At 59.4% G+C, this 54,583-nt stretch carries 54 protein-coding genes and 3 pseudogenes (1 of these 57 cut by a window edge); 29 read left to right on the top strand and 28 right to left on the bottom strand.

All coding sequences use genetic code 11. The features are described 5' to 3' along the window. A protein-coding gene (locus AOA59_RS26775; protein WP_371919093.1) for a MerR family transcriptional regulator crosses the window boundary here: on the top strand, positions 1–132 show its 3' end. Its footprint begins 828 nt before the window's first position; only the last 132 of its 960 coding nucleotides appear in the window; its start codon lies off the left edge, out of view; its stop codon occupies positions 130–132. A gap of 2 nt (positions 133–134) precedes the next feature. Here AOA59_RS26775 and AOA59_RS26770 read toward each other — a convergent pair whose 3' ends face one another. Further along, the gene (locus AOA59_RS26770) at positions 135–740 is read right to left on the bottom strand and encodes a hypothetical protein (RefSeq protein WP_056858332.1); all 606 of its coding nucleotides are present in this window, start codon (positions 738–740) and stop codon (positions 135–137) included. A gap of 58 nt (positions 741–798) precedes the next feature. Then, entirely contained in the window at positions 799–1,266 is a 468-nt protein-coding gene (locus tag AOA59_RS26765) for a PAS domain-containing protein (protein WP_065930533.1), read from the bottom strand. A 129-nt stretch (positions 1,267–1,395) separates the two neighbouring features. On the opposite strand from AOA59_RS26765, the gene AOA59_RS26760 reads away from it, so the two are divergent. The 7 genes from AOA59_RS26760 to AOA59_RS26725 all read left to right on the top strand — a co-directional run bounded on the left by AOA59_RS26760 (position 1,396) and on the right by AOA59_RS26725 (position 11,222). Beyond that, the gene (locus tag AOA59_RS26760) at positions 1,396–1,851 is read left to right on the top strand and encodes a flavodoxin (protein ID WP_017135084.1); all 456 of its coding nucleotides are present in this window, start codon (positions 1,396–1,398) and stop codon (positions 1,849–1,851) included. Between the two features lie 277 nt (positions 1,852–2,128). Continuing rightward, entirely contained in the window at positions 2,129–2,911 is a 783-nt protein-coding gene (locus tag AOA59_RS26755; RefSeq protein WP_099489653.1) for a class II aldolase/adducin family protein, read from the top strand. Beyond that, positions 2,911–3,813 (top strand): alpha/beta fold hydrolase, encoded by a 903-nt coding sequence (locus AOA59_RS26750; protein WP_065930538.1) that lies wholly within the window; start codon positions 2,911–2,913, stop codon positions 3,811–3,813. Before AOA59_RS26755 ends, AOA59_RS26750 begins: the two co-directional genes overlap by 1 nt. 118 nt (positions 3,814–3,931) lie before the next feature. Next, the gene (locus AOA59_RS26745) at positions 3,932–4,843 is read left to right on the top strand and encodes an SDR family oxidoreductase (protein WP_099489652.1); all 912 of its coding nucleotides are present in this window, start codon (positions 3,932–3,934) and stop codon (positions 4,841–4,843) included. Positions 4,844–5,326: 483 nt separating this feature from the next. Continuing rightward, on the top strand, positions 5,327–7,117 hold the full coding sequence (locus tag AOA59_RS26740; RefSeq protein ID WP_056858327.1) for a DUF1302 domain-containing protein: 1,791 nt from the start codon (positions 5,327–5,329) through the stop codon (positions 7,115–7,117). Between the two features lie 26 nt (positions 7,118–7,143). Further along, positions 7,144–8,502 carry a DUF1329 domain-containing protein gene (locus tag AOA59_RS26735; protein WP_017135078.1) on the top strand — a complete coding sequence of 453 codons (1,359 nt, stop codon included), beginning with the start codon at positions 7,144–7,146 and terminating at the stop codon, positions 8,500–8,502. A gap of 224 nt (positions 8,503–8,726) precedes the next feature. Next, positions 8,727–11,222 (top strand): LuxR C-terminal-related transcriptional regulator, encoded by a 2,496-nt coding sequence (locus tag AOA59_RS26725; RefSeq protein ID WP_099489651.1) that lies wholly within the window; start codon positions 8,727–8,729, stop codon positions 11,220–11,222. Here the strand turns inward: AOA59_RS26725 and AOA59_RS26720 are convergent. Beyond that, positions 11,219–12,094, bottom strand: a complete 876-nt coding sequence (locus AOA59_RS26720) for a helix-turn-helix domain-containing protein (RefSeq protein WP_099489650.1) — start codon at positions 12,092–12,094, stop codon at positions 11,219–11,221. The two genes, AOA59_RS26725 and AOA59_RS26720, sit on opposite strands and share 4 nt — an antisense overlap. A 137-nt stretch (positions 12,095–12,231) precedes the next feature. On the opposite strand from AOA59_RS26720, the gene AOA59_RS26715 reads away from it, so the two are divergent. Then, the gene (locus AOA59_RS26715; RefSeq protein WP_099489649.1) at positions 12,232–13,134 is read left to right on the top strand and encodes a DMT family transporter; all 903 of its coding nucleotides are present in this window, start codon (positions 12,232–12,234) and stop codon (positions 13,132–13,134) included. A 119-nt stretch (positions 13,135–13,253) separates the two neighbouring features. Here the strand turns inward: AOA59_RS26715 and norR are convergent, their stop codons facing one another. Beyond that, positions 13,254–14,798, bottom strand: a complete 1,545-nt coding sequence (gene norR / locus AOA59_RS26710) for a nitric oxide reductase transcriptional regulator NorR (RefSeq protein WP_099489648.1) — start codon at positions 14,796–14,798, stop codon at positions 13,254–13,256. Positions 14,799–14,945: 147 nt separating this feature from the next. On the opposite strand from norR, the gene hmpA reads away from it, so the two are divergent. The 8 genes from hmpA (at position 14,946) to queC (ending at position 23,275) form a co-directional block, all read left to right on the top strand. Beyond that, positions 14,946–16,127 carry an NO-inducible flavohemoprotein gene (hmpA, locus tag AOA59_RS26705; protein ID WP_099489647.1) on the top strand — a complete coding sequence of 394 codons (1,182 nt, stop codon included), beginning with the start codon at positions 14,946–14,948 and terminating at the stop codon, positions 16,125–16,127. A 212-nt stretch (positions 16,128–16,339) separates the two neighbouring features. Then, a complete protein-coding gene (locus AOA59_RS26700) occupies positions 16,340–16,846 on the top strand; it encodes a disulfide bond formation protein B (RefSeq protein WP_056858320.1) in 507 nt (168 codons plus the stop codon). A gap of 793 nt (positions 16,847–17,639) precedes the next feature. Next, positions 17,640–18,581 carry a ubiquinol oxidase subunit II gene (cyoA, locus tag AOA59_RS26690; protein WP_065930545.1) on the top strand — a complete coding sequence of 314 codons (942 nt, stop codon included), beginning with the start codon at positions 17,640–17,642 and terminating at the stop codon, positions 18,579–18,581. Between the two features lie 3 nt (positions 18,582–18,584). Further along, positions 18,585–20,603 (top strand): cytochrome o ubiquinol oxidase subunit I, encoded by a 2,019-nt coding sequence (cyoB, locus tag AOA59_RS26685; protein ID WP_017135070.1) that lies wholly within the window; start codon positions 18,585–18,587, stop codon positions 20,601–20,603. 3 nt (positions 20,604–20,606) lie between these two features. Beyond that, positions 20,607–21,233, top strand: a complete 627-nt coding sequence (locus AOA59_RS26680) for a cytochrome o ubiquinol oxidase subunit III (RefSeq protein ID WP_056858318.1) — start codon at positions 20,607–20,609, stop codon at positions 21,231–21,233. Next, complete coding sequence (gene cyoD, locus AOA59_RS26675; protein WP_010206434.1) at positions 21,233–21,574, top strand: cytochrome o ubiquinol oxidase subunit IV; 342 nt, start codon at positions 21,233–21,235, stop codon at positions 21,572–21,574. Before AOA59_RS26680 ends, cyoD begins: the two co-directional genes overlap by 1 nt. Before the next feature lie 11 nt (positions 21,575–21,585). After that, entirely contained in the window at positions 21,586–22,473 is an 888-nt protein-coding gene (gene cyoE / locus AOA59_RS26670) for a heme o synthase (RefSeq protein ID WP_017135069.1), read from the top strand. A 103-nt stretch (positions 22,474–22,576) separates the two neighbouring features. Continuing rightward, complete coding sequence (gene queC, locus AOA59_RS26665) at positions 22,577–23,275, top strand: 7-cyano-7-deazaguanine synthase QueC (RefSeq protein ID WP_099489646.1); 699 nt, start codon at positions 22,577–22,579, stop codon at positions 23,273–23,275. A gap of 149 nt (positions 23,276–23,424) precedes the next feature. Here queC and AOA59_RS26660 read toward each other — a convergent pair whose 3' ends face one another. Both AOA59_RS26660 and AOA59_RS26655 read right to left on the bottom strand, forming a co-directional pair. Then, the gene (locus tag AOA59_RS26660) at positions 23,425–24,303 is read right to left on the bottom strand and encodes a queuosine precursor transporter (RefSeq protein ID WP_099489645.1); all 879 of its coding nucleotides are present in this window, start codon (positions 24,301–24,303) and stop codon (positions 23,425–23,427) included. Then, complete coding sequence (locus AOA59_RS26655) at positions 24,290–24,895, bottom strand: helix-turn-helix transcriptional regulator (protein WP_099489644.1); 606 nt, start codon at positions 24,893–24,895, stop codon at positions 24,290–24,292. Before AOA59_RS26655 ends, AOA59_RS26660 begins: the two co-directional genes overlap by 14 nt. 274 nt (positions 24,896–25,169) lie before the next feature. Between AOA59_RS26655 and glyA the strand changes: the two genes are divergently transcribed. Beyond that, positions 25,170–26,525 carry a serine hydroxymethyltransferase gene (gene glyA / locus AOA59_RS26650; protein WP_099489643.1) on the top strand — a complete coding sequence of 452 codons (1,356 nt, stop codon included), beginning with the start codon at positions 25,170–25,172 and terminating at the stop codon, positions 26,523–26,525. A 96-nt stretch (positions 26,526–26,621) separates the two neighbouring features. Further along, positions 26,622–27,701: a pyridoxal phosphate-dependent aminotransferase gene (locus AOA59_RS26645; RefSeq protein WP_099489642.1), complete on the top strand. Its 1,080-nt coding sequence runs from the start codon at positions 26,622–26,624 to the stop codon at positions 27,699–27,701. A gap of 75 nt (positions 27,702–27,776) precedes the next feature. Here AOA59_RS26645 and AOA59_RS26640 read toward each other — a convergent pair whose 3' ends face one another. From AOA59_RS26640 to AOA59_RS26625, 4 genes are all read right to left on the bottom strand, one after another. Further along, entirely contained in the window at positions 27,777–28,493 is a 717-nt protein-coding gene (locus AOA59_RS26640; RefSeq protein ID WP_065930550.1) for a hypothetical protein, read from the bottom strand. 69 nt (positions 28,494–28,562) lie between these two features. Continuing rightward, the gene (locus AOA59_RS26635) at positions 28,563–29,066 is read right to left on the bottom strand and encodes a DUF6622 family protein (protein ID WP_099489641.1); all 504 of its coding nucleotides are present in this window, start codon (positions 29,064–29,066) and stop codon (positions 28,563–28,565) included. 68 nt (positions 29,067–29,134) lie between these two features. Then, complete coding sequence (locus tag AOA59_RS26630) at positions 29,135–29,389, bottom strand: Txe/YoeB family addiction module toxin (protein WP_099489640.1); 255 nt, start codon at positions 29,387–29,389, stop codon at positions 29,135–29,137. Continuing rightward, positions 29,386–29,640: a type II toxin-antitoxin system prevent-host-death family antitoxin gene (locus AOA59_RS26625; protein WP_099489639.1), complete on the bottom strand. Its 255-nt coding sequence runs from the start codon at positions 29,638–29,640 to the stop codon at positions 29,386–29,388. The genes AOA59_RS26630 and AOA59_RS26625 overlap by 4 nt, the downstream gene beginning before the upstream one ends. A 229-nt stretch (positions 29,641–29,869) precedes the next feature. Here AOA59_RS26625 and AOA59_RS26620 point away from each other — a divergent pair. Beyond that, positions 29,870–30,085: pseudogene (locus AOA59_RS26620) on the top strand (cytochrome C); the annotation flags it as partial. 25 nt (positions 30,086–30,110) lie between these two features. Here the strand turns inward: AOA59_RS26620 and AOA59_RS26615 are convergent. Continuing rightward, positions 30,111–31,361, bottom strand: coding sequence for an aspartate aminotransferase family protein (locus tag AOA59_RS26615; RefSeq protein ID WP_099489638.1), 1,251 nt, complete (start codon positions 31,359–31,361; stop codon positions 30,111–30,113). Positions 31,362–31,584: 223 nt separating this feature from the next. On the opposite strand from AOA59_RS26615, the gene AOA59_RS26610 reads away from it, so the two are divergent. Beyond that, positions 31,585–32,601: an amino acid ABC transporter substrate-binding protein gene (locus AOA59_RS26610; RefSeq protein ID WP_099489637.1), complete on the top strand. Its 1,017-nt coding sequence runs from the start codon at positions 31,585–31,587 to the stop codon at positions 32,599–32,601. A gap of 43 nt (positions 32,602–32,644) precedes the next feature. Here AOA59_RS26610 and AOA59_RS26605 read toward each other — a convergent pair whose 3' ends face one another. From AOA59_RS26605 to AOA59_RS26570, 8 genes and pseudogenes are all read right to left on the bottom strand, one after another. Continuing rightward, the gene (locus AOA59_RS26605) at positions 32,645–33,658 is read right to left on the bottom strand and encodes a sensor domain-containing diguanylate cyclase (RefSeq protein WP_099489636.1); all 1,014 of its coding nucleotides are present in this window, start codon (positions 33,656–33,658) and stop codon (positions 32,645–32,647) included. Between the two features lie 190 nt (positions 33,659–33,848). After that, positions 33,849–34,157 carry an XRE family transcriptional regulator gene (locus AOA59_RS26600; protein WP_056858307.1) on the bottom strand — a complete coding sequence of 103 codons (309 nt, stop codon included), beginning with the start codon at positions 34,155–34,157 and terminating at the stop codon, positions 33,849–33,851. A 10-nt stretch (positions 34,158–34,167) separates the two neighbouring features. Beyond that, positions 34,168–34,508: pseudogene (locus AOA59_RS26595) on the bottom strand (type II toxin-antitoxin system RelE/ParE family toxin). A gap of 191 nt (positions 34,509–34,699) precedes the next feature. Further along, on the bottom strand, positions 34,700–36,598 hold the full coding sequence (locus AOA59_RS26590; RefSeq protein WP_099489635.1) for an alkaline phosphatase D family protein: 1,899 nt from the start codon (positions 36,596–36,598) through the stop codon (positions 34,700–34,702). Positions 36,599–36,706: 108 nt separating this feature from the next. Further along, positions 36,707–36,892 (bottom strand): hypothetical protein, encoded by a 186-nt coding sequence (locus AOA59_RS26585; RefSeq protein ID WP_099489634.1) that lies wholly within the window; start codon positions 36,890–36,892, stop codon positions 36,707–36,709. 141 nt (positions 36,893–37,033) lie between these two features. After that, positions 37,034–39,262, bottom strand: coding sequence for an ATP-binding protein (locus tag AOA59_RS26580; protein ID WP_099489633.1), 2,229 nt, complete (start codon positions 39,260–39,262; stop codon positions 37,034–37,036). Continuing rightward, positions 39,259–39,873 carry a biliverdin-producing heme oxygenase gene (locus tag AOA59_RS26575; protein ID WP_099489632.1) on the bottom strand — a complete coding sequence of 205 codons (615 nt, stop codon included), beginning with the start codon at positions 39,871–39,873 and terminating at the stop codon, positions 39,259–39,261. Before AOA59_RS26575 ends, AOA59_RS26580 begins: the two co-directional genes overlap by 4 nt. Before the next feature lie 194 nt (positions 39,874–40,067). Next, positions 40,068–40,448, bottom strand: coding sequence for a response regulator (locus AOA59_RS26570; protein WP_099489631.1), 381 nt, complete (start codon positions 40,446–40,448; stop codon positions 40,068–40,070). A 181-nt stretch (positions 40,449–40,629) separates the two neighbouring features. Between AOA59_RS26570 and AOA59_RS26565 the strand changes: the two genes are divergently transcribed. Further along, the gene (locus tag AOA59_RS26565) at positions 40,630–41,004 is read left to right on the top strand and encodes a cytochrome c family protein (protein WP_056858301.1); all 375 of its coding nucleotides are present in this window, start codon (positions 40,630–40,632) and stop codon (positions 41,002–41,004) included. Here AOA59_RS26565 and AOA59_RS26560 read toward each other — a convergent pair whose 3' ends face one another. The 3 genes from AOA59_RS26560 to AOA59_RS26550 all read right to left on the bottom strand — a co-directional run bounded on the left by AOA59_RS26560 (position 41,005) and on the right by AOA59_RS26550 (position 44,978). After that, entirely contained in the window at positions 41,005–43,026 is a 2,022-nt protein-coding gene (locus AOA59_RS26560; RefSeq protein WP_099489688.1) for an LTA synthase family protein, read from the bottom strand. It lies immediately after the preceding gene. Positions 43,027–43,098: 72 nt separating this feature from the next. Beyond that, a complete protein-coding gene (locus AOA59_RS26555) occupies positions 43,099–43,710 on the bottom strand; it encodes a hypothetical protein (protein ID WP_099489630.1) in 612 nt (203 codons plus the stop codon). Beyond that, entirely contained in the window at positions 43,710–44,978 is a 1,269-nt protein-coding gene (locus tag AOA59_RS26550) for an exo-alpha-sialidase (protein ID WP_099489629.1), read from the bottom strand. Before AOA59_RS26550 ends, AOA59_RS26555 begins: the two co-directional genes overlap by 1 nt. A gap of 219 nt (positions 44,979–45,197) precedes the next feature. Here AOA59_RS26550 and AOA59_RS26545 point away from each other — a divergent pair, with 219 nt between their 5' ends. Together AOA59_RS26545 and AOA59_RS26540 are read left to right on the top strand one after the other, a co-directional pair. Then, positions 45,198–45,860: a response regulator gene (locus AOA59_RS26545; protein WP_065930562.1), complete on the top strand. Its 663-nt coding sequence runs from the start codon at positions 45,198–45,200 to the stop codon at positions 45,858–45,860. Continuing rightward, entirely contained in the window at positions 45,857–47,239 is a 1,383-nt protein-coding gene (locus AOA59_RS26540) for an ATP-binding protein (protein ID WP_099489628.1), read from the top strand. Before AOA59_RS26545 ends, AOA59_RS26540 begins: the two co-directional genes overlap by 4 nt. Here AOA59_RS26540 and AOA59_RS26535 read toward each other — a convergent pair. From AOA59_RS26535 to AOA59_RS26525, 3 genes are read right to left on the bottom strand one after another with little or no spacing between them, the layout of a single operon-like run. Then, a complete protein-coding gene (locus tag AOA59_RS26535; protein ID WP_099489627.1) occupies positions 47,196–47,666 on the bottom strand; it encodes a hypothetical protein in 471 nt (156 codons plus the stop codon). The genes AOA59_RS26540 and AOA59_RS26535 overlap by 44 nt on opposite strands. Before the next feature lie 4 nt (positions 47,667–47,670). Further along, positions 47,671–47,958, bottom strand: a complete 288-nt coding sequence (locus AOA59_RS26530; protein WP_099489626.1) for a colicin E3-like toxin immunity protein — start codon at positions 47,956–47,958, stop codon at positions 47,671–47,673. A 16-nt stretch (positions 47,959–47,974) separates the two neighbouring features. Further along, positions 47,975–49,138 carry an S-type pyocin domain-containing protein gene (locus AOA59_RS26525; RefSeq protein ID WP_065930565.1) on the bottom strand — a complete coding sequence of 388 codons (1,164 nt, stop codon included), beginning with the start codon at positions 49,136–49,138 and terminating at the stop codon, positions 47,975–47,977. 191 nt (positions 49,139–49,329) lie between these two features. On the opposite strand from AOA59_RS26525, the gene AOA59_RS26520 reads away from it, so the two are divergent. From AOA59_RS26520 to AOA59_RS26505, 4 genes are all read left to right on the top strand, one after another. Then, a complete protein-coding gene (locus AOA59_RS26520) occupies positions 49,330–49,800 on the top strand; it encodes a helix-turn-helix domain-containing protein (RefSeq protein ID WP_099489625.1) in 471 nt (156 codons plus the stop codon). Beyond that, a complete protein-coding gene (locus AOA59_RS26515) occupies positions 49,797–50,372 on the top strand; it encodes a PIN domain-containing protein (protein WP_099489624.1) in 576 nt (191 codons plus the stop codon). The genes AOA59_RS26520 and AOA59_RS26515 overlap by 4 nt, the downstream gene beginning before the upstream one ends. 474 nt (positions 50,373–50,846) lie before the next feature. Further along, positions 50,847–51,155 (top strand): DUF3077 domain-containing protein, encoded by a 309-nt coding sequence (locus AOA59_RS26510; protein ID WP_099489623.1) that lies wholly within the window; start codon positions 50,847–50,849, stop codon positions 51,153–51,155. A 531-nt stretch (positions 51,156–51,686) separates the two neighbouring features. Then, positions 51,687–52,322 carry a LysE family translocator gene (locus AOA59_RS26505; protein ID WP_017134662.1) on the top strand — a complete coding sequence of 212 codons (636 nt, stop codon included), beginning with the start codon at positions 51,687–51,689 and terminating at the stop codon, positions 52,320–52,322. Between the two features lie 6 nt (positions 52,323–52,328). Here the strand turns inward: AOA59_RS26505 and AOA59_RS26500 are convergent, their stop codons facing one another. Beyond that, positions 52,329–53,021, bottom strand: coding sequence for an NBR1-Ig-like domain-containing protein (locus tag AOA59_RS26500; RefSeq protein WP_099489622.1), 693 nt, complete (start codon positions 53,019–53,021; stop codon positions 52,329–52,331). A gap of 134 nt (positions 53,022–53,155) precedes the next feature. On the opposite strand from AOA59_RS26500, the gene AOA59_RS26495 reads away from it, so the two are divergent. Beyond that, positions 53,156–53,803: a LysE/ArgO family amino acid transporter gene (locus AOA59_RS26495; protein ID WP_099489621.1), complete on the top strand. Its 648-nt coding sequence runs from the start codon at positions 53,156–53,158 to the stop codon at positions 53,801–53,803. On the opposite strand, the gene AOA59_RS26490 is transcribed toward AOA59_RS26495, so the two are convergent. Continuing rightward, positions 53,753–54,082, bottom strand: coding sequence for a hypothetical protein (locus tag AOA59_RS26490; protein WP_099489620.1), 330 nt, complete (start codon positions 54,080–54,082; stop codon positions 53,753–53,755). The two genes, AOA59_RS26495 and AOA59_RS26490, sit on opposite strands and share 51 nt — an antisense overlap. A 300-nt stretch (positions 54,083–54,382) precedes the next feature. Next, positions 54,383–54,583: pseudogene (locus AOA59_RS32860) on the bottom strand (hypothetical protein); the annotation flags it as partial.

The raw sequence follows: 54,583 nt of genomic DNA, 5'->3' as shown, positions 1-54,583 counted from the left end.
TTGCTGGCCGGTGCCGCAGCGGACCTGGCCGAGCAGGACCTGGCCGGCTCGCCCATCGGCTGCCTGGGCAGTGAAGGGCGCCAGATGCAGAGCCGCTTGCAGCAGTTTCTCGCAGGTAGCCTGGATAGCTGATTTCAGGCGTGTACGTGCGGATGGACCAACCGGTGCTGATGCAGAATGAACTGGCGTAGCCGTTCGATCTCATCCGCGTCACTCTGGCTCAAGCGATAAGCGAACAGGCCTCGCGCGGTTTCCCGTTCCAGCGTGCCGCGCAAGGCAATACGCTCGTAACCGGACGGGCTGAACCACAGGGAAAAGGTTTTCGGCGGTTTGACCCGCCCGCGAATCTCCACCAGCACACCCTTGAATGACACTTCATGCACCCACAGCGCGGCAGGGTTGCCCCGCACGTTTTCCAACGCCACGGGTGCTTCAAGGGCCAGGCGCCATGGGCGGATCATCGGACCGTCTTCAAAAATGCTCGGCACGCCCAGGCGCAGATGCACCGCATGAAACTCGTCTTCCACCAGGTGCAGCGGGAAGGTCAGTTGCTGGTTATCGAACTGCGCCTGGATGGTGACATGGTCGTGCGCGGCCAGCCGCGTGAGCAAATCGCGAATCTGCGCACCGCCATTGACCGTCAGGCTCGACCAGGCATCCCGCAGGTTGAGCTGCGGGTTGTGCTGCATGTCCTGGATAAAATCCAGCTCGTCCTGCGTCAGTAGAGCGTCGCGGTGCATTGATGTAGCTCAAGGAGGAGGCATTAAAAAGCCATTATCGCCCTAAAGGCTGCATTTTTTACACTTTGTTAATTCCGCTCGTCGTCTTGAGCGCCGCCAGCTCATCTTTAAGCTCGGCCACCTGCGCTTCCAGCTGGGCGACGCGTTGTTGCGCTTTTACCTGAATGGTGACGTCTTTTTGTACGCCCACGAAGTAGGTTTGTTTGTCTGCTTGGTTGTACACCGTGGACAGCGACAGCTCGTTCCAAAAGTGCGTGCCGTCCTTGCGGTAATTGCGCAGGATCTCTCGGCACGAACCACCGCTGTCGAGGGCTTCACGAATGGCCATCAGCGCCGGCTGATCGCGGTCACCCGACTGCAGGAAGCGGCAATCCTGATACAGGATGTCGTCCAAGGCGTAACCGGTCATGCGCTCGAACGCCGGGTTCACGTAGATCAGCGGCTTGTCCTGGCCTTCACGTTCGGCGACGACGATGCCGTCGTTGGAAGCGTTAATCACCAGTTGCATCAGTTTGGCGTTGATCATTGAGCAGTCCATCGCATGTTTTTAAAGTCTGAATTCTATGACAACTTTTGAATGTCGCACGGTGTGCGCTGAAATAGTTGCGTCAGCTGCTAATATCCCACGCTTTCGCTCAACCACAGGATCAGATTGATGAAAGTCGCCATCCTTTCCGGCTCGGTCTACGGCACGGCTGAAGAAGTCGCCCGCCACGCCGCCGGCATCCTCAATGCGGCCGGTTTTGAAGCCTGGCACAACCCACGCGCCACCTTGGCCGACGTGCAGGCCTTTGCCCCCGAGGCGTTCCTGGCGGTCACATCGACCACCGGCATGGGCGAACTGCCGGATAACCTGCAACCGCTGTACTCGACCATTCGCGACCAGCTGCCAGCCGCCTGGCGCGGCCTGCCCGGTGCGGTGATCGGCCTGGGCGACGCCAGCTATGGCGACACGTTCTGCGGTGGCGGTGAGCAAATGCGCGAACTGTTCGCTGAGCTGGGCGTGCGCGAAGTACTGCCGATGCTGCGCCTGGACGCCAGCGAAAGCGTGACCCCGGAAGCCGACGCCGAGCCGTGGCTGGCCGAGTTGGTCACTGCACTGCGCGCTTGACCGGGAATTCACGCAGCCAGGCGCCGTCATGCCAGATAAAGGCAATGCCCCAGGGCAAGCGGATGCCGGTGTTCTGGCTCGTGCTCACGGGCTTGCTCAACCTGTTTGCCGTGCCTTTATTGGCGGCACTTCTCTGACACCACTTGTACTATTCTTATGACTGACTCGCTCAGTCATCAAGCTGGCTGCCAAGGCAACTCCTTGCGTCACGGCGTCTGACTAGACTGGCCCCTCACCCAGAAAAATAATAAGAACGCGAACCAAGGAGGTTGTTGCCGTGAGCCTAGCCCCTGTTCTATCGCCACAGCATGTCAAAGAGCAGGTCAGCGCTGCCGAATGGCAGACCCGCGTCGACCTGGCCGCCTGCTATCGCCTGGTGGCGCTGCATGGCTGGGATGACCTGATCTTCACGCATATTTCCGCCAAGGTGCCGGGCACCGATGACTTCCTGATCAACCCTTATGGCTTGATGTTCCATGAGATAACGGCGTCGAGCCTGGTCAAGGTCGATCAGGCCGGCAACAAGCTGATGGACAGCCCCTACGAGATCAACCCCGCCGGCTACACCATCCACAGTGCCATCCATGAAGTGCGCCATGACGTGGTCTGTGTGCTGCACACCCATACCGCTGCGGGCGTTGCGGTATCGGCGCAGAAGCAGGGCGTGCTGCCGATCAGCCAGCAATCCACTTTTGTCCTGTCCAGCCTGGCCTATCACGCCTATGAAGGCGTGGCGCTCAACCCTGAAGAAAAAGCCCGCTTGCAGGCAGACCTGGGCGACAACAATTTCCTCATGCTGCATAACCACGGCCTGTTGACCTGCGCCGGCTCGATCGCCGACACGTTTTTAATGATGTTCACCTTCCAGCGCGCGTGCGACATCCAGGTGCTGGCACAAAACGGCGGCGCCGAATTGATTGCCATCGAGCCGCAGATTCTGGCGGGGGCCAAGGCGATGGTGGCCGTTGTCACAAAGAGCGCCCAAGGTATGGGTGGTGCACTGGCGTGGCCGGCGCTGTTGCGTAAATTGGACCTGCAAGATCCCGGGTATAAAAGCTGATGCCACTCGCCGAGATACCGCTCAGAGCCTGGCGCAAACGTAGTCAGGAATTTCTCTTTCGTGGCCACGTGATCCGTTACTGGGTGGCGGGGCAGGGCGAGCCGTTGCTGTTGATTCATGGCTTTCCCACCGCCAGTTGGGACTGGCACTACCTGTGGCAGCCCCTGGCCCAGCGCAACTTGGTGATCGCCTGTGACATGCTCGGGTTTGGCGATTCGGCCAAGCCGTTGAACCACGATTACTGCCTGCTGGAGCAGGCGGACCTGCAACAGGCGCTGCTCGAACACCTGCGCGTGGAGCGGCCGGTGCATGTGTTGGCCCATGACTATGGCGACAGCGTGGCCCAGGAATTACTGGCGCGCCACTACGACGGCCGCTTTCGGATGGCCAGCTGCGTATTCCTCAATGGTGGGCTGTTTTCCGAGACCCATCGACCGGCGCTGGTGCAGAAACTCTTGCTCAGCCCACTCGGCTGGATGGTCGGCCGCGCCTTTGGGCGCAACGCCTTGTCGAACAGTTTCAGCCAGATATTCGGCCCGAACACGCGGCCCAGTGAAAGTGCACTGGATGACTTCTGGAGCCTGATCAACTGCGGCGATGGCCCGCGCATCCTGCATAAGCTGATTGCTTACATTCCCCAGCGCCGGCGTATGCGTGAACGCTGGGTGGCGGCGATGCAACGCGAAGAGGTGCCGCTGCGGGTGATCGACGGCGAGGTCGATCCCATTTCCGGCGCGCACATGGTGGAGCGTTATCACCAGTTGGTGCCCAATGCCGACTCGGTGTTACTGGCCAATATCGGCCACTACCCGCAGATCGAAGCGCCGGTGCTGGTGCTCAAGCATTATTTGGCGTTTCGTGAACGCATCGGTCAGCCGGCACCGCGTTTGGCCTATTCCTGAGCCGGGCAATCATCCCCCTGCCTTATCGAGCACCATTCAGCCTCGGGCGTATTTATTGTGACCAAAGGCTGCGTGCGTGACACTCAGCCCATTGCCATTGTCGCCAACGGAGTTCGGTATGAGTGAGTCAGTGCAGTTTCAGGATAAGGTCGTGATCGTCACCGGTGCCGGCGGCGGGTTGGGCCGTGCCCATGCGCTGCTGTTTGCCAGGTACGGGGCCAAAGTGCTGGTCAACGACCTCGGCGGTTCGGCCCAGGGCGAAGGCGCGAATGCCTCGGCCGCCGACCGTGTAGTGGCTGAGATTCGGGAGGCCGGCGGTATTGCCGAGGCCAACCATGACTCCGTAACCGATGGTGACAAGATCGTCCAGCACGCCCTCGACGTGTTCGGGCGTGTCGACGTGGTGGTCAACAACGCCGGCATTCTGCGCGACAAGACCTTCCACAAAATGGACGACAGTGACTGGGACCTGGTGTACCGCGTGCATGTCGAAGGTGCCTACAAAGTTACCCGCGCCGCTTGGCCGCACATGCGCGAGCAGGGTTATGGCCGCGTGATCTTTACCGCGTCCACCTCGGGCATCTATGGCAACTTCGGCCAGTCCAACTACGGCATGGCCAAGCTGGGCCTCTACGGTTTGACCCGCACCCTCGCGCTGGAAGGGCGCAAGAACAACATCCTGGTCAACGCCATCGCCCCCACGGGCGCCACGCGCATGACCGAAGGCCTGATCCCGCCGCAGGTGTTCGAGCGCCTCAAGCCGGAGCTGGTCAGCCCTTTGGTGGTGTACCTGGGCAGCGAGGCATGCCAGGACACTTCGGGCTTGTTTGAAGTCGGCGGCGGCTGGATCGGCAAGACCCGCTGGGAACGCAGCCTGGGCGTGGGGTTTGACCCTGAGGCCGGCTTCTCACCCGACGATGTGGCCGCGCACTGGGCGCAAATCTGCGACTTCGAAGGCGCCGCGCACCCCAAGGACAACATCGAAGCGTTGAAAGAGATGATGGCCAATTTACAGAAGTTCAGCCTCTGATCGTTGCTTGAACACCGTTGAATGCTACGGGGCGCTAAAAGCGCCCCGTTTTCTTTTGGGCATAAAAAAGGCCGCTGCAAACGCAGCGGCCGAAGTAAGACGTTGGATCAAGGAGCGACAAATCAACGTCAGTGAACAGCGGTAATAGATTGAAACATTAGGCCAATCTATTGGAATCAGACTTTTCCTGGATTTACCCAAGCGGGCCATTTGCACCTGAAAGTGCGTTAAGAATAGTCGGTTGTAACAAGATGAGTAATAGCAGTTCAGGACAAGGACTGTTGCAATTTCAGTAATGATCGCCTGCGCGCTATCCATCCTCCTGATAATCCCCCATCTGCCTGATCCATGGTGGCACGCAAACCTCGGCCAGGGCGGCTGTTCATCCTTTCGAGCGACACCACGAATACCCCTTTGGTGCGCTTATCGCTCCCGAGGGGCGGCAGTAGGGTGGGGCCTTCTGTCACTCACCGGGGAAGACGCATGACAAAAACAACAATGCGCGCCATCTTCACGCCACAGGCGCTGGCCACGGCGGTTGCGCTGGGCTGTTGCGCCCAGGCACAGGCTGTTTCATTCAACATCGGCGAGATCGAAGGGCAATTCGATTCCTCGCTGTCGGTCGGCGCCAGCTGGGGCATGCGCGATGCCGACAAGAAGCTGGTGGGCATTCCCAACGGCGGCACGGGGCAGGCGTCCACCGGTGATGACGGGCGGCTGAACTTCAAGAAGGGCGAGACCTTCTCCAAGATCTTCAAGGGCATTCACGACCTGGAGCTCAAGTACGGCGACAGCGGCATCTTTGTGCGCGGCAAGTACTGGTACGACTTCGAACTGCAGGACGAAAACCGCGAGTTCAAGCAAATCAGCAACAACCACCGCGATGAAGGCGCGCGCTCGTCCGGCTACGAGTTGCTGGATGCCTTCGTGTACCACAACTATTCCATCGGCGATTTGCCGGGCGCCGTACGCGTCGGCAAACAGGTGGTGAGCTGGGGCGAAAGTACGTTTATCGGTAACTCGATCAACAGCATCAACCCCATCGACGTCTCGGCGTTTCGCCGTCCTGGCGCCGAGATCAAGGAAGGCCTGATTCCGGTCAACATGCTGTTCGCGTCCCAAAGCCTCACCAACCAGCTGTCGGTAGAAGGCTTCTACCAACTCAACTGGGAAAACACCGTAGTGGATAACTGCGGCACCTTCTTCGGTAACGACGTGGTGGCCCACGGCTGCAACGGCAACTACACGGTCGGCAGCCCGGCGATTGCGCCGTTGCAACCGGTGGCCGCAGCGTTTGGCCAGGGCTTTCAGGTGACCCGCGAAGGCGTGGTGGTGCAGCGCGCCAACGACCGCGAAGCGCGCGATGGCGGCCAATTCGGCGCGGCCTTGCGCTGGCTCGGCGATGACACCGAGTACGGCCTCTACTTCATGAACTACCACAGCCGCACGCCCACCGTGGGCACGATCACCGCCAATACCAACCTGGCCACCATCGGCCGTATCGTCAGCACTGCCAACGCCATTGCGCCCGGTAGTGGCTCGGGCCTGGCCCAGAGCACCATGCTCGGGCGTGGCCAGTATTACCTCGATTACCCGGAAGACATCCGCCTCTACGGCGCCAGCTTTTCCACCACCTTGCCCACCGGCACGGCCTGGACCGGCGAAATCAGCTACCGGCCGAATGCGCCGGTGCAACTCAACACTACCGACCTGACCCTGGCGCTGGTCAACCCGATTGCTGGCCAAACCGCCTCGCCCATCCGCAGTTCGTTCGGCTCGGACAACTCAGGCTACCGCCGCAAGGAAATCACCCAGATCCAGAGCACCATGACCCAATTCTTCGACCAGGTGCTGGGTGCCGAACGCCTGACGCTGGTGGGTGAGGCGGCCTTTGTGCACGTCGGAGGGCTGGAAGCCAAGACCAAACTGCGTTATGGCCGCGATTCGGTGTATGGCGCCTATGGGTTTGGCGGCGACACCGACGGCTTCGTCACCGCCAACTCCTGGGGCTACCGCGCCCGCGCGATCCTCGACTACAACAACGTGTTCGCCGGGGTGAACCTCAAACCCAACCTGTCCTGGTCCCATGACGTCAGCGGCTACGGCCCCAACGGCATTTTCAACGAAGGCGCCAAGGCGATCAGCGTCGGCGTAGATGCGGACTACCGCAACACCTACACCGCGAGCCTGAGCTACACCGACTTTTTTGGCGGTGACTACAACACCCTCACCGACCGCGACTTTATCGCCCTCAGCTTCGGCGTGAACTTCTGACTTGGTTTAAGGAAGGACAACAACCTATGCGTAAGCTATTTGCAGTGATGGCCCTGAGTGTACTGGCCGCCCACGTCATGGCCGCCGTCTCGCCCGAAGAGGCCGCCAAGCTCGGCACGACCCTGACGCCGGTCGGCGCCGAAAAAGCCGGCAACGCCGACGGCTCGATCCCGGCCTGGACCGGCGGCATCCCGAAAAATGCCGGCGCGGTGGACAGCAAAGGCTTTCTGGCCGACCCGTTCGCCAATGAAAAACCGCTGTTCGTGATCACCGCCGCCACGGTCGACAAGTACAAAGACAAGCTTTCCGATGGCCAGGTGGCGATGTTCAAGCGCTACCCCGAAACCTACAAGATCCCGGTGTACCCAACCCATCGCACGGTCAACCTGCCGCCGGATATCTACGAGTCGATCAAGCGCAGCGCGCTGAACGTACACGCGATCAACGACGGTAACGGCCTGGAGAACTTCACCGGCAACCGCTACTACGCGTTCCCGATCCCGAAAAATGGCGTGGAAGTGCTGTGGAACCACATCACCCGTTACCACGGCGGCAACCTCAAGCGCATCATCACCCAGGCCACCCCGCAAACGAACGGCAGCTACACGCCGATCCGCTTCGAAGAAGAAGTGGCGGTGCCGCAAGCCATCCCGGACATCGACCAGGCCAAGGCGGCCAACGTGCTGAGTTTCTTCAAGCAATCGGTGACGGCGCCCGCACGCCTGGCGGGCAACGTGCTGCTGGTGCACGAAACCCTCGACCAGGTGAAGGAGCCGCGCCTGGCCTGGATCTATAACGCCGGCCAACGCCGCGTGCGCCGCGCACCGCAAGTCTCGTATGACGGCCCGGGCACCGCCTCCGACGGCCTGCGCACCACCGACAACTTCGACATGTTCTCCGGCGCGCCCGACCGCTACGACTGGAAACTGGTCGGCAAAAAAGAGATGTACATCCCCTACAACAGCTACAAGCTCGATTCGCCGACCCTCAAGTATGACGACATCATCAAGGCCGGGCACATCAACCAGGACCTCACCCGCTACGAGCTGCACCGCGTGTGGGAAGTGGTCGGCACCGTCAAGCCAAGCGAGCGGCACATCTACGCCAAGCGCCACATGTACATCGACGAAGACAGCTGGCAGGTCGCACTGGTGGATCACTACGACGGGCGTGGCCAACTGTGGCGCGTTGCTGAAGGTCATGCGCAGTTCTACTACGACCACCAGGTGCCGGCCTACACCGTGGAAACCCTGTACGACATCATCGCCGGGCGCTACATCGCGCTGGGAATGAAGAACGAGGAAAAGCGCAGTTTCGTGTTCGGCTTTGCGGCCAAGGCGGCGGATTACACGCCAGCAGCCTTGCGGTCCGAGGGCGTTCGCTGATCTCCATTTGAAATGCAATCAACCTGTGGGAGCTGGCTTGCCTGCGATAGCATCACCTCGGTATGGCTGTGAGACCGAGGTGTCTGCATCGCAGGCAAGCCAGCTCCCACATTGGGTTTTGTGCATGGCCACTGATCACCCCGCTGAATACTTCTTCAACAACCGCCAACCACAGGACTAGGGTGGCGTCAGGTTGCATAACAATAAAAACGCAGGATGCAGCAATGACTGCCATGACCCGCTGCCTGGACCGTCCCGGATTCATGCCACGGCTGTCCGCCCATCACCTGTTACGCCCGCAATTGACCGAGCCGTTGCTCGCAGCAACCGTAAGGGTGAAGTTGCTGTGCGCGCCGGGCGGCAGTGGCAAAAGCGCGCTATTGGCCGAGTGTGCCTTGCAGGCGCCCAAGGGTTGCCAGGTTTATTGGCTGCCACTCAATGGCGCGGCCTTGAGCCCCGATGAGTTGTGCCGACGCTTGGCGCACAACCTGGGCCTGGCATTTGTCGATGAAGCCACCTTGTTGCTCGACCTCAGCCGCTGGCAGCCCACGGCGTGGTTGTTCCTGGATGATTACTGCCGCCTGCCCGCGCCCGAGCTGGATGCTTTGCTCGACCGCCTGCTCAGTGTCGCCAGCCCGGCGCTGACCTGGTGGCTGGGCGCGCGGCGGCGGCCCGCGTGCAACTGGCCGCGGCTGTTGCTCGACGATGAACTGTTGACGTGCAGTGAGCTGAACTTCAGCCCGGCGCAGGTCCAGCAATTGCTCGGCCCTGAGCAAAGCCTCGACAGCGTGATGCAGTTCAGCGGCGGCTGGTGCGCCGGGGTACGTATTGCCTTGCTCGGCGATGGTCACCCGGACAAGACCTTGCTCGACTACCTGCAACACGAACTGCTGCGCACCTTGCCGGTGGAGTTGGCTGAGGCCTGGCGGGTATTGGCGCACTTGCCGCGTTTCAACCCGAGCCTGTGCGAGCACCTGTTCGGCGGCGGCGACGGTGACCACTACCTGCGCGAATTGCAGGCATTGGGTGCCTTCATCCAGCCCTGGGAAGACACCGCCGATTGGCTGCAGGTCTTTGCGCCGCTCGCACGCTTGCTGCGCGATGAACCCTGGCCGGCCAAGCGCTCCTGGCATCGGCGCGCTTGCCAATGGTTTACCACCGAGTGCGATTGGCAGGCCGCGTTTGAGCAGGCCTTGCTGGCCGAAGCGTTTGAGGTGGCGGTGAGTCTGTTGCAACACTTCAGTTTTGAGGATCTGTTCCGTCAACACAATGCGCAACTGCTGCTGCGCCTGCATGAGCAGCATGGCGATGAATTGATGCTGGGCTCGGCGCAACTGGTGGGGCTGGTGACGGCCGCACTACTGTTCGCCGGGCGCTTTGAGCAAGCCGGTGTGTGCATCGACCAGTTGGCCCGGTTTGCACCGCAGCCGACGGCAGCGAAACAGCGGCACTTATTGGCGCGCTGGCAGGCGCAATGGGGCTGGTTGTTGCACCTTAATGGCGATGCCGAGCGCTCCCGCGAGCATTTTCTGGAGGCTTTGCAAGCGTTGCCCGACAGCGCCTGGACTTCCCGGCTGATGTGCCTGTCGGGCCTGACCCAGCAAGCCTTGCTGCGCGGCGAGTTGGACGTCAGCCAAGCCTTGAATCGCGAAGCGCTGTGCCTGGCGCGTGCCCATGGTTCATTGCTGTTGGAGGCATTGCTGGAGCTGGATCACGCCCAGTTGTTGGAGCAGCGCGGTGCACCGTATCGGGCGCAAAGCCTGCTGGAAAATGTGCAGGCGATGCTGGCGTGCCAGCGCCTCAAGGCCGGGCCACTGGTAGGGCGCATCGCCCTGCGGCGCGGGCATCTGGCACTGCGCCAAGGCCAGGACACGCTCGCCGGTGAATGTTTCGAGACCGGTTTGAGCCTGTGCCTGCACAGCCAGGACAAGCGCGTGCTCTACGGGTTTCTCGGTCTGGCGTTGCTGGCCGCCAACCATGGCGATTATGCCCAGGCGTTTGCCCAACTGCGCGAAGCGGAGCGCTTGATGCAGCAGCGCCATGTGCCGGACTCGGTCTACCGCGCGGTGCTGTTGTTGGTCAGTGGACACTTCTGGTTGCAGCAGGGCCGTGCGGAACTGACTGTGGAGGCTGTGCGCCGGGTGCTGCGCCACTTCCGTGGGCCACAGGCCCGGCAGGCGCCGCCGGCCACCTTGGAGCTGATTCCACGGCTGGAGTACCTGCTGGTGTTGGCCGAAGTTAAGCTGGGTGTGGCCGTTCAGCCCATGGAGCGTCTGTATGCCTTGCTCGACACCACCCAGCAACGCGGCATGCTCTGCCTGGAAACCGAACTGCACTTGGTGTTGGGCGAAGTGGCCTGGCAGTTGGGCGACTCGGCCGTGGCCCGGCGCGCCTTGCAAACCGGGCTGGAGCTGGCGCAGCGCTGCCAGGTGCAGCAGGCGATTCGCGAGCTGCGTTTGCGTGCGCCGGGGCTATTGAGTGAGCTGGGCCTGGAAACCCCGGCAGCGCCCAGTGGCGTGGTGGAAAACCCGCTGAGCCAGCGGGAACTGGAAGTGCTGCAGCTGATCGCCCAAGGCAACTCCAACCTGGAAATCGCCGACCGGCTGTTTATCTCGCTGCACACCGTCAAGACCCACGCGCGGCGCATCCACAGCAAGCTTGGTGTTGAGCGGCGCACCCAAGCGGTGGCCAAGGCCAAGACATTGGGCTTGATGGTCTAGGCGCAGAACGCCTGGCGGTATTCCCCGGGCGTGGCGCCCACGGCCTGGCGAAAGCGGTGGGTAAAGTGGCTGGCGCTGGAGAAGCCACACCGCCAGGCAATTTCGCCAAGGGGCAGGGCGCCGCCACGCAGCAAGGCTTGCGCACGTGCCAGGCGACGCGCCAACAGGTACTGGTGGGGCGGCAGGCCGAAGCTTTGCCGGAACATCCGCGCAAAATGGTATTCCGACAGCGCACACATACCCGCCAGTTGCCCGAGGCTGATCGGGTCTTCCAGATGGTGGTCGATAAACTCCACCAGCAGCCGGCGCTGATGCGCCGCCAACCCGCCTTTTAAGCGCAGGCCATCGCGTGCGCCGACTTGGCTGAGCAAGGTGTGGCTGAGCATCTCGTGGGCCAGGCTGCTGGTCAGCAGGCGCTCGGCGGGCTCCTGCCAGTTGAGGGCGATCAGTTGGTGAAAGCGCTGGGCCTGGCTGGCGTCTTCGAGGAAGGTGCTTTCGCGCAATTGCAATTCACGCGGCTCGCGGTCAAGCAAGGTGACGCAGCCGAGGGCAAATTGCTCCGGGCTGAAATACACGTGGGCCAGGCGGATCTCACCGTTGATCACCCAGGCCGACTGGTGCTCGGCGGGCAGGATGCAGAGTTTGTCCGGGCCGCCCTTGGTGCCTGGCTGATCGCGCCGAAACGTGCCGGTGCCACCGCCGATGTAGCAGGACAAGGTGTGATGGGTTGGCGCCTGGTAATCCTGCGAATCGTGATGGTTGCTCCACAAGGCCGCAGACAAGCCGTCACCGAGCTCGGCGCAGGCTTCCAGGCGTGCGTTGGGGGAGCGGTTCAGCGCTTGAAAGACTTGCAGGGATTCCAGATCTGGCATGGTTGTGCTCTCCGACGCCTCGCATCCTACTCCCGCTGGTGATGGCTGTGATCCCCGCGGCCGACAAAAGCGCAAGAATGTGCAAGAGCGCCGGCTGGCGGGCAAGGGACACTGTGACTCAATCGACGGAGCCCGCTATGAACCTTTTCCTGTATTTACTCACCGTGCTGATCTGGGGCACCACCTGGATCGCCCTCAAGTGGCAATTGGGCGTGGTGGCGATTCCCGTGTCGATCGTCTACCGCTTTGGTTTGGCGGCGCTGGTGCTGTTTGCGCTGTTGCTGCTCAGCCGCACGTTGCAGGTGATGAACCGGCGCGGGCATTTGATCTGCCTGGCGCAGGGGCTGTGCCTGTTCTGCGTGAACTTCATGTGCTTCCTCACCGCCAGCCAATGGATCCCGAGCGGTCTGGTAGCAGTCGTGTTTTCCACCGCCACGTTGTGGAACGCCCTCAATGCCCGGGTGTTTTTTGGCCAACGCGTAGCGCGCAACGTGTTGATGGGCGGCGCGCTGGGGTTGCTGGGGCTGGGCTTTCTGTTCTGGCCGGAACTGGCGGGGCATACCGCCAGCCCGCAGACCTTGCTCGGCCTGGGCTTGGCGTTGCTGGGGACCCTGTGTTTTTCGGCGGGCAATATGTTGTCGAGCCTGCAACAGAAGGCCGGGCTCAAGCCGCTGACCACCAATGCCTGGGGCATGGCCTATGGCGCCGTGATGCTGGCGACTTACTGTGCGGTGCGCGGTATTCCCTTCGACATGGACTGGAGTGCGCGGTATATCGGCGCTTTGTGGTACCTGGTGATTCCGGGGTCGGTGATCGGCTTTACCGCCTACCTCACCCTGGTTGGGCGCATGGGGCCGGAGCGGGCGGCGTATTGCACGGTGTTGTTTCCGGTGGTGGCGTTGAACGTGTCGGCGTTTGCCGAGGGTTACCAGTGGACGGCCCCGGCGCTGATGGGGTTGGTGCTGGTGATGTTGGGGAATGTGTGGGTGTTTCGTAAGCCTAAGCTGGTTCAGCCGGTCTTGCAGGCGAAGGCAATCTGAAGGCTATCTAATGTGGGAGCTGGCTTGCCTGCGATGGCGGTGGATCAGTCAAAGTTGAGTTAGCTGACCCACCGCCATCGCAGGCAAGCCAGCTCCCACAGTTGACCGAGTTGCCTGGGCTATTTGAGGCCCAGGCGCCTGGCCATGCGCCCGAGGTTGGCGCGGTCCAGGCCGAGTTCGCGGGCGGCGCTGGCCCAGTTGTGCTGGTGGCGTTCCAGGCTGGCGCTGATGATTTGGCGCTGGTAATGCTCGGTGGCCTGGCGCAGGTCGCCGGTCACGGCCAGCGGCGCTTGCAGCGTTTCTTCGATAGCCGACGCACTGACGTCCGGAAGGTCCAGGTCCTGAGCGCTCAGGCTCAGAATCTTCGGCCGCGCGCGGCAGTTACCCAGAGCTTTGAGTGCGCTGCGCCCGATCAAATGCTCCAGCTCCCGCACATTGCCCGGCCAGTTGTAGGCCAGCAGCGCAGCCTGGGCGTCGCTGGTCAGGCGCAGGCTGCCCAGGCCCATACGTGAGCGGTTCTGCTCCAGAAAGTAGCCGGCCAGCAGCAACACATCCCGCCCGCGCTCGCGCAGCGCCGGCACCTGCAGCGGGTACACGCTCAGGCGGTGGTAGAAGTCGGCGCGGTAGCGGCCATTGCGCACTTCTTCGGCGAGGTCGCGGTTGGTGGCGGCGATCAGGCGTACATCCACCTGGTGTTCCTTGTCCGAACCCAGGCGTTGCAGCTGGCCGCTTTGCAGCACGCGCAGCAATTTGGCCTGCACGGTCAACGACAGTTCGCCCACTTCATCCAGAAACAAGGTGCCGCCATTGGCCAGCTCGAACTTGCCCCGACGTTCATTCAACGCGCCGGTAAAGGCGCCGCGCACATGGCCGAACAGTTCGCTTTCCACCAGTGTTTCCGGCAGCGCGGCGCAGTTGAGGCTGATCAGCGGTTTGTCCGCACGCGGGGAAGCGGCGTGGATAGCTTGGGCGACCAGCTCCTTGCCGACTCCGGTTGCGCCGGTGATCAGCACAGTCAGGTCGCTGCCGCCCACCAGCTTGATCTCCTCGACCAAACGCTTGTGCGCCTTGCTCTGGCCGATCATTTCCTTGTGCTGTTGGCCGCTGGCCTGGCGGTAGATCTCGGCGCGCTGATGCTCGTCTTCGGCGCGCAATGCCAGGCGCTCGATGCGTTCGGCGACATTGACCGTGGCCGCCGCCAGGCTGGCAAAGGCTTGCAAGGCATCCAGCTCGACGCGTTCGAACCGCTCGGTGTCCAGCGCATCGAGAGTCAGCAGGCCCCAGGGCTGGTCGTCGATAAACAGCGGGCAGCCCATGCAGTCGTGGACTTCCAGGTGCCCATGCAGGCCGTCGACCAAACCGTCGTAGGGGTCGGGCAGTTCGCTGTCGCTGTCAAAACGGGTGGGGCCGGGGCTGCTCAGCAACACTGCAAAGCGCGGGTGTTCGCTGACTTTGAAGCGTCGGCCGAGGGTGTCGGTGCTCAAACCATCCACTGCCAGCGGCACCAGCCACTCACCGTCCAGGCGTAACAACGCGGCGGCATCGCACGGCAACAGCGCGCGCATGGCTTGCAGCAGGCGTCGATAGCGCTCGCCCTCGGGCAGCTCGCGGGACAGGTCGGCGACCAGGGGCAGCAGGGTGGTGAGCAGCGATTGTGCAGTCATAATGACTCCTTGTAGTCGTTATGACTATAAAGCGTAGGCAGTCATACTGACTACACTATATTTAAGCTATTGAAAAATAACGATTAATAAGTTGGCACGAATACTGAGTAGGTCCAGGCAATCAGTAAAGAAACCCAGGAGTCTGCCATGCTTAGTGCCCAAGACCGTGTCATCGTCAAATCCACTGTGCCCCTGCTGGAAAGCGGCGGCGAAGCGCTGATCACGCATTTTTACCGCATGATGCTCAGCGAATACCCGGAAGTTCGCCCGCTGTTCAACCAGGCTCACCAGGCCAGCGGTGACCAGCCCCGCGCCCTGGCCAATGGCGTGCTGATGTATGCGCGGCACATCGACCAGTTGGACCAACTGGGTGACCTGGTGGCCAAGATCATCAACAAGCACGTGGCCTTGCAGATCCTTCCGGAACACTACCCGATTGTGGGCGCCTGCCTGCTGCGGGCCATCTCTGAAGTGCTCGGCAGCGAGATCGCCACGCCTGAGGTGATGAATGCCTGGGGCGCGGCCTACGGCCAATTGGCCGACATCCTGATCGGCGCTGAAGCCGCCATCTATGATGAAAAAGCCCAGGCGCCGGGCGGCTGGCGCGGTGCGCGGCCATTTTTGTTGGTCAAGCGTGTGGAGGAGAGCGACGAAATCATCTCCTTCTACTTCGCGCCTGTGGATAACGGCCCGATCCTGCAAGCCGCGCCGGGCCAGTACATCGGCATGAAGCTGGTGCTGGACGGCGAAGAAGTGCGCCGCAACTATTCCCTGTCGGCCCTGAGCGATGCGGGCCTGTACCGCATCAGCGTCAAACGCGAGGCCGGTGGGCGGGTGTCCAACTACCTGCATGACCAGGTGCACGTCGGTGCAACCATCGACCTGTTCCCGCCCTCGGGTGAGTTCACCCTGGCCGACAGCGATAAACCGCTGGTGCTGATCAGTGGCGGGGTAGGCATTACCCCGACATTGCCCATGCTTGAAGCGGCCCTGGCAACCGAGCGCCCGGTGCACTTTATCCACTGTGCGCGCAACGGCGGCGTGCATGCGTTTCGTGATTGGGTCGATGCCCTGGCGGCCAGGCACCCGCAACTCAAGCGTTTTTATTGCTATGCCGAGGACGATGGCGTGAGCCCGGCGGCGGACAAGATGGGGCTGTTGAGCCAGGAGCAATTGGCGGCGTGGTTGCCCGAGGAGCGTGACCTGGATGCGTACTTCCTGGGGCCTAAAGGCTTTATGGCGGCGATCAAGTGTCACTTGAAGGCGTTGGGTGTGCCGGAGCAGCAGGCGCGGTACGAGTTCTTCGGCCCGGCGGCGGCGCTGGAATAACATTCGGCCTCACACCGAGGCGGCATCATCGCGGGCAAGCCCGGCTCCCACATTGGAATGCGATTCCCTGTGGGAGCCGGGCTTGCCCGCGATGGCGTCTGTTCAGGCGCAACAATTTCCTGGGATTAATCCGCAGTTAACCGCCCTCTGTTTTAACCATGCTCTGTGTGTAAACTTGCCGGCATTGGCACAACGACAAAGGGAAAATGGGGATGAGTGACGAATTGCGTTTAGGCAGGGAGCGGCGCTTTCTGGTGTTGCTGGGCATCATCTGCCTGGCGCTGATCGGCGGTGCGCTGTACATGCAAGTGGTGTTGGGCGAGGCGCCGTGCCCGCTGTGTATCCTGCAGCGCTACGCTTTGCTGTTGATTGCGATCTTTGCCTTCATCGGCGCCGCCATGCGCCGCAAAGGTGCGGTCACCTTGTTTGAAGGGCTGGTAGTACTCAGTGCCCTGGGCGGCGTCGCTGCCGCAGGCCACCACGTGTATACCCAGTTTTTCCCTGAGGTGAGCTGCGGCGTCGATGTGTTGCAGCCGATTGTCGATGAGCTGCCGCTGGCCAAGGTATTCCCATTGGGCTTCCAGGTCGACGGCTTCTGCAGTACGCCGTACCCGCCCATCCTGGGCTTGTCCCTGGCGCAGTGGGCGCTGGTGGCGTTTGTGCTGACGGTGATCCTGGTGCCGCTGGGCATCTATCGCAATCGCCAACGCCAGGCCTGAGCCTGTTCCCCAAAACGCCCCGGTCTTCCTTGAAGGAAGTCCGGGGCGTTTTTGTTCGTAGGGATTTGTGAAAGGGCCGTGACGAGGGGCAACAATAGGTGCGCGCAGCGTGCGACATGTTGTCACACGGACGTTGTCGCAGGACGTTTCTGACCCATCAAACCGCCGCCTGAATTTGCACCCGAAGGCTAAATTGTGCTGTCAGTTCATCGTTTGGGCGATGCCGCGAATGTCATGCCGTCCGAGCCGTTGGGTGATGTCCGAATGCCTTGTTTTATGGGGGCTTGGATCCGTTTTGCAAGCCCTTACAAGGTGTAAGGGAAGTGGCGTTCTGCCCAATAACACGGCAATTTTTGTGGTTTTTGTTGAGAATCGAACACGATAAGATCGCGAACCTTTGCAGGTTTAGTGAAGGATTGTTGCTGTAATCGATAAAAATTATTTCTTTATAAGACATGGTTTATACATCGCTAGCTAACTACAATCGCCCGCACTGAATGTCCGGTGTTGTTCAATATTTGAGCACCGGAGCGGTCGAGGGGCAGATGGACGGCTCTGTGCGACCCCAAGGTTCCGGCAGCCTTTCAACTATCCGCACCAAATGGAATTGGTCTGTAACAAGGCCTTTAACCACGAAATCGAATAAGAACTCACCGCAGGTCCGTGAAACGTACAGTTATGGCGTGACGGGCAGGCTCTTATTCAATCGAAGAGAAATGCCAACCCTTGGCAGGGTGAAGTGTTGGCGATCAAAACCCAACTGCATTGCGCAAGCTGCTTTAGAGGTCGTGAGATGAGTAAAAACAGGTACCCCCGATTACTAGGCTTTTTGCCGCTGATTGGCATGCTGTTAATGCTGGGAGGCTGCAAGTGGACCTTGATGGACCCAAAAGGACAGATCGGTCTGGATCAACGAAACCTGATCATCACCGCTACCCTGCTGATGCTGCTGGTCGTGGTCCCTGTGATCATCATGACCTTCGCCTTCGCCTGGAAATACCGCGCGTCGAACACCAGCGCTACCTACGCGCCTAAGTGGTCGCACTCCACCAAGATCGAAATCGCGGTGTGGCTGGTTCCGATCCTCATCATCATCGCCCTGGGTTACATCACCTATAAATCGACCCACGAGCTGGACCCTTACCGTCCGCTGGAATCCAACGTCAAGCCGATCAACATCGAAGTGGTCGCGCTGGACTGGAAGTGGCTGTTCATCTACCCGGACCTGGGTATCGCCACGGTCAACGAGATCCAGTTCCCGGAGAACACTCCGCTTAATTTCCGGATCACCTCCGATGCCGTGATGAACTCGTTCTTCATCCCTGCGCTGGGCGGCCAGATTTACGCGATGGCGGGCATGCAGACTCGCCTGCACCTGATCGCCAACGAAAAAGCTGAAATGGAAGGCATCTCCGCGAACTACAGCGGCGCTGGCTTCACCGGCATGAAATTCAAAGCGATCTCGACGAGCCAGGAAGACTTCAACGCCTGGGTAGCCGCAGTCAAGGCCGCACCTAAACAGCTTGATCAAGCTGAATACGACGCCCTGACCAAACCAAGCCAGAACAACCCAGTCGCGCTGTACTCCGCGTTTGAGCCGGACCTGTTTCAGAAAATCGTCGACAAGTACGAAGGTATGAAGCCAGGCAAGCCGGTCAAGCACGAGAAGAAAGAAGTGGCCGTGGTTGAAGGTTCTGACACGGGCTCGCATTCAACTGCTGGGGCAGAGGAGTAAACGATGTTTGGTAAATTAAGTTGGGATGCGGTCCCGTTCCACGAGCCGATCGTGATGGTGACCATCGCCATGATCGCGCTGGGTGGTCTGGCACTGTTTGCTGCAATCACGTATTTCAAGAAATGGACCTACCTGTGGACCGAGTGGCTGACGTCTGTCGACCACAAGAAAATCGGTGTCATGTACGTCATCGTTGCCATGGTCATGCTGCTGCGTGGCTTTGCCGACGCCATCATGATGCGTACCCAGTTGGCCATGGCCACCGAGGGTTCGCCGGGCTACCTGCCGCCTGAACACTATGACCAGATCTTCACCGCTCACGGTGTGATCATGATCATCTTCATGGCGATGCCATTCTTCACCGGCTTGATGAACCTGGCCTTGCCGCTGCAGATCGGTGCGCGTGACGTTGCCTACCCGTTCCTGAACTCCCTGAGCTTCTGGCTGCTGGTTTCCGGCGTGGTGCTGATCAACCTGTCCCTGGGCGTCGGCGAATTCGCCAAGACCGGCTGGGTTGCGTATCCACCATTGTCGGGCATTCAGTACAGTCCGGGCGTGGGTGTGGACTACTACATCTGGGCGCTACAGTTATCAGGACTCGGGACGACATTGACGGGGGTCAACTTCCTGGCCACCGTGCTGAAAATGCGCGCCCCTGGCATGAAACTGATGGACATGCCGATCTTCACCTGGACGTGCACCTGGGCAAACGTCCTGATCGTGGCTTCGTTCCCGATCCTGGCCGCTACCATGGCGCTGCTGTCGCTTGACCGTTACCTGGATTTCCACATTTTCACCAATGAACTTGGTGGCAATCCAATGATGTACGTGAACCTGTTCTGGGCATGGGGGCACCCTGAGGTGTACATCCTGATCCTGCCAGCGTTCGGTATCTTCTCTGAAGTGATCTCGACCTTTACCGGCAAGCGCCTGTTCGGTCACCACTCGATGGTTTACGCATCGGGCGCAATTTCCGTACTGGGCTTCATGGTATGGCTGCACCACTTCTTCACCATGGGCTCGGGGGCCAGCGTCAACGCCTTCTTCGGCCTGGCGACGATGCTGATTTCCATCCCGACGGGGGTGAAGCTATTTAACTGGCTATTCACCATCTACCACGGCCGTCTGCGTATCACCAGCCAGGTTCTGTGGACCCTGGGCTTCATGGTGACCTTCGCCATCGGCGGCATGACCGGCGTACTGCTGGCCATCCCGGGTGCTGACTTCGTACTGCACAACAGCCTGTTCGTGATCGCGCACTTCCACAACGTGATCATCGGTGGTGCTGTATTCGGCTACATCGCAGGTTTCAGCTTCTACTTCCCGAAAGCGTTCGGCTTCAAGCTGCACGAAGGTTGGGGCAAGGCTGCATTCTGGTTCTGGATCTCGGGCTTCTTCGTCGCGTTCATGCCGCTCTACGCGCTGGGCTTCATGGGCATGACCCGTCGTCTGAACGCCACTACCAACCCTGAGTGGGTGCCGTACCTGTACGTCGCCATGTTCGGTGCGTTGATGATTGCTGCCGGTATCGCCTGCCAGCTGATTCAACTGTACGTGAGCATCCGTGACCGTAAGCAGAACGCTTGCGACTCCGGTGACCCATGGAATGGCCACACCCTGGAATGGTCGACTTCCTCGCCTCCACCGTTCTACAACTTCGCCGTGATTCCTACTGCGAACACCATTGATGCGTTCACCGAAGCCAAGGAAGACGGTACTGCGTACCAGCGTCCTAAGCACTACGAGCCGATCCACATGCCGAACAACACCGCCACTGGCGTGGTGATGGGCGCGCTGTTGACCGTGTTCGGTTTCGCGATGATCTGGCACATCTGGTGGCTGGCAATCGTGGGCCTGGTAGGCACTATCGGTTACTTCATCATTCACGCTGCCCGTGATGATCAAGGCTACATGGTGCCGGTCGAGACGATCGAACGCATCGAAGCCGAGCAACACGCTCGCCTGGTAGCCGAGAAGAAAATCCCGGCCAACCGTGTAGAAACCTCGTTGGAACAGGCTTAAACCATGTCGAACTTAGTGACCAATGCTGGACACGCCCATGTCGATGACCATGGGCACGATGACCATCACCACGACTCGGGGCCAATGACCGTATTCGGTTTCTGGCTCTACCTGATGACCGACTGCATCTTGTTTGCGTCGATCTTCGCGGTGTACGCGGTACTGGTAAACAACGTAGCGGGTGGCCCGTCGGGCCACGACATCTTCGAACTGCCTTACGTGCTCGGCGAAACCGCCTTGCTGTTGTTCAGTTCGATCACCTACGGCTTCGCCATGCTGGCCTTCTACAAGGGCAGCAAGAAGGGCGTACTGAGCTGGTTGGCACTGACCTTCCTGTTCGGCCTGGGCTTCATCGGCATGGAGATCAACGAGTTCCACCTGCTGATCTCCGAAGGCTACGGCCCGCACCGTTCCGGCTTCCTGTCCGCGTTCTTCACGCTGGTAGGCACCCACGGTCTGCACGTATCTGCCGGCCTGCTGTGGATGGCGGTGATGATGTATCAGGTCAATAAGCACGGCCTGACCAACACCAACAAGACTCGCCTGAGCTGCCTGAGCCTGTTCTGGCACTTCCTGGACGTGGTCTGGATCTGCGTATTCACCGTCGTTTACTTGATGGGGACTCTGTAATGGCTAATGCACACTCCCATGACCATGACAGCCATGATGCGAGCCACGGCAGCGTAAAGTCTTACGCTATCGGCTTCATCCTGTCGGTCATCCTGACCCTGATCCCGTTCGGCCTGGTGATGTACCCAACCTTGCCGAAGTCGATCACCTTGATGATCGTCCTGGCGTTCGCGGTGATTCAGGTTCTGGTTCACCTGGTGTACTTCCTGCACCTGGATCGCTCGAAAGAGCAGCGCGATAACGTGATTGCGTTCGTGTTCGCAGGTCTTGTGATCCTGCTGCTGGTTGGCCTGTCGATATGGATCATGTTCAGCATCCATACGTTCATGATGGCGAAGTGAGGTAAGACCCGATGTCGCTTAAGCACTTTATCCAAATCACCAAACCGGGGATCATTTTCGGTAACGTGCTTTCTGTGGCAGGCGGTTTCTTCCTGGCCTCCAAGGGGCATGTCGATCTGGCCATCTTCTTGGCTGCGATGATCGGCACGTCCCTGGTGGTAGCTTCCGGTTGTGTGTTCAACAACTGCATCGACCGTGACATCGACTTGAAGATGGAACGCACCAAGAATCGTGTGCTGGTGCAGGGCCTTATCTCCCTGAAACTGGCACTGATCTACGCGACCGTCCTGGGTGTTGCCGGTGTGGCCCTGTTGTACAAGGTGGCCAACCCGTTGGCGGCGCTGTTTGCCGTGATCGGTTTTGTCATCTACGTCGGCCTTTACAGCCTGTACCTCAAGCGCAAGTCGGTTCACGGCACGCTGGTGGGCAGTCTGTCCGGGGCGATGCCGCCGGTGATTGGTTACGTGGCTGTGACCAATAGCTTCGACATGGCTGCGCTGGTGCTGCTGGTGATGTTCAGCCTGTGGCAGATGCCGCACTCCTATGCCATCGCAATCTTCCGCTTCAATGACTACCTGGCTGCGTCGATTCCGGTGCTGCCGGTTAAACGTGGCATTCAGGTAGCCAAGAAACACATTTTGCTCTACATCCTGGCCTTCCTTGTGGCGACCTTGATGCTGACTTTCAGTGGCTATGCCGGCATGAGCTACCTCGCCGTCGCCGCCGCCATGGGCATGTACTGGTTGTACATGGCCTGGACCGGCTACAAGGCGGTGGATGACACCGTCTGGGCGCGCAAGCTGTTCGTGTTCTCGATCTTCACCATCACCGCGCTCAGCGTGATGATGTCCCTGGATTTCCAAGTGCCGAAAGAGCTGTTGCTGACCTACGCACACTGAGTCATCGAGCAACAAAAAGCCCCGCCTTCGCAAGAAGCGCGGGGTTTTTTATGGCGTGGCCTTTAAACTATTCCCACATTCTACAAATGCAGGAAGCAACGTGATGACGAAAAAAGCCGTGATGGTATTCAGTGGCGGGCAGGACTCGACCACTTGCCTGATCCAGGCGCTGGGGCAGTATGACGAAGTGCACTGCATCACCTTTGATTATGGCCAGCGCCATGTCGCCGAAGTTGAAGTCGCGCAGAAGCTGGCCAAGCAGTTGGGCGCTACCGTTCACAAAGTGATGGACGTGTCTTTGCTCAACGAGCTGGCGATCAGCAGCCTGACCCGCGACAACATTCCGGTGCCGACCGTGAACAGCTCGGGCGAAAGCCTGCCGAGTACTTTTGTGCCGGGGCGCAATATCCTGTTTCTGACCCTGGCGGCGATCTACGCCTATCAGGTCAAAGCCGAAAGCGTGATTACCGGTGTGTGCGAAACCGACTTCTCGGGTTACCCCGATTGCCGCGATGACTTTGTCAAAGCGCTGAACACCGCGCTCCAACTGGGCATGGACTATAAGCTGCGCCTGGACACGCCGTTGATGTGGCTGAACAAGGCTGAGACCTGGGCGTTGGCAGACTACCACCAGCAACTGGACCTGGTTCAGCACCAGACCCTGACCTGCTACAACGGCATCATCGGCACCGGCTGCGGTAATTGCGATGCATGCAACCTGCGGGCGCGGGGCTTGAATGAGTATTTGCAGGACAAGGCGGGTGTGATGAGCAGCCTGAAGCAGAAGTTGCGGTTGAGCTAGGACCAGGGGCGCAAGCGGTATTCGGTCAAAATGTGGGAGCGGGCTTGCTCGCGAATACGGTATGTCAGTTACAGATAAACTGACTGACCCACCGCATTCGCGAGCAAGCCCGCTCCCACAGTTAGGTCACATTAACCAACCTATTAACATCAGGCAGCGCTACCGGTAATCCAGCGTTTGAACAACGCACGCGCGCCATAGGCCGGCAGAATATTGAAAAACGCAAAGCCGACTTTGATCGCGATCTGCACGTAGATCATGCTCAAGATGTCGCTGGTCTGCATCGCGCCATAGAACGCAATAAAGCAGAACAGGAAGCTGTCGATAATCACCGCAAAAAACGTACTGAGGAAAATCCGCAGGTACAGGTATTTGGAGTTGGTCAGTTCCTTGATCTTGCACAGCAAGTAGGAGTTTATATTCTCCGACACCAGGAACGACACCGAGGACGCGACCAGTACCGAGGACACCTGAATGATCACATCGTTGTAAGGCCCATCGAGTTTCCAGCCGGGCAGCCCTGGCAGAAACGTTGAGCCGTACAGCAGAATAATGATCATCGCGTTACTGGCGAACGCAAACAAAATGGCGCGTCTGGCCAGGCGCAGGCCGAACTGCTCGTTGAGCAAATCCACGATCAAAAACGTCAGCGGGTACAGAAACGTGCCCGGCGTGACGATGATGCCCATCGACTCCAGGTAAATAGGCTTGGTCGCGGCAATGCTGGTGAAGATATAAAACGTGAACAGCAACAGGTTCAGGATGATGTAGATCATCCAGGAGTTTTCGTTGCGGTCGTTTATATCGTAGGCCGTCAGCGTCCCTCCCTGTGAATAAAACTTCTTGTACATGTTCTTAACTTCCATTTTATTGAGGTTATCCATGATTTCGCTGTTGATGACTTCATTCAGCTTCATCTTGATGACCTTGCCGGTGGCGATCACCATGATCACCGCCAGGCTCTTGTCATTCTCAAAGCCCAGCAGTTTGTATTTGCTGTTTTCGATGCCGGCTTCATAGGTTGTCATTGAAGCGCTCCTCAATGATGTCGCCGATCACGCACAAGCGCTCTGAACCGGCGCAGGCTTCAAGGGTGATAAACATCTTTTGGGTGGCCCGGTCGTACACCAGCTTTTCTTTGCCCAGGGTGGACGCGCCTTTTTGCACGATGAGCAAATCGCCCGGCTCGTTGATGCCGGGGATGCCACGTTCCAGGCGCACGCCGATCAGGTTGTAGGAAGAGCCGAAGTAGTAGGTCAGCGGATACAGCGTGGCCAGCTCGCCAATGCGCTTGTCCAGGTTCTGGATAACCAGGCTTTCCTTGAGCACCGGCACGGCGGCCGGGTTCATGTTGCCCTGTGGGGAAACACTGCTCTCGATGATTTCCTTGGCTTCAAAATCGAGGGTCTCGATTTCATCGTAGGAGACGCCGAAGAAGTCCGAGATCTTGCGGACGGTGGACTGCTGCACGTTGACGACCTTGCCTTCCAGGATGTTGTAGATGGTGGTCCTGGTCAGGCCGGCAGCATTGGATAACGACAACTGCGTCTCGCCGCGGCTTTTGATCAAGTACTTGATGTTGCTCTTCAAGTGCTCGGTTTTTTCGCGTCTGTGTATCACGTGCTCACCACTTCCTTTTAGTCGTTAACGTCCATTGTTTGCGCAACCACAACAGGGAGCGCCCGTCCCGGGGGCGCTTGTGGTTTTGCGGCGGCGGGAGTGTTGCATGCGTCGGGCCTAACAATAAAGTCCGGATGCGCTGCTTGCGTGCTTTTGATGGGGTTGGCGTTTGGAAAATGAACATTTGATTTGGAAAATGTTTAATTTCCTGTTTAATTGATCCTCTCGGTTCAGGACGGACCGGCACGCAACGCCCAGGAAGGGACCCGCACTGATGGCATTCAATACCGTACCTCTGAAAGACCAGGCCGACCTGCTGCGTCGTGGCCTGGCGGATCTGCGCGCAGAAGACTTCGAGCTCGCCAGCCTGCTGGATGCTGAAGTCACTCGCCAGCATCGCACCCTCTCACTGGTGGCTTCCTCCTGTGCGGTCAAGCCACGCACTCTGGTGGCCTGCGCCTCGGCCTTGGTCAATGTGAGCGCCGAAGGCACACCCGGCAAACGCTATCGCACCGGCTGCGAAAATGTCGATTTGGTGGAGTCCCTGGCTATCCGCAGAGCGCGGGAGTTGTTCGACGCGCATTACGCCGGCGTGCAGCCTCATTCGGCGTCCAATGCCATATCCCAAGTGCTTTCGGCGCTGCTTGAACCGGGCGATACGCTACTGGGTATGGCCCATGACCATGGCGGCGAACTCACCCTTGGCAGCCCGGCGGTGTTCACCGGGGCCTATTACAAGGCCATCCGCTACGGCACCACCGGCGAAGGCCTTATCGATTATGAGCAAGTGCGCAGCCTGGCCCTGGCCCATCGCCCACGCATCATTATTTGCGGTGCGGGTGCGTACTCAAGGGTGGTGGATTTTGAGCGCTTTCGCGCGATTGCCGACGAGGCGGGCGCCATCCTGCTGGCGGATATTTCCGCTATCGCCGGGTTGGTGGTGACAGGGCGCCACCCGAGCCCGATCAACGCCGCACACGTCACCATCACCTGCACGCACAAGCAATTGGGCGGCCCGCGTGGTGGGTTGATTCTGTGCGGCCGCGACGCCGAGACCAAGGTGCCCGGCCTGCGGTCGACGTTCAGCCGTGTGCTGGATCAAGCCGTGTTCCCGCGCATGCAAGGGGCGCCGGCGGTCAATATGATCGCGGCAAAAGCGGCCGCCTTCGGGTATGCGAAGTCAGCGCAATTTGACGCCTGCATGGGGCGTGGTCGTGCGCTTGCCGATGAAGTGGCCAGTGCGTTTGCGGCCCAGGGTTACGACGTGGTGGGTGGGCGCAGTGACAACCATACGGTACTGATCCGGTTGCCGGGCGCCATGACCGGGGCCATCGCCGAGGCGGCCCTGGAGTCTTGCGCCATTGTGGTGAGCAAGCATCGCGTACCGGGCGAGACACGTTCGAAGTTGGTCACCAGCGGTTTGTGTCTCGGCACTGGCTGCATGGCGCAACGCAATTTCGATGCCGACGGTTGCCGGCAGGTGATTGAGCTGATTTGTCGGGTGTTGGAAAACGTCACCCCGCTGGGCGAACAGGACTATCGGCTTGAGCCTGAGGTGCGCGAGCAGGCGCGCACGGCGGTGGAAGCCTTGTGCATGAATTACCCGATCGCCGACTACCTGGAGGGCTGATCGCGGCGCCGGTGGCTAAATCAGCTGGGCGCCTTCTCGTCATACTTCTTTGTACGCACCGTGAGAAACCATCACCCGTCTACAAGGAGTCGCGCCATGTTCAGCGTAAGTCGTCGGTCTCTTCTCGCCTTTGGTGCGGCCCTGCCGGTGCTGGGCCGCCTGGACTGGGCGGTCGCCGGCCCGCCACCGGCCCCGGCGGACAGGGTGCGACTCAACTACAACGAAAGCCCCTACGGCCCTTCAGTCGCCGCCCGCGAGGCGATGCAGCGTGGCATCGCCCTCTCCGGGCTGTATCCCTATGGTTACATGTACGGCTTGGCCGAACAGTTTGCTAAAGCGCAGGGGCTGGCCGAAGAACAGGTCGCTGTATTTTCCGGCTCCATGGCCGCCCTGCGCTACGCCGTGTTGGCGTTTACCAGCCAGGCCCGTGGTCTGGTGATGGCCACGCCGTCCTATGAAGTACCGCGTCAGGCCGCCCAAGCGTGGCAGGCGCCGGTGCACGAAGTGAGCCTTAATGCCGACCACGCCCATGACGTGCCGGCCATGCTCGCCGCAGACCCTCAGGCGGGCATGCTGTACCTGTGCAACCCCAACAACCCGACCGGCACCCTGACGCCCACCGCAGCGATCCGCCAGGCGCTGGCGAACAAACCCAAAGGCTGCGTGCTGGTGGTGGATGAGGCGTACATCGACTTCTGTGACGCACAAAGCTGCGTGAGCTGGGTCAAGGACCACGACGACTTGCTGGTGCTGCGCACCTTCTCGAAAATCTACGGCATGGCCGGTGCGCGCCTGGGCCTGGCGATCGGCCACCCGACGTTGCTGGAACGGCTGGCGGTGTTTGGTGGCGACAATGTGCCGGCCGCGTCCACGCTACTGGGTGCTCGGGCGAGCCTGGAAGACCTCAAGCTGGTGCCGCAACGCAAGGCGCTCAATGCCCAATTGCGTGACGAAACCGTGGCTTGGCTAAAGGGGCGTGGTTTTGCCTGCACCGCGTCGCAAAGTAATTGCTTCATGATTAACGTGACGCAACCGGCAGAACAGATCATCGAGAAGCTGGCTGCACAGGGCGTATTGGTCGGGCGGGTGTGGAAGGATTGGCCGCAGTGGGTGCGGGTGACGGTGGGCAACAAACAGGAGATGGCGCGGTTTCGCGAGGTGTTCGCGAGTCTTTAAAACACCACAAAACCCATGTGGGAGCGAGCAAGCCCGCTCCCACATTTTTAGTCCAGCTGTGTTGCAGGTAATGCGTTACTGCTGCGCGATGCTGTACCCATCAAACGCCGTCTGCTGCTGCAGTGCAGTAATCACACTCTTGCGGCTCAACGGCTGCTCGGCGCCGGCGTTATCCACAAAGCTTTCAACTTCAAGCTCGGCCTCGTCGCCTTCACCCACAAAGCTGAAACCCAGAAATTCGAACGCTTCACGGTCAACGTTGAGCTTGGAGCGCGGCGTGCGCAGCGGCAGGGTGACGCTGATGCCATCCTTGCTGATCACAAACACTTCGGCTTCTTTCTTGGCCCGTGCAGCCTTGCCCTTGCCGGCGCTTGGGTTGCTGATGGCCTGGTGAGACTGGTTCAGCACCTTGAGGGCCAGGCCGTAGACCAGCTCCTGAAACTCGGGGTCGTCCTTGAAACTGGAGAGGATGCGGCTGATCGAGAACTTACTGCTCAGGTCTTCGAGGGCGATGTTGTCGGCCGCTTCGGCATCCTTGAGTTGCTTGAGCTGGCCCATCAGGTCGTAGGCCTTGTCGTCGTCGAACGCGTCATGGGCCTGGCGGATGGCCACGCGCAGTTCGCGGATCTGGTCGCTTTCCTTGGAAGTGTGGAACGCGTCCAGCACCATCTCGCTGATGATCTTGGCCGCAGGCACATGCTGTGAAAGATTGATGGCATTTTCGTATTCGGCCTTCGATTGCAGGGCGACTACGGATTCTTCGGCGGCGTGTTCGGTGTAAGAATCAGACATTGAAATTTCACTACTTCAGTAAGCGGGAACAAAAAACGTCGCGCATTTTCGGCGGCCACGCAGGTCAGGTCAAGGCAGCACACTGCCCTTATCGCGGCGCAAGGCGCTCAGCGCCCGCTGCAAGCGCACGGCCCGCCCGCAGAACAGACCAACGGTAAACCCCGACACACCGCCCACCGCCATCAACATTTCAGGTGTGCTTAACAGCAGTGGATGCACGGCCTGCTGATAGCCGAAGTAGTACTTCACCGCAAAGAACAGCTGCGAGATCAGCAGGGTTTTCCAGGTGCCCGCCAGCACCAGCGTTTCGCCATCGGCATCGAGCCGGGCGCCGTCGGCGTTGAATAGCAGCATCCCCATCAGGCAGCCTGCCAGCACGCCACCGACCCAGGCACCACTCGACAGGATCGAAGGCGCCAGCGACATCAGCGACCACACCACCAGCACCACCGGCAAAATCAACAATGAGCGGCGATTCTCGCGCCCGCCCAGGCAGGCCTTGACGCCGTAATAACACATCCACAGGTAGATGGCGTACACCCACAGGGGCGTGCCTTGGAGGATATCGAGCATGGGTGCTTCCTTGCAGTAATGCGTCGGGTACTTTCAGGAGAGGAGCAGATCAGGCGATGTGAGCACGGTCAGTAATGATAGCGGCACATCAAAATTTGTACTTCATCCTCCTCAATACCATAAACAAGTCGATGCTCGGCAGTGATTCTGCGGGACCAGAAGCCACTCAGGTTGTGTTTGAGAGGTTCAGGTTTGCCGACACCATCAAAGGGGTCTCTTTGGATCGCTTTGATCAGCAGGTTTATACGCTTGAGGCCTGCCTTGTCGTTTTGTTGAAACCAGAGGTAGTCGTCCCAGCCTTCAGGGGTAAAAAGTATTTTCATTCTTCAATCAACCGCCTTGGCTTGGCTTTACCTGCTCGCAAGCTGTTGACTGAGTTGATGAGACGTTCGGCATTTTTTGGCGAACGCAGCAGATAGGCTGTCTCTTCAAGAGCATTGAATTCTGACAGCGAGATCATCACCACCGGCTCGCCTTTTTGTCGTGTCAGCAGCAGCGGGATGTGATCCTCGTTAACTCGGTCCATCGTTTCGGACAAATGAGCGCGGGCTTTGGTGTAGTTGATAGTTTCCATGCAGGTCTCCTCATTGGTGGCTGAAACGTACAGAAATACGTACATATCTACAAGGATCATCTTATCAACGGTCACGTGCGTGGTGATGTCATCATTTCAGTGCTGGCCCACATCAACACCCCCCACCGCAAAACCCGTTACAACACAAAGGCCTGATGAACCCATAAAAACAACCGCTGGCCCGCGCCGAGGGGACTACTCCACGCTAGGTTATTAAAGGATTAATGCGATGGCCTTTTCATTGGCCCGCCTGGCCTTGCTGGGGGCGACGCTGTGTCTTGCGCTGCCTCTGCACGCCGCCCCAACCCAAATCGAGCAGGGTCAATATGTGGCACAACTGGGCGACTGCATCGCCTGCCGTACCGCCAAGAAAGGTCAGGTGATGGCCGGCGGGCTGGAGCTGAGCACGCCGTTGGGCACGATTTATTCGAGCAACATCACACCGGCGGCAAACCGGTCGATGCGCGTTATTAAGGCAACTGCTTAAGGCAGGCCTCGAGAATATCCAGGCCTTGCTCCAGCACTGCAGGCTCCGTGGTCAGCGGTGCCAGCAGGCGGATGATGTGCCGCGATTTGCCGCTGGGCATCAACAACAAGCCGGCCTCGCGTGCCAGGCTGAGCAGTTGGGTCAGTTGCTGGGGCGCGGGCGTGCCGTCGGCATGGGCCAGCTCGATGCCGCGCATGGCACCCACGCCGGTCAGGCGGCCCAGATAGGGCGACAGCGGCTGCTCGCGCCAGGCGGTATAACGGCTGACGATGGCGGCTTCTTGTTGTGAACCCCAGGTTTTTAATTGCGCGTCAGTCATCGCGTCCAACGTCGCCAACGCCGCTGCGCAGGCAATCGGGTTACCGGAGTACGTGCCACCGAGGCCACCTTTGGGCAAATTGTCGAGCAGCGCCTTGCGCCCGACCACCGCGCCCAATGGCACGCCACCGGCGATGCTTTTGCCGAGCAGGATCAGATCCGGTTCGATGCCCAGGCGCGAGAAGGCAAAACGCTGGCCGGTACGCCCGAAGCCGGACTGGATTTCATCGACAATCAGCAGGATGTTGTTCTCATCACAGAAGCGACGCAGGGCCTTGGCGAACTCGATGTCCAGGGCCAGAAAGCCGCCTTCGCCCTGCACCGGTTCGATGATGAAACAGGCCACATCGTTTACGTCGATTTCCACACTGAACAGACGGTCCATGGCCTTCAGGGCTTCGGCGCAGGTCACACCGTTATCGGCGCTGGGGTAGGGAAGGTGATACACCGGGCCAGGCAGCACACCGACCTTTTGCTTGTAGGGCGCCACCTTGCCATTGAGGTTAAGCGTGGCCAGGGTGCGGCCGTGGAAGGCGCCGTCAAAGGCGATCACCGCCGTGCGGCCGGTGGCGCCGCGCACGATTTTCAAGGCGTTTTCCGCCGCTTCCGCGCCGCTGTTGGTGAGCATGCCGCTCACCGCGTAATCCACCGGGATAAACGCACAAAGGCGATCCATCAGCTCGATGTAGGGCGCGTGCGGCGCGGCGTTGAACGCATAGTGGGTAAGCCGCGTGGCTTGTTCGCGAATCGCTTCCACCACGCCTGGGTGACAATGGCCGAGGTTGAGCACGCCAATGCCGCCGACAAAATCGATATAGCGCTTGCCCGTGGTGTCCCAGACTTCGGCATTTTTACCGTGGCTGAGGCTGATGGGGTGAACGATGGAAATCGATTGGCTGATGGTTTCGCGGCTCATGAATCGGGGACTCGGCAATGGCGGGCGTGTATTTATCTAAGCCGCGCAGCCGGCCTCGCCGCAAACGAAATAAAATCGCCGGGTCATTCCAAATCGGAAGGAGCTGTTGCCTAAAGGTCGTTTGTGGCCACGCTGCAAACCTGACAATACTGCCGGGCAACCTCAGAAACCGGCGCGGGCAGTGCGGCGCCGAATAATAAAAGATTCACAGGGAGTGCCTCGCATGAACCACCTCAAAACCCTTATCGCGGCCACGGCCGTGGCGCTTGCCGGCAGTGCCCACGCGGGCGTTACCCTGGACGCGATCCAGAAAAAAGGCTTTATCCAGTGTGGCGTCAGCGACGGCTTGCCGGGTTTCGGCGTGCCGGACAGCCAGGGCAAGATGACCGGCCTCGATGTAGACGTGTGCCACGCCGTTGCCGCCGCTGTGTTCGGCGATGCCTCAAAAGTGAAGTTCACCCAGTTGACTGCCAAGGAGCGATTCACCGCGTTGCAATCGGGCGAAATCGACCTGATCTCCCGCAACACCACCTGGACCAGTTCCCGAGATTCCGGCATGGGCCTGGTGTTTACCGGCGTGACTTATTACGACGGCATCGGTTTTCTGGTCAACAACAAGCTGGGCGTGACCGGCGCCAGGCAACTCGATGGCGCCACCGTCTGCATCCAGGCCGGCACCACCACTGAACTCAACGTTTCGGATTACTTTCGCACCCACGGCATGAAGTACACGCCGATCACCTTCGACACCGCCGACGAGAGCGCCAAGGGCCTGGAAGCCGGGCGTTGCGACGTGCTCACGACCGACCAGTCGGGCCTGTATGCCCAGCGCATCAAGATGGCCCACCCGGATGAGTTCGTGGTGCTGCCGGAGGTGATCTCCAAAGAGCCCTTGGGGCCGCTGGTACGCAAGGGCGACGATGAGTGGTTCAGCATCGTCAAGTGGACCCTGTTCGCCATGCTCAATGCCGAGGAAATGGGCATCACCTCGCAGAATGTCGTAGAGCAGGCCAAGTCCACCCGGAACCCGGACGTTGCGCGGCTGCTGGGGGCCGACGGCGATTACGGCAAAGACCTGAAGCTGCGCAAGGATTGGGTGGTGCAGATCGTCAAGCAAGTGGGCAATTACGACGAGGTATTCGAGCGCAATATCGGCCAGGGCAGCGTGCTGAAGATCAAGCGCGGGCTTAATGCGTTGTGGAGCAATGGCGGCATCCAGTACGCACCACCAGTGCGCTGATTGAACTCTGCCTTAGGTGGGCGCTGGCTTGCCAGCTCCTACATCACTCCGAGACCGCATCCTTGCCCGCCGCCTTGGACCGGTACAGTGCTTGATCGGCACGTGCCATCAGCGCGGCGGGCGTTTCGCCCATCCGCCGCTCCACGACGCCCAGGCTCAGGGTGACTTTGAAAGCGCCCACGGCGGGCATCTCGGCGATGGCCTGACGGATGCGTTCAGCCAATTGCCTGGCGGTATCCACCGTGCTTTTGGGCAGGACCACCATAAACTCATCGCCCCCCCAACGCGCGAGCAAGTCACCCTGGCGCACACAGGTTTCCAGCCTTTCTACCACGCTCACCAAGGTTTGATCGCCGACGCCATGACCCTGTTTGTCGTTGATCGGCTTGAAGTCATCGACATCCATGGCCACCAAGGCCAGCGGTACGCGGAAGCGCTCGGCACGGTCGCACTCCTCCAGCAGCACCTTCTCCAGGCGATAACGGTTGGCGATGCGCGTCAAGGCGTCCTGTTCGGCCAGGGAACGGTTCTCGTCCAACTGCAATTGCAGTTGCTGATTGACCCGTGACAATTCAAGGGTGCGTTCGGCCACCAGCGCTTCCAGCGACTGATTGCGCTGTTGCAGCTGTTCGATGGAAATTTTGCGTGTATGGATATCGCGGTGCGCGCCGACCATGCGTGCTACTGAATTGTCGGGGTTACGTGCAATGACGTAGCCACGGTCTTCGATCCACAGGTAAGTGCCGTCTGCTTTGCGGCAACGATACTCAGCCTGGTAATGGGGCGCGCGTTGGCTGATGTAGTCATCAAATACAGCCATGACGCGTGGATAATCTTCGGGGTGGATCACGTTCTCCCAGGTGAACACGCTGTTCTCCAGGGAGTGGCGGGGGTAGCCAAGCATCGTGTACCAGCCGGGGCTGCGGTACACGAACCCGGTGTTGGCATTCCAGTCCCAGATGCCGTCGCTGACCAGTTCCATCACCGCATGCAACATGTCGGCGTTGAGTTCGGAAAAGTTATTGCGCAGCGGTTTATTGCCGGATGTCTCGTTCATCTGTGCACTTCCCTGCCGATGCTGGCTCCTACGGCCAGTCTTCATTGACGCCGGTACACCGTGGCTGACGTTACTCTACATCGCGGCTTGAGCGCTTTGAATAGGATGAGTGTGCTGCTTTAGTGGTGTGGCGATAGGCCATTATTCGCCAGGCGAAGAGACATGCGTTGTGCTCGCCTGACACGAGCTTTCACGCCCTGGCGGGCCTTGCTTGGGTGTTCGATACGAGGCGAATTTCCACCTGTTGACCCAAAGCCCTGGCCGCACTGGCCAGGGTGGACAGCGTCATGCCCGCGTCATTTTGGTCCAGCGCTCGATCTACGGCGGTACGGCTGGTATGCATACGTTCGGCCAGCGCTTTCTTGCTGACCTTCTGCACTTTCATCGCCTCTGCCAATTGCCAGGCAATCACACGCTTCAACGCCCCGGCAGAGACTTCTTCTATGAGCCCTTCATCGTTGAGAAAATCATCAAAGTTGGAGCCGATATGCTTATTCATGGGATGTTCCTCAACGCTTGTTTTTGCGATGTCTGGCGGTGTTCAGGTCGACTAAAGGTGTTTTTTGACTTTTTTTGATAAAGCCATGCGCAAAACCATTTGGCTGGCAACCAAGGTAAAAATGACTCGTGCAGCATTTTCACCAAGATCGGTTCGGACCTCCCAAAGGCGATGCTCCAGCTTCCTAACCAACGGCATCCCTTGTGGCCATCCGAGTTGGACCGATTTTATGTCAGTGCCTATAAGCTTTTTTGATTCCCTGGGCAGTTCCATCAGCCATTCACGCACGGGCTCGTTGCCAGCCTCGGTTCGGTAAAATGCGACGTTCAACACGAGAGGTAGGTCGTTCACAGAGAGTGCACCAAAATAGGTTCATAAGGCAATCAGCGATTGAAAAGTCTTTTCGCGAAGATTGGTCAGAGCCTGGCACTTATTTTGTGAGTTGCTGGGGTTGAAGCGTTTCAAAAAAAGTCAGTAAAAATAAAGAGTTGTGAGTTTTCTGAAAGATATGTGCGAGATTGATTTGTCATGCGTAAGAAAACTCACTCCGGCGCCACCATCTGTGTTCGCGGCTTACCATCCGCGTTGTGCTGGTAAATCGCCTCCGGCTGGCCCTGCTCATTGAAAAACACTTGGCCGATGCCCGCCGAATTCCACAGCCGTTCACCCGCCTCGGCATGCTCCGGTATATGTGGCACCACCTGCATGGTGCGCCGGCGCGTGAAACCGTTGAGGGGCGAGCGCGGTGAGTAGAGCCAGCGGTTGAGGCGGTCGAACCATTCCAGCAAGCGCGCCGGGAACTGGTTCTTGATGCCGCTGCTGGTGATCTGCCAGATTTTTGGGCCGGCGCTGCGGTGGCGGATCAGCACTTCATAGACGAACGAGTAATGCACATCGCCCGACAGGATCACGTAGTTCCCCGGCGTGCGCGAGTGGCGGAAGATATTCAGGATCACCTGGGCGGCGCCGCGATGGGCCATCCAGTTTTCGGCGTCTACCAACAGCGGGAAGCCGCACCAACTGAAGACCTTCTGCACGGTCTCGATCAGTTTGACGCCAAAGATCGGCGCGGGCGAAACGATGATGGCTGACGGGTGGTCCAGCAGGGCCTGTTGCAGTTCGCTCAAGGCTTCCCAGTCCAGCAGGCCGGAGGGTTGCTTGAGCGCAAACTCACTGCGCCAGCGCCGGGTGCGCGTGTCGAGCACCACCAGTGCGGGCGTAGTGGGCAGCACGTAATGCCAGTGCTGAAATTTCAGCAGGCGTTGCAGCAGCTCATCGTGCGCAGCGGCGTGCAGGTGGTTGTCTTGTGTCTTGGCGGCCAGCGCCTGGGTGTGTTCCAGCAGTTCGCCAAACACATCCGGCTGGTTGCCCCAGCCCTGACACAGCATATAAGCGAGCAGGGCATTGCCGATGATGCGTTTGGAGAATGGATGGCCGTAGGCGGTGGCTTCCCATTGGGCGCTGAGGTTCCAGTCGTCGGTGATGTCGTGATCGTCAAAGATCATCAGCGTCGACAGGTGTGCGAAAACCCGCGCAACACCGGGCAGGCCGTCGCGGAACCGATCGATCTGCACTTGCTCACGGTCATAGCGCTGTTGTTGCGGCGCACTCAATGACGGCGGCTGTGGCGTGATCAGAGTCCAGGGCGTGGGCGACCACACCAGCAGGTACATCGCCAGTACTTCAGCAAAGGTCACCAGGTGGTTGTCGGCGGTACTGCTGGTAAAGATCGGTTTTTTCACACCGCCGAAAAACCGTTCGCGCAGGGTTTCGTTGCTGTCCAGTGCGGGCAGCAGATCCGCGCGGTGGTAATAGCTGGCGCGATGCCCGTAGAGGCTGGCGCTGTCATCCACCACGGCGCCCTCCAGGTATTCGTCGAACAAGTCTAAACCCGCGATCAGCGCATGAATCGCCCGCAGCATGGGCCCGGCCACATCGTCGGCGTAGACCTGGTCGCCGCTCATCATCAATAGCGCCGGGCGTTCAGCCGGTGTGCGCGCGTCGGCCAGCAGGCGGTCCACGCACAGCAAGCCGTCATCGGCGTGGTGATGGGGTTTGCGGCACGAGCCATGCACCAACTGGTGAATGCGGCTGTGCACCACGAAATTCGCGCAGGCGGCGTCGGCATACAGCAGGTGCGGGGCCCATTGTGCAAGACCACAGCCGTCGACCAGCAGGTCATAGTCGATGATCACATCCAGCGGCAGGGCTTCGCTCAGGGAAACGTCGATCAGATGGATAAAGGCGTGGCGGCCGACGGGCACGACCTGGCACTGCCGGGGGCCCAGATCGATCGTCAGGGCTTGGCCTTGAGGTGCTTGCAGCCTCAAGGCCAATCGCAGGGCACGGCTGCCCACCAGCCAGATCACCAGGCGCTTGGGTTCCAGGCGCCGAAGCAGCGGGCCGGCAATGACAGCGGGCAGTGTGTCGGATTGCGGCATGAAGCAAGCAGCTCATACAAGGTAGGGCTGAAAAGGGTAACGCAGAGGATGTCAGTGTTTTGTCAACCGCTTGCAGCGGACACCCGGCAGCCGATTGCCCTTATTGGATCAGAGCTCGAAGCCACGTCCCAGGGAGTCCAGGGACGAACGAGAGGGCTTAGGCTTGGGCGGTACGTTTTGCATCATTGGGTCGTTGTCGTGACTTTTGGGCTTTTCAGCACGCCTGGTGTTCTGGTTAGCCAGGAGGGTGACCAGGTCGATGGCATAGCCGGGGAAAATGTTGCCTGTAATCATGGTAAAACCTCTTGCTCAGGTGGAGGATTGTTCTCGCATCAAAACTCCCTTTGATTGCGCCCCCCTTCAGTGGCATTGGCCGGGTTTATGTTCCCGGCCATAGGTTTCTGCATGTTTGATATGTGTTGGACTGAATGAGTTTCAGACAGGCTTGGGCACCGTAAACCTGAACTCGCTGCCGCGCCCCAACTCACTCTGTGCCTCAATCCGTCCGCCGTGGGCTTGCACGATACCTTGGGTGATATACAGCCCCAAGCCACTGCCGGTGGGGTTGTTTTCGGTCTTGGTCCAGTAGCGATCAAACACATGGGGCAATTGTTCGGGCGCAATGCCTTCGCCGGAGTCGCGCACCGAAAACACGATATCTTCGCCATTGCTCATGGCGCTGATACCGATATTGCCCTGGCGCGGGGTGAACTTGATGGCGTTGCCGATCAGGTTCGACAGCACCTGGAACAGGCGCTCCGGGTCGGCATGGATCTGCAGGCCGGGTTCGGCGTTGAACGACAGGTCGATGCCTTTCTCCATCGCCAACGGCGCGAGCAGCGAATAGGCCTCTTCGAACATCTGGCTGACGTCCAGCGACACGGGCTTGACCACATAACGCCCGGCCTCGATTTTCGAGGTGTCGAGCAGGTCTTCCAACAGCACATTCATGCGCCCGGCGGCCTGTTGCATAGTGTCGATGGCCGAGGAAATTCGCCGTGAGGTATGTGGGCCATCGGAGCTGAAGGCCTTTTGCATCATGCCGCAGAGCATCGAGATGACCGTCATCGGGTTGCGCAGGTCGTGGGACACCACTGCCACCAGTTCATCACGGGCACGCACGGCTTGCTGTTCGCGCAGCACTTGACGGGCCAGGTCATTTTCCAGGGCGAAGCGGCGCAGGTCGTTGGCGGCAAACCGGTCGCCGTGGCTCCACTTGGTGGAGATGCCGGCCATTTCGACTTTCCAGATTTCAAACGAGGTGCGTGGGCGCAGGCGCAAACCGGCGTCGGAGCTTTCCAGGTTCAGCGGCTTGTTCGGGTCGCCGCTCCAGTTGATGTTCTCTTTGACCTCTGGGCGGAACCACAACACGCCGTTATCCACAGGCTTGGGCAGACTCATGGCCAGAACGCCACTGGCCACTGGCTGGAACTCGGCAGCCGGCGGGTACACCGATGTCAGGTTATGGCTGGAAAACACCGGCTCGCCGCTTTCCTGCAGCCACCTGTGCAGCGCACGAATCTGCGCAGGCTCGGGGCAATTACCGTAACGGTGCAATTGCTTGTCTTCAATGATCGCCACGCCGCCCGACTGGGTCAGGTCCATCAGCACCTGCGGCTGCTGGGCCAGGCCATCGAAAACGTTTTGCTCCGAGGCCTTCATTGCGCGGTCCAGCAATGCCAGGGCTTCGACTTTTTCCTCGCGCTGGCGGATCAGGTCCAGGGCTTCCATGGCGCTGATCTGCAGCGACAGCACCTGGCCGATGGTCTGGCAGGCAACGCGCAGGTCATTGGGTACCAGCAAGGGCTCGCGATTGCCGCAGCTGATCAGGCCCCACAGCTTATCGCCGGCCATCAACGAGATGCTCATGGACGACAGCACGCCCATGTTCTGCATGTATTGGCAGTGAATCGGCGACACACTGCGCAGGGTGGCGAAGCTCAGGTCCAGCGGCTGGTCGGTGCCCGGCCGCAGCTTGGGCAGCAGTGGCACCGGCTCGTAGGCGGCATTCGGGATGATGCGCAGCCAGTTGGTGCGGTACAGCTCGCGCGCTTGCTCGGGAATGTCGGACGCGGGGAAGAACAACCCGTTGAACTGCTCCATGGACGGCGCCGACGCTTCGGCAATCACCTGGCCGTGGCCTTCTTCTTCAAAGCGATAGATCAGCACCCGGTCGTAACCGGTCATGGCCTGGATTTCAGTCACGCTGATTTCGTACAGCGCTTGCAGGGTTTTCGCCGACTGCAAGCGTTGCAGCATTTTGCCCAGGTTGCTGGTACGGCCATTCAGGGCGCGGGGTTTGAAGTTTTCAAGGCGCGGTTCGAACTCAAGTACCAGCACGTTCTGATGGCGATGCAGCAAGCCTTCAAATTGCGCACCATTGAGCGTGACATGCAGCGCCGGAGCATCGAGAAACCCGTTGTTTTCGGCGATCGATTGCACGGCTTGGGCAGGCTCAACACCAATTAACCGGTGCAGCGGTTGGCCCAGCAGCGCCTCGGGCGAGTGGCCGAACAGGCTGCCCACGTTGGCGCTGACCTGAGTGATGTGCAGCTCAGGCTCCGACAACGTCAACAGCACGCCGTGGGGCTGGATGGCGCCCGGGAAGCGAATCGGTTCGTCGGCACAGTTGGCAAGCAGCTCTTCAAAATCGTCGGGTTTCATAGCAGTACCTCCTGGCGGGCGAGCCATTGCTCAAAGCCACTGAATGTAGAGCAGGCGGCATCGACCGCGCGCTGTTTTGCGTCAGCATCCAGCGGCAGGCGGCCCAAATAATCGAGAAAGTTTTTCCAGAGCCGACCGGTTTCGGTGCCGTACACATCAAGGAACGCTCCGCCGGTATCGGCGTGTATGTCCAGGCGCCGGGCCATTTCCCGGCGCAGCACTTGGCCGCCAAGAGTCGCGCCTTCCAGTACGTACAGGGCACCGAGGCAGGCGGCGGGGGTGTCGAAGGTCGGATGTTGGGTACAGCGGGGCAGGGCGTTGATGGCGTTATCATTCAAACCAAGTGCGCGCAAATCGCCCAGCAGTGTGGGCGTTTTCACACGCAATACAGCGTCGTATCCGTCGGGGATCAAGCCACTGGCGTACAGCGCTGCTTCCATCGGCGCATAAAACCCGTAGTACGCCTGGAGCAATCGCCGATAACAGCCAACATCCAACTGATCGGAGAAAAACGGCAAGCGCTTTTCCAACGCCACATGCAGCAAACCCGTGCCTGTGCGCAACGCTTCCAGCAATGAGGGCGCACTGACGTCATGGGCCTGTGAATGCATTCAATAAGCTCGAACTGTGGGCCTGAAGGCCATGAATGACGCGTGAAATGGGCGACGATTCTACACAAGTCATTGCCGTCAACTGTACGCACAAGGCGAAAAGCCTGACGGGGGGATCAGAAAAGTCGCTCCTTGCGTAATAAATGACCACAGCGCATTACAGCAAGTTCGGTTTAAGTGATGTCGCGACGCTATTAGTGCATGGATGCGCCTTGCTGGGTCAGTGCCGTTTGTACGCACTTAACCAAATGTTCCGCACTCCAGGGCTTGGGTAAAAACCGCACCGAGCCACCCAGTTCCGCCGCCAGCTTGGTATTGCCCGAGGTCAGCAGTACCGGCACCGACGGCCAACGATGCGCGACCACCTTGCTCAAGTCATAGCCATTGAGTAACCCCGGCATCTGAATATCACTGACGATCAGGTCTACCGGGTCATCGCCGCGTTCCAGGTAAATCATGCCTTCATCCGCCGAAGGAAACGACGTCACATGCGCGCCGAAGTCCTCCAATACATCCACCATCAACGCACGAATGATTTCGTCGTCTTCCAATACCAAAATCGATGGCTGAGCCATGATCCTTACTCCACCATCAGGGTTCAGTAAGGTGGAGTGGGCGCTGATTGATTAGGTTCGATTGGATGTTTTTTAAACGATGGGTGGTCGTTTTAGAGCGGTTGCGCAGGGTTGCCCGCAGCGGCACGCCGAATCGGATACAGGCATAATTGCCGCATCGTTGCCCGCTGTGGAGCCCTGCATGAAGTACGCCTTACTGACACTCGCCCTGATCCTCAACACCGCCCCGGCCTTGGCGGCCGGTGATGCCGAGGCGGGCGGCAAACTGTTCAGCAAGACCTGCGGCGGCTGCCACAGCATTGGTGAAGGCGCACGCGGCGGCTTCGGGCCTGAACTGAACGGCATCATCGGCCGGCCGGCCGGCACCACCACGGACTATCAGTATTCCGACGCGATGAAAAACTCCGGCGTGGTCTGGACCCGCGACAAACTCGCCGCGTATATCGAGGCACCGAAGAAGGTGGTGAGCGGCACGCGCATGATTTTCTGGGGTATCAGCGACCCGGAAAAGATCGAAAACATCCTGGCCTACCTGGAGACCTTCCAGCCCAAGTAATCACTCGCGCACGTTCCTGAACAGCATCAACCGTGCACTTTCATGCAGCCCACGGGTCAGCCCCTGCAGGCGCTGAAACTCTTCGGGATGCTGCTCGGCCACATCAACGCGCGGTGTTTGCGACGCCAGGTCATGCAAGGTCGGTGAGCCGCCGTCGTGCTGCATCTGCAACAGGAAGTGCTGGGTCACGCCGCCGATAATCGGGAAGGTACCCTCGTGCAATACCAGTGGCACCACACGTTCGCCTTCCGGCGCCGGCTGTTGGATATCACGACCCATCGCGCCGTTACGAAACGGCACGCCCGCCATGCCGGCCACGGTCGGCAGCAAGTCCGCCAACCCCACGGCTTCGTCAATAACGCGCGGCTTAAGCCCCGGCGCGTGGATCAGCAGTGGCACGTTGTTGCTTTCCAGACCCAGTTGCTCGAAAGCAGGCGCCATGTGCGGGATCTGGCTGATGCGCGTGTTGTGGTCGCCAAAGAACACAAAAATGCTGTTGTCGTACCAGCCACCAGCCTTGGCGATGTCCATCAGGCGGCCGATGTTGTAATCCAGCAGACGCACCGCGTTGTATTGCTCGACGCTGCGCGAACCGGCAGCCTGGACGTGTTCCAGAGTTACGTTGTTAAGTTGGAAACCGTCGTTTTGCTTGGGGATGGTGAACGGCCGATGGTTGCCGGAAGTTTGCAGGTAGGCAAAGAACGGCTGGCCTTTGGGCACGGCGCGCAACAGTTGGTCGCCTTCCTTGAACAGGTCCAGGTCAGAGATGCCCCACACGTCCACCCGGGGCGAGCGCCAGTGGCTTTCGTCAAACAGTTGCACGCCGTCGATGCTCTGGCGGATCAGTGCGTTGATATTCGCCCAACCGGCGTTGCCGCCGATCATGTAGAACTTCTGGTAACCCTCGAAAGCGTTGATCAAGGTGTGTTGCCGCGTGATCAGCGGGTTGCGCGTGGCGGTCTCCTGGCGGGTCACGTCGGGTATGCCGGTGATGCTCGCCCACACGGTCTTGGCGGTACCGGTGACCGGCACATAGAAGTGTTTGAAGAACCAGCTTTGGGTTGCCAGCTTGTCCAGGTTCGGCGTGGGGTTCAGCGGGTTGCCATAGGCGCCGACCGCACTGGTGCCCAGGGACTCGAGCATGACGAAAACCACGTTGGGCGGGCGCTCGCCGGCCAGCTTGTAAGGCTGCACACCTTGTTCACGGCTGAAATTCAGCTGCTGCGCGTCAGGCCGCTCAACGCCCAGGTACTCGGCAACTTGCGGGTAATGCCTGCGCACCTGGGCTTCATCGAATTGCGACTGGCCAACCTTGAGGGTGTCGTACAAAAACAGCACCGGGTTCAGGCCGACGGCGGCGACCTGGCTGTTGCCGGAGAAGAACGCATCACTCCAGCGCAGCGGCACCGGGTTTTCCAGGTTGAGATTGGCCACCCGGCCAAGCAGGGCCAGCAGCACAATGACCACACCGATCACGGACACCGACGCCACTGTGAGTTTGCCGATGGTTTTTGGCGCACGATCCAGGGTCAATCGCTCCAGGCAAACCAGCGCCCACACCCACACGGCCACCGCCGCCAACCAGCAGGCAGTTATCCACAGCACCGGGTAGGTTTCCCACACCATCCGTTGAGAAATCTGCGCGTCTTGCAGGTAGCGCAGCACCGTCGCGTTGATGCGCACGCCGAGGTAAGCGTAGTGGCCGAAGTCGATGATGTAGATGAGGCCCACCACGGCCAGTGCAATCGCCAGGTAGCCGCGTGCCAGCCAGCGCAGGGCGGGCAGGGTAATAAGGTTCCAGCGCGGCAACCAGGCGAGCGCGGCCAGTGGCAGCAGCAGCAACACCGCCAGGCGCAGGTCGAAACGCAGGCCGATGCCGAAGGTTTCCAGCAAGCCCTCGGTGTTTAAATCCAGGCCGGAAAAGCTGATTAGAAACACCAGCCGCAACGCCGCCAGCAACACAAACACCAACCCGATCGCGCCCACGCCGTAGCGCAGGCGGCGTGATTGCAATGCAGTCATCATTAACCTTCCCAATTTCAAAAAACGACGCAGGTCAAATGTGGGAGCTGGCTTGCCTGCGATAGGGGTGTGTCAGTGCCCGATGTGCTGCCTGAGGCGGCGCATTCGCGAGCAAGCCCGCTCCCACAGTTTGAGTTGCATTAATCCAGCTACCAGGCAGTAACCCATCAACAGCGGGTCGACCAGGTAATCCCAATAGTTCTCCGACGCCTTGAGCCGCAGCGCAAATGCCAGCGTGCCCACCGCCAGCATCCACACCGCCAGCCTGTTGCGCAGGGCCAGCATCAACAGCGTCAATGCGCCTATCAACACAATCATCGGCCGAGGGTTAAACCCCCATCGGTAGGGATCGAAATACGTCAGCCCCATCGCCGCCGGGTACAGCACCAGGCACAGCCCGCCAAACAGCACCAGCAGTGGCACTTGATGTGGCCGGCCAAGCGGCTGCACCAGCCCCAACCGGCACACCGCCACCCACGCCAACAACACCAAGGTGCTGATCGCCAAGTCATCGGTAAAACTGCGCACATACGCGGCCAACGGCAGTTCATTTACCGGGATAAAGCTCAGCACCACCAACACCGGCAACAACCATGGCCGCCACGGCGCGGTAAACCGCAACGTGCTGAACAGCACAAACCCCAGCAATACAAAACTCAAATGGGCTTGCCACAACGCCATCATCACAAACGCTCCGCCAGCCAGGCTTCGTTGAAGCTGACATGTTTGATAAAGGTGTTATTCCACGAGTACACCAGGTGGTACATGCCGTCCGGGCTGCGGCTGAAGTACGGGTATTCGTATTCGAAATCGCAGCCACGGGGTTTGCACACGCGGTAATCCAGGTTGCTCAGAAAGCGCTGTTCCAGCGCCAGGCGCTTGGCGCCGCTGGAGGCACGGAAGCCTTCGCCGATGATTTCTTTATAAGCCTGGGGAGAGAACGGCTGGCCGAGCGGGTCCGGCGACTGGTCCAATTGCACCACCGTGCGCCATTGCGTCATCTGCGCGTCGGTGCCGTAGAGGCTGAGCTTGAAGCGGCCGTCTTGCAGGTCGTTGAGGGCCACGAGTAAACCGTCGTCTTCAGTCCCTACGGCCGCCAGCGATGAATTGGGGTTGGCCGGTTCCAGCGGGAACGGCTCGCTCCAGGTTTGCCCGGCATCCTCGGTGCGGCTGGCGAGCACGCGGTGATGGGTTTCACCGGCGTAGCGCAGCATCGCCACGGCTCGCTGGCCGTCCTGCGCCACGATGGTGGGCTGCAGCGAATGTTTGCCGCGGCTGATGCGGAATTTGTCGATCACCGCGCCGTCGGCACTCAAGTACAGGTACTCGGCAAACTTGCCCATGAACTCGTGATACACCGGCAGGCCAATCGAGCCATCGGCATGGAACACCGGCGCTGCGCGCACCAAGGTGCTGATATTGAAAAACGGCGACGTCACCAGTTGCCGAGGCGCCGACCAGTTCGCGCCGAGGTCATCGGAGACCATCACATTGATTGCACTGGTGGCCCAGCCGCCGACCGACACCGACACGTAAAACATCCACAGGCGTTTATCCGGCCCCAGCGCAATGACCGGGTTGCCCAGTTTGCGAATGTAACGCTGGGTGCCGTCGCGGGTGCTTTCCCGCGTGGCCAGCACCTGCTCGCCGCCCCATTCGCCGCTGCGTGCCTCAAACCGCGCCGTGCGCACCTGCACATCGGCGGCGCCTTCGCGCGAACCTGCAAACCACACGGCCATCAAGTCGCCGCCGGGCAGGGCGGTCACGGAGGAGGCGTGCACAAAGTCGGTGAGCTGTGAGGACACAAAACGGCTGGTGTATTGCGGGGCTGCCGCCACCTTCGCCGGGCTCGGGTTCGCCTGGGCAAACGGCGCCAGTACGTGGGGTGGATGGCTCAGCCAGGCGGCGGTAAAGACGCCTAGCAGGCTGAAGATCAGTAGAGCGCAGCGCATAGGGAACCTGTGAGAAGAAAGGATGACTGCGCACGTTCACCCGGCAGGCGCTTCCTGCGGCCGGTGAGCATGCATAACGACAGGTGGTCCCGTACCTGCCGGCACAGTGCAAAACCAACCTTAGTGCAACCTTAGTTGGCAACGCGCCGTAACATCTTTCCCCGGTTAACCCGTACTGGAACCCGGCATGATTCCGCCGTTTCCTACAGAGATTTCGCTATGCGCTTGCTCCTCGTCGAAGATGACCGCGCCCTCGGCCAAGGCATTCGCGTGGCGTTGGGCGCCGAAGGCTACACCCTGGATTGGCTGCAAGATGGCCTCAGCGCCTTGCATGCCCTGCGCACCGAAAGCTTCGACCTGCTGCTGCTCGACCTCGGCCTGCCGCGCCTCGATGGGCTCGACCTGTTGCAGCAACTGCGCGCCGGGCAATACGACCTGCCGGTGCTGGTCCTTACCGCCCGCGATGGCACCGCCGAACGCATTGCCGGCCTGGATGCCGGCGCCGACGACTACCTGATCAAACCCTTCGACGTCGAAGAACTCAAAGCCCGCGTGCGCGCCCTGTTGCGCCGCAGCCAGGGCCGCGCCCAACCGATGCTCGAACATGCCGGCATCAGCCTCGACCCGGCCACCCAGCAAGTGCGTTACCAGGGCGATGAAATCATTGTCACCCCGATGGAATACCAACTGCTGCACCAGTTGATGGTGCGCCCTGGCAAAGTGGTGACCCGCGAGCGGCTGTCCCGTGCTTTGTATGGTTGGCAGGACCGGGTTGAGAGCAATACGCTGGAAGTGTTGATCCATAACCTGCGCAAGAAGTTATCCACAGAGCTGATCCGTACCGTGCGCGGTGTGGGCTATGTGCTGGCGCTCAAGCCATGAATTCGGTCCGCGCACGTATCCTTATTCCGGTGCTGGTATTGATCCTGCTCGGCGACGGCCTGATCAGCTGGCTGGTGTTGCGCGACAGCCACCACGAAATCGAAGAAGTCTACGACGCTCAACTCGCCCAAAGTGCCCGCCTGCTGCAAGGCGTACTGCGCCAGCGCGATCCTGGCGACGCAGACTGGGGCCGCCTGTATGAGGCGTTCGACCAGGCCATGAGCCGCGTGGGCGAGGAGGGCGTGGCCCATCCTTACGAGACCCGGCTGACCTTCCAGGTCTGGCGCAGCGACGGGCAACTGCTCATGCGGTCTGCCGAAGCACCGATCCTCACAGCACCGCCCACCACGCTCGGCGCCCATGACCTGATGGACAGCGGCAACGACTGGTGCGCCTTCCTCCTGGCTGACGCGCAACAAGGTCTGCTGATTTGGGTGGGCGAGCGTGACGACATTCGCCAGAGCGTGATCGAGCGCATCGTGCGCCACACGCTCTGGCCCAGCGTGATTGGCGTGCCGCTGCTGACCGTGCTGATCTGGCTGGCCATCGGCTGGGGGCTCACGCCTTTGCGCACCATGGCCCGCAAGCTGCGTGGGCGTAACACCAACATCCTGCAATCGCTTAACGTGAACCCACTGCCGAGCGAACTGGAGCCGATGCAAACCGCGCTCAACCGGCTGCTGGTGCAGATGGACGACCTGCTGGAGCGCGAACGCCGCTTCATCGCCGACGCCGCCCATGAACTGCGCACGCCGTTGGCGATCCTGCGCATTCACGCGCAAAACGCGCAAAACGCTGCGACTGAAGAACAACGGCGTGAGGCCCTGGACTTTTTGGTCAACGGCGTAGACCGCGCCACGCGTATTGGCAGCCAACTGCTGACCATGGCCCGCATCGAGCCGCAGTTGAGCAACCCCGTGCGCAAGCCAGTGCAACTGACGGAACTGGTGCGCGAAGAACTCGCTGAACTCACCCCATTGGCCATGGAGAAAGGCGTGGAGTTGGTGCTGGAAGGCAATGAAGAATGTTGGGTGCAGACCGAGCCGGTGGCGTTGGCGATTGCACTGCAAAATCTGGTGACCAATGCACTTAACTTTTCGCCGGTGGGTGGTGAGGTGCGGGTGGTGATCGGCGCGCAGGGGTTGAGCGTGGAAGACCAAGGGCCGGGGATTGAGGAGGCGGAGATGGGGCGCTTGTTTGAGCGGTTTTACAGCCGGGATAACGCCAATGGCGCGGGGTTGGGGTTGGCGATTGTGGCGATGATTGTGGGCAAGATTGGCAGTACGTTGAGCCTGCGAAATTTGGAGCAGGGCGGCTTGTGCGCGCAACTGAACTTCACGGCTTGCATGGAAGCGCCTGCGGGAATACCACACCGTTGAACGTGTGGGTGCAGCAGTCACAACTGGGCTTCATCTGTTCGGGCGTCAATTGGGGGCTAACCTTTTGCAGCAGGCCTGCCTCGTCGACCCACAAGCCGCTGTAATAGCTGGACTCACCTATTCGCACGTATTCGTCTTTGTCATTTTCATGCAGCGCAACCATCCAGAACACGGGCTCCGGGCGATCCAGGCGAGCGTTGGCTTGGCTGAATACTTTGTCCCATGGCTGACCGACTTTGGATAAGAGAAACCGAAATAGTGGCGTGTAATCGAAGCCGTGCCGTTGATGGCTATGCATTGAAGCGCGTGTGGGCAGTGAGCGCTTTGCGCTTTTGGTATGCCGTTCATAGCGATAAGCGAAACAGCTACCGTGGTGCACACCGTGGGTCCGGGTGTTGACTGAGCGGTAGAGGAGGGGCTTTTTCATTACCTCAGAATTCCTTCTGGGGATGCTTTGTAGATGGCGGCCAAGCGCCTTGGTATTGGAATGAAATTTGATAGTCGAATCGGTTGGGCTCTATCACATGCTGGAAGAGGGGTTGGAGAATAGTTATCCAGCTTGGGAGAACGTTGTAAACGTCTGCATATACTGCGCTTTCCTCGCTCAAACCGAGTGCTTCAAAAGAACGGTCTACATCGACGATATCCGCTGAGTACTCGTCCGCTTTCAAGTCGTCGCTGTGTTTTTCGTACCAGCGCAATCTGATTTTCATAACCATTTTTTTGCACTCCTCTTTATCTGTAGATTCGACGTTTTGGGTCCGCCGGTCCGCGACGTTCGGCGGTATAAGGATCAAATGCGCCGAGGTGTTCCAAATCACTCTTTCGATAAACTTCCAGCTCACCTTTCTTGGCGTCCCATTCAAGTAACTTCCTCCCTTTTGCATCGATCCACCGCTCACGTAAGCCAGCCCCACCTAGTCGTGATGTCACCGGCCTTTGGGGGATCAACCCTGGGAAGCCAGTTATATCTTCGGTTTTTGGTGCTGGAAAGTAATCATGGTCCGGATTTCTCAGACCTTTGCGTGGCTCATTGACCACCACATACAGCGGCCGAACCCCCGACTCCACCGGGAATACCAGAATAAAATCCCGGTACTCTGGCGGATATATCGGGTTTACCAGAATCTGTGCCGCCTTTTCCGTCGGCGGGTAAATCCAGATTACCGGCGCTTGCGGCGCAGCCTCCAAAGCGGGAATCCCCAGCGTGTCGCCCGGATCAACCGCAGGCGTCCAGATCAGCTCCACGCCCTCATCCAAATCCGCCACAAACTGATCGCCACGGCTTTGGAACTGCACCACATTGATCATCTGCCAATCGGGGTTGTTGCCCGTGTAAAACCCGTATCCCTTGAGTGTGCCGTCCTCACGCTGTTCGACATGCAAACGCATCTGCGACCGTGCCCGTTGCAGCGAGCGTAATTGCTCCTCGCTGTAGAGCGCGCTATCGCCCAGCGCCGATGGCCATAACAACGCGACCAACCCAGTCAGCAGCCCACCGGCGACAGTGCCAACCGCAGTCGCGGCCGACTCCATTGCCGCCGAACGTAACGCCAACTGCCCCAAACCGACGGGCAGGGCACTGCCGCTGATCTTGCGCAAGGCAACCGCGCCTCGGCTGTCTACCTCGCGGCCACCCAACAGGCTGAAATGGCCATAGTCCTTGAGCAACTCCAACGGTACGTAACCGGTGGGGTCGTTGTAGCGAATGATGCCGTTGGGCAGTTGGCAGGGTTTTGTGAAGACGCAGCCGGGCGGTTTGGCGATTGTTGGCGCTGGGGTGGGAGGCGGCTCAAATAAATCAATCGGCGGTGAATAAGGCGCGCGTTTCGGCTGCGGTGTCAGGATCCGCCGTTTGAGTTGTTCTTCTTCGGTAATGGGGTACGAGCGTTCTGACATGACTGGCTCACTTCCTTGTGTGGGAGTGAGCCTATGAGGTGGGAGCGGAGGCTTATGTCGGCTTCGTTCGATGGTTGGTGTGGGAAAAGGAGACTGGCATTTGGTTCGCCAGGACTGTTTCGATTATTGCGATTTTCGTTTGTTTCGTTTAGCTTTTGCTCAACCGAATTGCGTAACGCCGGAGCTGCATCATGATCATCAATCAACTCCCCAAAACGATTTTGCCGCTGGAAAAGGAAGTCGAAGCCGCCGTGCAAGGCCAGCGAGAACTGGCATCTTTGCTTTCGACCAAATTTGAAACCCAGCGCATCGACATCTTCGACAAAGAAGACAAACCCCACACACTTGTACTCCCGACCTCAGCCCTGCGCCTGTTGGTCGATATCCTGGGCGAATTGGCTATCGGTAACGCCGTTAAGGTCGTGCCGGTGCATGCCGAATTGACCTCTCAGGAGGCCGCCGACCTGCTCAACGTTTCGCGCCCGCACCTGGTCAAGATGCTGGAGGAGGGCGCCATTCCTTTTACAAAAACGGGCCGGCATCGGCGAATCCGGTTTTCGGATCTGATGGCGTTCAAGCAGCGCCGTGATGAAGAAAGCCAAGAGGCAATGGAAGCGCTGGCGCAACAAGCTCAGGCGTTGGGAATGGGGTATGACGGATGAGGTGTTCGCCGTTTACCGCGGTATACGATGCGTGTGTTCTCTACCCGGCGGCACTCCGGGATTTGCTGATGTGGCTTGGTTTGTCGGGACTGTATCGAGCTCGATGGACGAGCCAGATCCATGAGGAGTGGAAGCGCAACGTTCTCAAAAACCGACCGGATCTTACGGCTGAGCAAGTCAATTGCACGTCGGCGCTGATGGATAAGGCGATACCCGATGCATTGGTGACGGGGTACGAGGATCTGTGCTCGAGTTTGGATTTGCCTGATCCTGATGATCGTCATGTGCTGGCGGCGGCGATTCGGAGTAAGGCTGAAGTTATCGTGACCTTCAATTTGAAGGATTTCCCGGCGCATATCCTGGCTGCCTATGACATTGAGCCTATGCATCCGGATGACTTTATTTCGGATCTGTGGGATTTGGGTCAGGCGGCGGTGTTGGGGGCGGCGCAGATGCAAAGGCGGACGTTGAAGCGGCCGCCGATGGAGGCTGGGATTTATCTTGAGATGTTGATGCGCCAGGGGTTGGTGCAGACGAGTAAGGTGCTTGGGCCATATGGGGTGATGTTGTAGGTTCGAATGAGCGGGCCTATTTGCTGGGCATCACTCTGGTTGGCTTGCTTATCTTTGGCCTCCTCGAAAGAACAGGCATTTACCCCCGTACCAGCCTCATGACATTTTTCGTCACAAGGTTCGGCTTTGATCATCTGTTTTTTAAAGATAAGTTCTCGCTCGTCGCTGCGAATCAGCGACCGGGCCTGGAAACCCGTGGGTATAGGCGCATAGGTGCCACCATTTATCACGACCGCTGGTGCCATTTTTGTGCCAGCATATGCGTGTTATGGCGGCTGTGCGTGGGAGACTTTCGAGTCTGCCGGGTTTGCCTATTCCCCCGGTTTCCAGCCTGCGCACAGCTGCCACCCATTCGCCTGGAAACGAATGGGGCAGCTCTCTATAAAGAATGGGAGCTATACCAATGATCATTTCTGAAAGGTTTTATCCTTGTAATACTGCAACCCACACCACCGCCCAGCCCGGAGGTGCCCAATGATCAATCCACCTCTCAACAAAACCCTCGGCATCATCACCTTCTCTACCTGCGGCAAACAGCCCAACCTGCACCGTCTATTCCGCGTCAATGCTGGCGTGCCCATTCGTGATGCCCTGGAGCATGCTTCCGAGTTGCTGCACTGCTCCAAAATGCTCGCGTTGGATGCGGCCATGGAAAAAGGCGCGGACCGTTATGCCTGGGCGGCGCATTATTTGGGGGAGATGGCGAAGGCGGTGGTGGATGATTTGGCGAATGGGATGCTGCCCAATGGGGTGATGGAGGAGGGGGAGGCTGTTTCGGTGTAAGCGGGTGGCTTGAGGGTGTGGCGGCTGGCGTCATCGCAGCATAGGTATCTACACAACTTTTGAAGGCCGCCACTTTCTCCTGTGGCGAGCAGGCTTGTCCTGCGTTGGGCCGCGAAGCGGCCCCAAACCCTGACACTGAGTACTTTCAGGAAAATTGCAGTGCCTTTACTGGGGCCGCTTCGCAGCCCAACGCAGGACAAGCCTGCTCGCCACAACAGCCCACCTACCACAGACTTTTAACCGGTTGTGTAGATACCTATGGTCATCGCAGGCAAGCCAGCTCCCGCATCGGTCGGTGTACATCTGTTGAAGCAGCGTTAGCAGTAAAAAAGACCTTGGGGCGCCAGGGTCTTTTTTTGCCTGCAGAATCCAGATCAAACGTGCGCGATGTTTGTGTACGGCAGCGAGGCGAAGTCGATCATGTGCCTTACCGTGAGCGGTGTATGACGTTTTGCTCGCGGATCTGTATCTAACGCCCTGCTTTTCAACGCCCTACCATGGCACCCAGCACAATACTGCAGGAGCGACACCATGCCCGAACTGTCCAGCTGGCTTGCTTATGGCCTGATCTCCCTCGGCATGGTGCTGACGCCCGGGCCGAACATGATTTACCTCATTTCCCGCTCGATCTGCCAGGGGCGCACGGCCGGGATGATTTCCCTCGGTGGCGTTGCTTTGGGTTTCCTTGTTTATATGTTCTGCGCGGCGCTGGGGATTACCGCATTGGTGATGGCGGTGCCGTTTGCCTACGACGCGTTGCGGCTCGGTGGCGCGATGTACCTGGTGTACCTGGCCTGGCAGGCGGTGAAGCCGGGTGGCCGGTCGCCGTTTCAAGTGCGGGACTTGCCCCAGGACAGCCCACGCAAGTTGTTCATGATGGGCTTGGTGACCAACCTGCTGAACCCCAAAGTGGCGGTGATGTATTTGTCGTTGTTGCCGCAGTTTATTGACCCGAATGGGCATGGCAGTGTGCTGATGCAATCACTGATCTTGGGTTTTACGCAGATTGCCATCAGCGTGAGCGTCAATGCGGTGATTGCAATGATGGCGGGCTCCATCGCCGTGTTCTTCGTCACCCGTCCAGGCTGGCAGGCGGTTCAGCGTTGGGTGATGGGTTCGGTGCTGATGGGCTTGGCTGTGCGGATGGCGGTTGAAGGGCGGCGGTGAGGTCATTCAGCGCGCCATGACGTTGACGATTACATGCAGGATGAACGCGGGGCCGTAACAGGGCTGGCCGTGTTCGTCCTCGATCCGCCATATGGAAGCGACTGTACACGTCTCCTTGGGCGCGGCGAATTCCACCGTGATACGCACCGGCTGGCCGGGCAGTGTTTCTGCAATGGGGATTTCGCTGCTCAGGCTGCGTAGGTGTGTGTCCATCACCACTTCCAACGGCGCGCCCGTGGTGGTGCGTCGGGCGATGACGTATTCGCCGTCCACGCGCACCAACTTTCGACCGCGCCAGGGGCGGGTGCCGAGGTTTTGAAGCTCCCAGGTTTTTTGAAAGATTTCACCGGGCAGCACAACGGTTTGGTCGGGGGTGGTTACGTCTGCATTGAAGACGGCAATGTCACTCGTGTCACGCAGGCCGATTGCTCGGTTGGTGATGGCCATTGAGTTGGCGTCCGTCGGCGCGCCCGCCAGGTCAGCGAAGTAGCGGAACAACAGCAGCGGTGAAACCTGTAGCGCTTTGGCCAGCTTGATCAACGTCCGTACCGAGGGGTCTTGTGAAGCGCCGCCCGCCAACCCGTAGAGGTAAGTTCTGGAGATGCCGGCTTCCTTGGCCAATGTGGTCATGGGTTTGCCCAGCTCTCTGCTGCGTCGGGTAATCAACGCCCTCAGAGTGTCCCTTGTTCTGACCGTCATGCTTCACCTTTGTACGCCAAAAAAGACAACCTGTTCACCGCTGCGTTTAGCAAGGTATGCACACTACACGGCACGCCTGTCCTTGGAGTTCCGGCGTGTGTTGCATTCCTTTTCAGCAGATTTGAAAGGTAACTATGACGCCTTACTTTATTGAGGGGTTGCTGCTTGGTATTGGCCTTTTTGTTGCTCCCGGGCCGAAAGATACGTTAGTCATTCGTCAGGCTGTCAGCCGTGGCCCTCTCTGGGGTGTGGTCGCCATCTGCGTGCTCGCCGACATCCTTCTCATTGCTTTTGGCATTTCAGGATTAGGTTCGTTGTTGGGACATCGCCCAGTGATAATGGCGTTTCTACTGCTATCAGGCGCCGCTTATCTGCTGTGGTTCGGTACCCAGCGCTTACGAGCGTGCATCCGCAATCAATCGATGCCGGACACGCAAGGTGGCAATTCGCAACGCGGACTTTTACGCACAGCGATAGTCCTTGGTTTTGCCAACCCCTACGCCTGGCTCGACACAGTGGTGCTGATCGGCTCTATCGGCGCAGCCAAGCCCGCAGGCCAACAAGCACTGTTCGCGACAGGTGCCATGACGGCGTCATTAATCTGGTTTGTGCTGTTGGCGCTGGGATGTCAGCAGCTGGCGTGGCTGTTTCGCACGCCCGTGGTCTGGCGACGCCTGGACGCTGGCGTAGCCGTATTGATGGTGTACCTGGCCGGTATGTTGATCACCGACTCACTGGATATCTTTCAGATAGTCTTTGAGGGTAATCAGCGGGGTACTTAGCTCATCAAGGCTGCTGGCCTGTTGCACATCTGTAAACAGTTTGAGCAGTTCACGGCCCAGCACCGTGTCGGCGCCGCCTAGTGCATTCAAGGCCTGGGCAATGCACTCATTAAGCTTGTGTTGAATCGTCGCCAAATCCCCCTGGCGCACCAACAACCCAAACACTTCGCGCTCATACCCATCCATCACCAGGTCATCGCGCAGCAACGGGCTCGCGCCGTCCGTCTCATGCACCAGCTTGAGAGCAAAAAGCGCAACAGCTTCCAGCGTCAATTCCATGGTTCCGATTCCTCATGTCTGCGTTCGCCCGCACATACTCACGTTTCTGCGGGCGAAAAAAAAGCCCTTGAATTTCAATGGCTTTCTTTCGGACCTGTGTAAAAGCGGGTGAGAGTCGGTTTGATAGTCAGGGGCTGAAGGGGCATTGCGCGCCTACGCAAATGCCAGGTCTGCTGATTCGCCGGCTTTTCCTCGCCGCCGATTGCAAACCGTAACGCCTGGGCGAGGTCGCGCGTTTGCCGTGAGCCGCGCTGTCAGGCGATCGAACACTCTATATAGCTGCAACCGTGGCACTGTGGATTAATCGAAAATAATTTCAGGAAGGGGGTTGACCACATATTTGAATACTGTACTATTCGCCTCCCGCTGACGAGCAGCTTGAAGCCGGTTCTGGTTCAAGTAGTTGATTTTGTTAAAGAAATCGCTTGACAGCAAATGAGGCTGCTGTAGAATGCGCGCCTCGGTTGAGACGAAAGATCTTAACCAACCGCTCTTTAACAA

Origin of the sequence: Pseudomonas sp. 2822-15 (genome assembly GCF_002742515.1) — a bacterium.
Classification (GTDB): domain Bacteria; phylum Pseudomonadota; class Gammaproteobacteria; order Pseudomonadales; family Pseudomonadaceae; genus Aquipseudomonas; species Aquipseudomonas salomonii.
The sequence above is the reverse complement of the archived record's forward strand: the minus strand, read 5'-3'. Positions and strand labels throughout refer to the sequence as shown.

What these genes read in the sequence shown, in the direction of transcription:
- AOA59_RS26770 (WP_056858332.1), bottom strand. Translation starts at nt 740, where the DNA reads ATGCACCGCGACGCTCTACTGACGCAGGACGAGCTGGATTTTATCCAG.
- AOA59_RS26765 (WP_065930533.1), bottom strand. Translation starts at nt 1,266, where the DNA reads ATGATCAACGCCAAACTGATGCAACTGGTGATTAACGCTTCCAACGAC.
- AOA59_RS26760 (WP_017135084.1), top strand. Translation starts at nt 1,396, where the DNA reads ATGAAAGTCGCCATCCTTTCCGGCTCGGTCTACGGCACGGCTGAAGAA.
- AOA59_RS26750 (WP_065930538.1), top strand. Translation starts at nt 2,911, where the DNA reads ATGCCACTCGCCGAGATACCGCTCAGAGCCTGGCGCAAACGTAGTCAG.
- AOA59_RS26745 (WP_099489652.1), top strand. Translation starts at nt 3,932, where the DNA reads ATGAGTGAGTCAGTGCAGTTTCAGGATAAGGTCGTGATCGTCACCGGT.
- AOA59_RS26740 (WP_056858327.1), top strand. Translation starts at nt 5,327, where the DNA reads ATGACAAAAACAACAATGCGCGCCATCTTCACGCCACAGGCGCTGGCC.
- AOA59_RS26735 (WP_017135078.1), top strand. Translation starts at nt 7,144, where the DNA reads ATGCGTAAGCTATTTGCAGTGATGGCCCTGAGTGTACTGGCCGCCCAC.
- AOA59_RS26725 (WP_099489651.1), top strand. Translation starts at nt 8,727, where the DNA reads ATGACTGCCATGACCCGCTGCCTGGACCGTCCCGGATTCATGCCACGG.
- AOA59_RS26720 (WP_099489650.1), bottom strand. Translation starts at nt 12,094, where the DNA reads ATGCCAGATCTGGAATCCCTGCAAGTCTTTCAAGCGCTGAACCGCTCC.
- AOA59_RS26715 (WP_099489649.1), top strand. Translation starts at nt 12,232, where the DNA reads ATGAACCTTTTCCTGTATTTACTCACCGTGCTGATCTGGGGCACCACC.
- norR (WP_099489648.1), bottom strand. Translation starts at nt 14,798, where the DNA reads ATGACTGCACAATCGCTGCTCACCACCCTGCTGCCCCTGGTCGCCGAC.
- hmpA (WP_099489647.1), top strand. Translation starts at nt 14,946, where the DNA reads ATGCTTAGTGCCCAAGACCGTGTCATCGTCAAATCCACTGTGCCCCTG.
- AOA59_RS26700 (WP_056858320.1), top strand. Translation starts at nt 16,340, where the DNA reads ATGAGTGACGAATTGCGTTTAGGCAGGGAGCGGCGCTTTCTGGTGTTG.
- cyoA (WP_065930545.1), top strand. Translation starts at nt 17,640, where the DNA reads ATGAGTAAAAACAGGTACCCCCGATTACTAGGCTTTTTGCCGCTGATT.
- cyoB (WP_017135070.1), top strand. Translation starts at nt 18,585, where the DNA reads ATGTTTGGTAAATTAAGTTGGGATGCGGTCCCGTTCCACGAGCCGATC.
- AOA59_RS26680 (WP_056858318.1), top strand. Translation starts at nt 20,607, where the DNA reads ATGTCGAACTTAGTGACCAATGCTGGACACGCCCATGTCGATGACCAT.
- cyoD (WP_010206434.1), top strand. Translation starts at nt 21,233, where the DNA reads ATGGCTAATGCACACTCCCATGACCATGACAGCCATGATGCGAGCCAC.
- cyoE (WP_017135069.1), top strand. Translation starts at nt 21,586, where the DNA reads ATGTCGCTTAAGCACTTTATCCAAATCACCAAACCGGGGATCATTTTC.
- queC (WP_099489646.1), top strand. Translation starts at nt 22,577, where the DNA reads ATGACGAAAAAAGCCGTGATGGTATTCAGTGGCGGGCAGGACTCGACC.
- AOA59_RS26660 (WP_099489645.1), bottom strand. Translation starts at nt 24,303, where the DNA reads ATGACAACCTATGAAGCCGGCATCGAAAACAGCAAATACAAACTGCTG.
- glyA (WP_099489643.1), top strand. Translation starts at nt 25,170, where the DNA reads ATGGCATTCAATACCGTACCTCTGAAAGACCAGGCCGACCTGCTGCGT.
- AOA59_RS26645 (WP_099489642.1), top strand. Translation starts at nt 26,622, where the DNA reads ATGTTCAGCGTAAGTCGTCGGTCTCTTCTCGCCTTTGGTGCGGCCCTG.
- AOA59_RS26640 (WP_065930550.1), bottom strand. Translation starts at nt 28,493, where the DNA reads ATGTCTGATTCTTACACCGAACACGCCGCCGAAGAATCCGTAGTCGCC.
- AOA59_RS26635 (WP_099489641.1), bottom strand. Translation starts at nt 29,066, where the DNA reads ATGCTCGATATCCTCCAAGGCACGCCCCTGTGGGTGTACGCCATCTAC.
- AOA59_RS26630 (WP_099489640.1), bottom strand. Translation starts at nt 29,389, where the DNA reads ATGAAAATACTTTTTACCCCTGAAGGCTGGGACGACTACCTCTGGTTT.
- AOA59_RS26625 (WP_099489639.1), bottom strand. Translation starts at nt 29,640, where the DNA reads ATGGAAACTATCAACTACACCAAAGCCCGCGCTCATTTGTCCGAAACG.
- AOA59_RS26615 (WP_099489638.1), bottom strand. Translation starts at nt 31,361, where the DNA reads ATGAGCCGCGAAACCATCAGCCAATCGATTTCCATCGTTCACCCCATC.
- AOA59_RS26610 (WP_099489637.1), top strand. Translation starts at nt 31,585, where the DNA reads ATGAACCACCTCAAAACCCTTATCGCGGCCACGGCCGTGGCGCTTGCC.
- AOA59_RS26605 (WP_099489636.1), bottom strand. Translation starts at nt 33,658, where the DNA reads ATGAACGAGACATCCGGCAATAAACCGCTGCGCAATAACTTTTCCGAA.
- AOA59_RS26600 (WP_056858307.1), bottom strand. Translation starts at nt 34,157, where the DNA reads ATGAATAAGCATATCGGCTCCAACTTTGATGATTTTCTCAACGATGAA.
- AOA59_RS26590 (WP_099489635.1), bottom strand. Translation starts at nt 36,598, where the DNA reads ATGCCGCAATCCGACACACTGCCCGCTGTCATTGCCGGCCCGCTGCTT.
- AOA59_RS26585 (WP_099489634.1), bottom strand. Translation starts at nt 36,892, where the DNA reads ATGATTACAGGCAACATTTTCCCCGGCTATGCCATCGACCTGGTCACC.
- AOA59_RS26580 (WP_099489633.1), bottom strand. Translation starts at nt 39,262, where the DNA reads ATGAAACCCGACGATTTTGAAGAGCTGCTTGCCAACTGTGCCGACGAA.
- AOA59_RS26575 (WP_099489632.1), bottom strand. Translation starts at nt 39,873, where the DNA reads ATGCATTCACAGGCCCATGACGTCAGTGCGCCCTCATTGCTGGAAGCG.
- AOA59_RS26570 (WP_099489631.1), bottom strand. Translation starts at nt 40,448, where the DNA reads ATGGCTCAGCCATCGATTTTGGTATTGGAAGACGACGAAATCATTCGT.
- AOA59_RS26565 (WP_056858301.1), top strand. Translation starts at nt 40,630, where the DNA reads ATGAAGTACGCCTTACTGACACTCGCCCTGATCCTCAACACCGCCCCG.
- AOA59_RS26560 (WP_099489688.1), bottom strand. Translation starts at nt 43,026, where the DNA reads ATGACTGCATTGCAATCACGCCGCCTGCGCTACGGCGTGGGCGCGATC.
- AOA59_RS26555 (WP_099489630.1), bottom strand. Translation starts at nt 43,710, where the DNA reads ATGATGGCGTTGTGGCAAGCCCATTTGAGTTTTGTATTGCTGGGGTTT.
- AOA59_RS26550 (WP_099489629.1), bottom strand. Translation starts at nt 44,978, where the DNA reads ATGCGCTGCGCTCTACTGATCTTCAGCCTGCTAGGCGTCTTTACCGCC.
- AOA59_RS26545 (WP_065930562.1), top strand. Translation starts at nt 45,198, where the DNA reads ATGCGCTTGCTCCTCGTCGAAGATGACCGCGCCCTCGGCCAAGGCATT.
- AOA59_RS26540 (WP_099489628.1), top strand. Translation starts at nt 45,857, where the DNA reads ATGAATTCGGTCCGCGCACGTATCCTTATTCCGGTGCTGGTATTGATC.
- AOA59_RS26535 (WP_099489627.1), bottom strand. Translation starts at nt 47,666, where the DNA reads ATGAAAAAGCCCCTCCTCTACCGCTCAGTCAACACCCGGACCCACGGT.
- AOA59_RS26530 (WP_099489626.1), bottom strand. Translation starts at nt 47,958, where the DNA reads ATGGTTATGAAAATCAGATTGCGCTGGTACGAAAAACACAGCGACGAC.
- AOA59_RS26525 (WP_065930565.1), bottom strand. Translation starts at nt 49,138, where the DNA reads ATGTCAGAACGCTCGTACCCCATTACCGAAGAAGAACAACTCAAACGG.
- AOA59_RS26520 (WP_099489625.1), top strand. Translation starts at nt 49,330, where the DNA reads ATGATCATCAATCAACTCCCCAAAACGATTTTGCCGCTGGAAAAGGAA.
- AOA59_RS26515 (WP_099489624.1), top strand. Translation starts at nt 49,797, where the DNA reads ATGAGGTGTTCGCCGTTTACCGCGGTATACGATGCGTGTGTTCTCTAC.
- AOA59_RS26510 (WP_099489623.1), top strand. Translation starts at nt 50,847, where the DNA reads ATGATCAATCCACCTCTCAACAAAACCCTCGGCATCATCACCTTCTCT.
- AOA59_RS26505 (WP_017134662.1), top strand. Translation starts at nt 51,687, where the DNA reads ATGCCCGAACTGTCCAGCTGGCTTGCTTATGGCCTGATCTCCCTCGGC.
- AOA59_RS26500 (WP_099489622.1), bottom strand. Translation starts at nt 53,021, where the DNA reads ATGACGGTCAGAACAAGGGACACTCTGAGGGCGTTGATTACCCGACGC.
- AOA59_RS26495 (WP_099489621.1), top strand. Translation starts at nt 53,156, where the DNA reads ATGACGCCTTACTTTATTGAGGGGTTGCTGCTTGGTATTGGCCTTTTT.
- AOA59_RS26490 (WP_099489620.1), bottom strand. Translation starts at nt 54,082, where the DNA reads ATGGAATTGACGCTGGAAGCTGTTGCGCTTTTTGCTCTCAAGCTGGTG.